The organism is Acinetobacter sp. ANC 4862 (genome assembly GCF_004336635.1).
Classification (GTDB): Bacteria; Pseudomonadota; Gammaproteobacteria; order Pseudomonadales; family Moraxellaceae; genus Acinetobacter.
The window spans coordinates 1-43,271 of record NZ_SJXH01000028.1; the positions used below are offsets into that span (position 1 = coordinate 1).

Annotated in this window: 37 protein-coding genes, 1 tRNA gene and 5 pseudogenes; 6 read left to right on the forward strand and 37 right to left on the reverse strand. The window is 40.8% G+C overall.

Annotated features, from left to right (window positions below):
• Together E0409_RS11885 and E0409_RS11890 are read left to right on the forward strand one after the other, a co-directional pair.
• Positions 1-1,034: pseudogene (locus tag E0409_RS11885) on the forward strand (hypothetical protein); the annotation flags it as partial.
• Positions 1,035-1,118: 84 nt separating this feature from the next.
• A complete protein-coding gene (locus tag E0409_RS11890; protein ID WP_131291155.1) occupies positions 1,119-2,243 on the forward strand; it encodes a hypothetical protein in 1,125 nt (374 codons plus the stop codon).
• Between the two features lie 90 nt (positions 2,244-2,333).
• Here E0409_RS11890 and htpG read toward each other — a convergent pair whose 3' ends face one another.
• The 5 genes and pseudogenes from htpG to E0409_RS11915 all read right to left on the reverse strand — a co-directional run bounded on the left by htpG (position 2,334) and on the right by E0409_RS11915 (position 8,146).
• On the reverse strand, positions 2,334-4,253 hold the full coding sequence (gene htpG / locus E0409_RS11895; RefSeq protein WP_131291156.1) for a molecular chaperone HtpG: 1,920 nt from the start codon (positions 4,251-4,253) through the stop codon (positions 2,334-2,336).
• A gap of 93 nt (positions 4,254-4,346) precedes the next feature.
• Positions 4,347-4,691: a lysozyme inhibitor LprI family protein gene (locus E0409_RS11900; protein WP_131291158.1), complete on the reverse strand. Its 345-nt coding sequence runs from the start codon at positions 4,689-4,691 to the stop codon at positions 4,347-4,349.
• 164 nt (positions 4,692-4,855) lie between these two features.
• Positions 4,856-5,464, reverse strand: coding sequence for an OmpW/AlkL family protein (locus E0409_RS11905; RefSeq protein WP_131291160.1), 609 nt, complete (start codon positions 5,462-5,464; stop codon positions 4,856-4,858).
• Positions 5,465-5,782: 318 nt separating this feature from the next.
• A complete protein-coding gene (locus E0409_RS11910) occupies positions 5,783-7,150 on the reverse strand; it encodes a Na+/H+ antiporter family protein (RefSeq protein WP_131291162.1) in 1,368 nt (455 codons plus the stop codon).
• 130 nt (positions 7,151-7,280) lie between these two features.
• Positions 7,281-8,146: pseudogene (locus E0409_RS11915) on the reverse strand (alpha/beta fold hydrolase).
• A 165-nt stretch (positions 8,147-8,311) separates the two neighbouring features.
• Here E0409_RS11915 and E0409_RS11920 point away from each other — a divergent pair.
• Positions 8,312-8,748 (forward strand): annotated as a pseudogene (locus tag E0409_RS11920) (DUF4442 domain-containing protein).
• 50 nt (positions 8,749-8,798) lie between these two features.
• Here the strand turns inward: E0409_RS11920 and E0409_RS11925 are convergent.
• The 15 genes from E0409_RS11925 to E0409_RS11995 form a co-directional block, all read right to left on the reverse strand.
• Complete coding sequence (locus E0409_RS11925) at positions 8,799-9,158, reverse strand: YMGG-like glycine zipper-containing protein (RefSeq protein ID WP_131291164.1); 360 nt, start codon at positions 9,156-9,158, stop codon at positions 8,799-8,801.
• A gap of 351 nt (positions 9,159-9,509) precedes the next feature.
• Positions 9,510-13,700, reverse strand: a complete 4,191-nt coding sequence (rpoC, locus tag E0409_RS11930; RefSeq protein WP_131291166.1) for a DNA-directed RNA polymerase subunit beta' — start codon at positions 13,698-13,700, stop codon at positions 9,510-9,512.
• A 142-nt stretch (positions 13,701-13,842) separates the two neighbouring features.
• Positions 13,843-17,931, reverse strand: coding sequence for a DNA-directed RNA polymerase subunit beta (rpoB, locus tag E0409_RS11935; RefSeq protein ID WP_131291167.1), 4,089 nt, complete (start codon positions 17,929-17,931; stop codon positions 13,843-13,845).
• A gap of 304 nt (positions 17,932-18,235) precedes the next feature.
• Complete coding sequence (gene rplL, locus E0409_RS11940; RefSeq protein ID WP_131291169.1) at positions 18,236-18,601, reverse strand: 50S ribosomal protein L7/L12; 366 nt, start codon at positions 18,599-18,601, stop codon at positions 18,236-18,238.
• A 48-nt stretch (positions 18,602-18,649) separates the two neighbouring features.
• Positions 18,650-19,156 (reverse strand): 50S ribosomal protein L10, encoded by a 507-nt coding sequence (gene rplJ, locus E0409_RS11945; RefSeq protein WP_131291171.1) that lies wholly within the window; start codon positions 19,154-19,156, stop codon positions 18,650-18,652.
• A 304-nt stretch (positions 19,157-19,460) separates the two neighbouring features.
• Entirely contained in the window at positions 19,461-20,156 is a 696-nt protein-coding gene (gene rplA / locus E0409_RS11950) for a 50S ribosomal protein L1 (protein ID WP_131291173.1), read from the reverse strand.
• Between the two features lie 3 nt (positions 20,157-20,159).
• On the reverse strand, positions 20,160-20,588 hold the full coding sequence (rplK, locus tag E0409_RS11955; RefSeq protein ID WP_131291175.1) for a 50S ribosomal protein L11: 429 nt from the start codon (positions 20,586-20,588) through the stop codon (positions 20,160-20,162).
• A 120-nt stretch (positions 20,589-20,708) separates the two neighbouring features.
• Positions 20,709-21,242 (reverse strand): transcription termination/antitermination protein NusG, encoded by a 534-nt coding sequence (gene nusG, locus E0409_RS11960; RefSeq protein ID WP_067726918.1) that lies wholly within the window; start codon positions 21,240-21,242, stop codon positions 20,709-20,711.
• Between the two features lie 7 nt (positions 21,243-21,249).
• Positions 21,250-21,690, reverse strand: coding sequence for a preprotein translocase subunit SecE (secE, locus tag E0409_RS11965; protein ID WP_131291177.1), 441 nt, complete (start codon positions 21,688-21,690; stop codon positions 21,250-21,252).
• Positions 21,691-21,763: 73 nt separating this feature from the next.
• Positions 21,764-21,839 (reverse strand) — tRNA-Trp (locus E0409_RS11970).
• Positions 21,840-21,891: 52 nt separating this feature from the next.
• Positions 21,892-23,082, reverse strand: a complete 1,191-nt coding sequence (tuf, locus tag E0409_RS11975; RefSeq protein WP_131291179.1) for an elongation factor Tu — start codon at positions 23,080-23,082, stop codon at positions 21,892-21,894.
• 97 nt (positions 23,083-23,179) lie between these two features.
• Positions 23,180-25,318: an elongation factor G gene (gene fusA / locus E0409_RS11980; protein WP_131291180.1), complete on the reverse strand. Its 2,139-nt coding sequence runs from the start codon at positions 25,316-25,318 to the stop codon at positions 23,180-23,182.
• 128 nt (positions 25,319-25,446) lie between these two features.
• Positions 25,447-25,917, reverse strand: a complete 471-nt coding sequence (rpsG, locus tag E0409_RS11985) for a 30S ribosomal protein S7 (protein ID WP_004648014.1) — start codon at positions 25,915-25,917, stop codon at positions 25,447-25,449.
• 179 nt (positions 25,918-26,096) lie between these two features.
• On the reverse strand, positions 26,097-26,471 hold the full coding sequence (gene rpsL / locus E0409_RS11990; RefSeq protein ID WP_004648013.1) for a 30S ribosomal protein S12: 375 nt from the start codon (positions 26,469-26,471) through the stop codon (positions 26,097-26,099).
• A gap of 168 nt (positions 26,472-26,639) precedes the next feature.
• Positions 26,640-28,076, reverse strand: a complete 1,437-nt coding sequence (locus E0409_RS11995; RefSeq protein ID WP_131291182.1) for an EcsC family protein — start codon at positions 28,074-28,076, stop codon at positions 26,640-26,642.
• A gap of 279 nt (positions 28,077-28,355) precedes the next feature.
• Between E0409_RS11995 and E0409_RS12000 the strand changes: the two genes are divergently transcribed.
• Complete coding sequence (locus tag E0409_RS12000; RefSeq protein ID WP_131291184.1) at positions 28,356-29,585, forward strand: beta-ketoacyl synthase N-terminal-like domain-containing protein; 1,230 nt, start codon at positions 28,356-28,358, stop codon at positions 29,583-29,585.
• A 70-nt stretch (positions 29,586-29,655) separates the two neighbouring features.
• Entirely contained in the window at positions 29,656-30,108 is a 453-nt protein-coding gene (locus E0409_RS12005; RefSeq protein WP_131291186.1) for a CopD family protein, read from the forward strand.
• A gap of 313 nt (positions 30,109-30,421) precedes the next feature.
• On the opposite strand, the gene E0409_RS12010 is transcribed toward E0409_RS12005, so the two are convergent.
• On the reverse strand, positions 30,422-31,066 hold the full coding sequence (locus E0409_RS12010; protein ID WP_131291188.1) for an HAD-IA family hydrolase: 645 nt from the start codon (positions 31,064-31,066) through the stop codon (positions 30,422-30,424).
• 101 nt (positions 31,067-31,167) lie between these two features.
• Here E0409_RS12010 and E0409_RS12015 point away from each other — a divergent pair, with 101 nt between their 5' ends.
• A complete protein-coding gene (locus E0409_RS12015) occupies positions 31,168-31,935 on the forward strand; it encodes a hydroxymethylpyrimidine/phosphomethylpyrimidine kinase (RefSeq protein ID WP_131291190.1) in 768 nt (255 codons plus the stop codon).
• A 155-nt stretch (positions 31,936-32,090) separates the two neighbouring features.
• On the opposite strand, the gene E0409_RS12020 is transcribed toward E0409_RS12015, so the two are convergent.
• The 16 genes and pseudogenes from E0409_RS12020 to E0409_RS12095 all read right to left on the reverse strand — a co-directional run.
• The gene (locus tag E0409_RS12020) at positions 32,091-32,426 is read right to left on the reverse strand and encodes a YegP family protein (RefSeq protein ID WP_131291192.1); all 336 of its coding nucleotides are present in this window, start codon (positions 32,424-32,426) and stop codon (positions 32,091-32,093) included.
• Between the two features lie 249 nt (positions 32,427-32,675).
• The gene (locus E0409_RS12025; RefSeq protein WP_131291194.1) at positions 32,676-33,035 is read right to left on the reverse strand and encodes a 5-carboxymethyl-2-hydroxymuconate Delta-isomerase; all 360 of its coding nucleotides are present in this window, start codon (positions 33,033-33,035) and stop codon (positions 32,676-32,678) included.
• Positions 33,036-33,282: 247 nt separating this feature from the next.
• Positions 33,283-33,624 (reverse strand): zinc ribbon domain-containing protein YjdM, encoded by a 342-nt coding sequence (locus E0409_RS12030; protein WP_086194609.1) that lies wholly within the window; start codon positions 33,622-33,624, stop codon positions 33,283-33,285.
• Between the two features lie 95 nt (positions 33,625-33,719).
• Positions 33,720-34,067, reverse strand: a complete 348-nt coding sequence (locus E0409_RS12035) for a DUF488 domain-containing protein (RefSeq protein ID WP_131291216.1) — start codon at positions 34,065-34,067, stop codon at positions 33,720-33,722.
• Positions 34,068-34,087: 20 nt separating this feature from the next.
• Positions 34,088-34,534, reverse strand: coding sequence for an SRPBCC family protein (locus E0409_RS12040; protein ID WP_131291196.1), 447 nt, complete (start codon positions 34,532-34,534; stop codon positions 34,088-34,090).
• Positions 34,535-34,740: 206 nt separating this feature from the next.
• The gene (locus E0409_RS12045) at positions 34,741-37,149 is read right to left on the reverse strand and encodes an AI-2E family transporter (protein WP_252151811.1); all 2,409 of its coding nucleotides are present in this window, start codon (positions 37,147-37,149) and stop codon (positions 34,741-34,743) included.
• A gap of 285 nt (positions 37,150-37,434) precedes the next feature.
• Entirely contained in the window at positions 37,435-37,815 is a 381-nt protein-coding gene (locus tag E0409_RS12050; protein ID WP_131291199.1) for a ribonuclease E inhibitor RraB, read from the reverse strand.
• 150 nt (positions 37,816-37,965) lie between these two features.
• The gene (locus E0409_RS12055) at positions 37,966-38,925 is read right to left on the reverse strand and encodes an SNIPE associated domain-containing protein (protein ID WP_165541333.1); all 960 of its coding nucleotides are present in this window, start codon (positions 38,923-38,925) and stop codon (positions 37,966-37,968) included.
• A gap of 277 nt (positions 38,926-39,202) precedes the next feature.
• Positions 39,203-39,868 carry an RluA family pseudouridine synthase gene (locus tag E0409_RS12060; protein ID WP_131291203.1) on the reverse strand — a complete coding sequence of 222 codons (666 nt, stop codon included), beginning with the start codon at positions 39,866-39,868 and terminating at the stop codon, positions 39,203-39,205.
• Between the two features lie 81 nt (positions 39,869-39,949).
• Positions 39,950-40,663 carry an SIMPL domain-containing protein gene (locus tag E0409_RS12065; protein WP_131291206.1) on the reverse strand — a complete coding sequence of 238 codons (714 nt, stop codon included), beginning with the start codon at positions 40,661-40,663 and terminating at the stop codon, positions 39,950-39,952.
• Positions 40,664-40,807: 144 nt separating this feature from the next.
• Positions 40,808-41,056: a DUF6868 family protein gene (locus tag E0409_RS12070; protein WP_131291208.1), complete on the reverse strand. Its 249-nt coding sequence runs from the start codon at positions 41,054-41,056 to the stop codon at positions 40,808-40,810.
• Between the two features lie 618 nt (positions 41,057-41,674).
• Positions 41,675-41,941 (reverse strand): hypothetical protein, encoded by a 267-nt coding sequence (locus tag E0409_RS12075; protein WP_131291210.1) that lies wholly within the window; start codon positions 41,939-41,941, stop codon positions 41,675-41,677.
• 127 nt (positions 41,942-42,068) lie between these two features.
• Positions 42,069-42,290 carry a hypothetical protein gene (locus E0409_RS12080; RefSeq protein ID WP_131291212.1) on the reverse strand — a complete coding sequence of 74 codons (222 nt, stop codon included), beginning with the start codon at positions 42,288-42,290 and terminating at the stop codon, positions 42,069-42,071.
• 163 nt (positions 42,291-42,453) lie between these two features.
• A pseudogene (locus E0409_RS16615) lies at positions 42,454-42,603 on the reverse strand (zinc ribbon-containing protein); the annotation flags it as partial.
• Between the two features lie 197 nt (positions 42,604-42,800).
• Positions 42,801-43,010 (reverse strand): antitoxin, encoded by a 210-nt coding sequence (locus tag E0409_RS12090; RefSeq protein WP_131291214.1) that lies wholly within the window; start codon positions 43,008-43,010, stop codon positions 42,801-42,803.
• Between the two features lie 46 nt (positions 43,011-43,056).
• Positions 43,057-43,271 (reverse strand): annotated as a pseudogene (locus E0409_RS12095) (IS982 family transposase); the annotation flags it as partial.

Sequence of the window (43,271 nt, forward strand, 5' to 3'; positions counted from 1 at the left end):
CCGAGACCGAGACCGAGACCGAGACCGAGACCGAGACCGAGACCGAGACCGAGACCGAGACCGAGACCGAGACCGAGACAAACTTGAATCTGTCTACACCTGCTATACAAGAACAAAATCAAATCAATGAGCCAGGTTTAATCGAGTCACAAGTTGATATTCCGTATGCTCATGAGCCTACAACCACACTAGATTCCCTGGTACAGCAAGGTGATGCACAAGTTATTAATGAACTGCCACCTATATTAAAGGATGATCAACAGGCAATTCCTGCAATAACGGCTCAAGCTCCCCTTAGAGCTGAAAAACTTAGCAAAAAGGATTGTCCTCAAAGCGTAAAACTAGGCTCATATATCGCACATATTCATCCTCTGCATGAGGAAAATTCTTCTGTACAAGCATTATATGTTTTAGAAATTCCAGGCCTTCCAGAAATTTCTCAACATCTCGATTTGCTCATACATGCTTCAGATTTACAAAATTGGCAACAACGTCCAATTTATCTGGCTGAACAAATCAATTCGCAAGGTTGTTTTATTAAATATTTAGCATTGTTGGGTGCAGAGAACCAAGTACAAGCCATTCCTTTAATGAATGGCTTTACCGGGCAATCCCAACAGCATATCGCTGCGATTAAAGAAATTCACTGGGAAGATCTTGCAGAGAATTTTACTGATTTTGAGGCTCTATTTTATAGCTATACACAAAAAGCAACTTTAATTTGGACAAGTGAAAACTATATTCCTTTTATTCCTGCACAGCTTTTTCAAACTCAAAAATTTATTCAATTTGAGGAAAGTCCTGCTGACTTTAAAACACCGCTGCTTTTATTAAAAGACAGACAAAAAATTCGAGTTATTCATGGGCAGAAACGCTTAAGGCTTGCTCGGACTGAATCGGCTTATCCTTATTTTTTATTAGAACGTCACCATGGGGTAAGCTGGCAATTAATTCAGAATATTATTACCCAGCTGAAATCTCCAATCGACTGTTATCAGCTATATGAGGCAATTCAAAAGCATATTTCAGATTAAGTTTTATTTTTTGTAGCCAAAGCTTGCTTTTTAATGGCAATTTTTACAAGACTATCAAATGATCAGAAATATAAGAGCAAGGATATGCCAAAAAAGAAAATCACTTTATCGAAATCGCTGTTATTTATACTGGTCTCTGGGATCATGAACGTCTCAAATGGATCTGAGACTTCAGAACAAGTCACTGATTCCCCCCCGAGTTCATTATCGACTAAGAATGAAGACTATAATTTGCTTTATCAAATTCCAAATTGGATCGATGCACTACCGACATTTTTACCACAACAATCGAATGAACCTATTGTTCCACCCATCTTGCAAACTGCTGATCAAACTTGGTTAGACCGCAACCAACTTAAAGTTCGAAACTGGGCAGATAATACCTCGCATAAAATTGACAATTGGTTCGGTAAAACAGACCCAGAAAAACCGGCATCGGCGACATTACGTGTAATCGTGGATAATAGTTGGAATAAACATGATGGTTATGAAATTAAACCGCGTATCCGCGGCAAAATTAAACTTCCAACTTTAAAGCGTAAAGCAAGTGTCGTTTTTGGTGATGATTCTTTAGATAATGAACTGGATAACAATGTTGCCATTACCGATGAAAATCCAGGAAGTAGCGATGATAAAACCATAGACCGGCAACGTACCCGTGAAAATAACAGTTCTTTTGCATTGCGTTGGTCAGATTTTTCTAAGCGCCTCCCTTTCGAAACTGATTTGGATTTGGGACTTCGTTCAGGAAATGATATTTATCTCCGTCTAAAAGCATCCAGGGATTGGACACTGGAGAATGATTTCAGTTTTCATGCTGAACAGATTTATCGCTATGGCATTGATAGTAAAAATTATTTAAGAACCAACTTTGAGCTCACTCATGCCCATCCTGATAAAGCTATTCTTTCTAACCAACTCAATCTCACTTATGCAGATGAGCAAGATGATGACTTAACCTGGGATAACAACCTGTTTAGACAGCATCAGTTTTTCCATGCAAATACCTTTAGTTATGGTATTTATACCGGTGGTTTTTTAAATAATAATGACTTACGTTTAAATAGCTGGGGGCCCTTCGTTTCTTGGCGCCAACCGTTATGGCGTGAATGGTTTTATCTCCAAGGCAATTTAAATTATTTTAATAATCATCGGGATGATCGTAGTCATTTCATTGGTGCATCCGTGCGTTTGGAAGCATTATTTTAATCTGCTTTGTGCATAACTGCTACTTGCCCACAGTTATAATTTCAATAAAAAACCTCCCGAAGGAGGTTTTTTTCTTAATGAGGAAAGGACTTATTTCAACAACAAACTGTTAATACGTTTTACATATTCAGCCGGGTCATCGGGTAAACCACCTTCTGCAATCACTGCCTGATCGAAGATCACATTAGCCAGATCATCAAACTGATTCGAGCCTTCGAGTTTTTTTACCAAAGGATGTTCTGGGTTAATTTCCAGAATCGGTTTACTTTCTGGTACAGCCTGACCTGCTTGTTTCAACATACGAATCAATTGTGGAGAAAGCTCACCTTCACCCGTCACCAAACATGCAGGAGAATCGACCAAACGTGTGGTTACACGCACTTCTTTGGTTTTGGCTTTCAGTGAATCCGACAGTTTTTCAACCACTGGTTTAAATTGTTCAGCGGCAGTTTCAAGTGCTTTCTTCTCCTCTGCATCTTGCAGATCACCTAAATCCACTGCACCTTTAGCCACATTTTGCATAGGCGTACCATCAAACTCATTGACGAATTCCATCGCCCATTCATCCACACGGTCCGCCATCAATAGTACTTCAATGCCTTTTTTCTTGAACAGTTCCAGTTGTGGTGAGTTTTTTGCAGCACTTAGACTATCGGCAGTCACATAATAAATGGCTTTTTGCCCTTCTTTCATTCGTGCTTTGTAATCTGCCAATGAAGTTGCAATCTCATCATTGGTCGATGTAGAGAAACGTAATAATTTTAAAATACGCTCACGGTTGCCAAAGTCTTCGCCCAAACCTTCTTTAATCACTGAACCAAATTCGGCATAGAACTGTTTGAATTTCTCTTGGTCTTTTTCATCTTCCGACTTCGCCAAGCTATCCAGCATGGTTAAAATACGGCGGGTATTACCTTCGCGAATAGTTTTAACATCACGACTTTCCTGTAGCAGTTCACGGCTGACATTGAGTGGAAGATCAGCACTATCGACCACACCCTGTACAAAACGCAAATAATTTGGAATCAGGTTATCTGCTTCATCCATAATGAACACACGTTTTACATACAGCTTGATGCCCGCTTTCGCTTCACGAGTAAAGATATTGTGAGGAGCTTTGCTTGGTACATACAGCAATTGGGTATATTCGGTACTACCTTCAACACGATTGTGTGCCCAAGCCAATGGTGCCTCAAAGTCGTGGCTTAAGTTCTTATAAAACTCTATGTATTGCTCGTCAGTGATCTCATTTTTATTTCGGGTCCAAAGTGCGCTTGCTGAGTTAATCGCTTCCCATTCATCCGTTTTGACCATCTGACCTGCTTTAGGTTCTTCACCTTCAGCCACTTCTTCTTGTTGCCAAACTTCTTTTTGCATTTCAATTGGCAAACTAATGTGGTCAGAATATTTATTGATGATTTGCTTAACTTTATAAGACTCTAAATACTCAAGTGCATTATCACGTAAATGCAAAATGATATCTGTTCCACGTGAAGCCTTGGTGATTTGTTCAACTTCAAAATCACCTGTGCCTTGACTGATCCAGCGTACGCCATCACTAGCATCTGCAGCTGCATGACGGGATTCAACGGTAATTTTTTCGGCAACAATAAAGCCTGAATAAAAACCAACACCAAACTGGCCAATCAATTGTGCATCGGCCTTCTGATCACCTGACAGTCTAGACATAAAATCTTTGGTGCCAGACTTAGCAATCGTACCTAAATTATCAATCGCTTCTTGTTGAGTTAAACCAATCCCGTTGTCTGAAATGGTGATGGTTTTATTGTCTTTATCTAGAGTGACCCGAACATGTAGTTCAGGATCATTTTCATAATATTCTGGATGATTGATTCCTTCAAAACGCAACTTATCACATGCATCAGATGCATTCGAAATTAGTTCGCGCAAGAAAATTTCCGGATTTGAATAAAGTGAATGTGTCACCAAATGTAAAAGTTGGGCTACTTCCGCTTGGAAACTATGTTTTTGTGTACTTTGTTCGCTCATCAGTCACTCCTTAAATTCATTAAACACTTTTTATTGAATGCTTAATGAATGGAGTGACTTGAGAAATTTTCAATAGTAAGGAATAAATTTTTCTTAAAAAGGGCCTTGTTTATAAACACGATCCATATACAGATCCAGTTTTTGTTGGCGCATTTTATATACTTCGCTTAAACAACGGCTCGAGTTACCACATTGATCACGTAATTGTAGCCACTTTACCTGTTCATCCTGAATAACGCCACGTGTCCCCATAGGAACCAGGCGCTTAATAATATTATAGGTGGTGGCCATTTTAACATCGGCATCATTTACAGCACGATGCTCACAAATGGCATGTTCTGTTTGTGTTCGGGCATTATCACAATTGAAACTTGCAGCAAAAACAGAACCACTAAATAGGCTAAAAAAGACCACACTGTATAAATTGAATAATTTCATGATTTGTTTTCTCTTTTTAGCTTATTGTATATAACCAACTTAAACAAAATCTTGATCATTAAGTAGTATCAAAGTGCTCAATCTATGTGATTTATTGTAAGTTTTTCATTAAAAAACCCCATCTATAAAGATGAGGTTTTTTGGCGCTTATTTTTATTTTAGTCTTAGAATTTGTAGCTATAACCGACTGTATAAACCCAAGGGTTTACTTCCAATTCACCAATATTTGTACCATCTAATTCTAAGTCTGTTTCAACCTGAGCATAACGTACATCTGCAAAAACACCCCAATTTTTAGCATCTGCAGGCTGGAAGTTAAAACCAACTTGCCCAGCAACACCATAAGCTACATCGGCTTCAAGTTTTGAACCTGCAATTGCACCTTTGGTCTCTTCATCCCAAGGTACAACCACAGTTGCACCAACACCGACATAAGGAGTAAAGCGAGTTGAATTTTTAAAGTTATATTTAGCGGTCACAGTGGGTGGTAAATGTTTAAAGCTTGCTACCTCACCTAAACCTTCAATACTTACATCATGTTTGAAAGGAGTCGCCAATAACAATTCTACAGAAATAGGTGAGTTATCAAAGAAATATTCTACTGAAGGGGTAAAACCCAGTTCATTGCTTACGGTCGCCTTACCACCTGCAATAATACCATTATCATCATTTTGTGGTGCCAGAGCAGAAGCACCCACTTTAACCTGCCACTGACCCGCCATCGTAGAAGCAGACATTCCCAATAATGTAATAAGAGCAACTTGTTTTAACATTTTAAATACCCCTTGGAAGAATAATAACAACAATTTTTAAACATTAATTAATAATAAACACGAGACAAATTAATATGCAAGAGTGATTAATTAATAATAATTATATTTATTTTCAAGCAATTGATAATATTAAGTATTTATTTTAAATAGACTAACTTGGTTGGTTTTAAATACCAACCAAGTTAATCAAGTTTATTATTATATTCCGAGTATATTAATCAGGTTTATTGTATTAAGTATTTAAAAGATGTATTTAAAATAAATCTATTAACATTATACATAAAACAGAATCAAACTTAATTTAAATATTAGTTTAGATTAAAGAACCATTGCAGCAATCCATCCAAATATCAATAAAGGAATATTAAAATGGATAAAGGTAGGAACCACACTGTCTTTCATATGGTCATGTTGTCCATCCATATTTAAACCTGAGGTTGGTCCTAAAGTTGAATCAGAGGCTGGAGAACCCGCATCGCCCAAAGCTGCGGCGGTACCAATAATTGCAATGGTTGCAGCGGGACTAAAGCCAAATTGAATACATAAAGGCACATAGATAATGGCCAAAATCGGCACCGTAGAGAACGATGAACCAATCCCTAAAGTAATCAGCAAACCGACCAGCAACATTAAAAATGCAGCCAGACCTTTACTGTTACCAATCCACTCAACAGATGCATTGACCAAAGCAGGAACTTGATTGGTGGCCTCAATGACGGATGCAAAACCTTGTGCGGCAATCATAATAAAACCGACCAATGCCATCATTCGCATACCGGTAATAATCACATCATCCGCTTCTTTCCACTTAAAAATACCCGCGCAGCTTAAAATTGCGACACCCACCAAACCGGCAAGAATCATCGAATCTGAATAAAGCTGTACAGCCAAGGTCGCAATGACTGCAAAAGCGGCCATTATCAAGGTGAATTTTGCAATTTGTGGCTTAGCATTCGCATCGGTAACAACCTCACCGGAAATACTATGATGACTTGCCTCAAGCTGAATTTCTTTATAAATTCGTGGTTTACGATAGCTATAAAAGACCGCAATCAATAGTCCCACGAACATGCCAAAAACGGGAATAGCCATTGCAGATGGAATTTGATCGTAGCTAATTTCAAAACCGTAAGGCTTACCAAAAGTATTGATGTTTTGTCCTAAAATATCATTCAGGAAAATGGCACCAAATCCGACCGGAACCAGCATATAGGTGGCGCATAAACCAAAAGTTAATAAACAGGCCACAGCGCGGCGGTCTAAATTTAAATGGTTAAAGACACTTAACAAAGGTGGAATCAAAACCGGGATAAAAGCAATATGAACAGGAATTAGGTTTTGCGAAGACACTGCAGCAGCGACAATCGTAAAGAAAATTAAATATTTAACTTTATTTTGCGATTGAACATTGGCATCCCCTTTTAAGGTGGAAATCAGTTTATAAGCCAATAAATCCGGCAAACCCGACCGTGCTAAAGCAAGTGCAAATGCACCTAAAATACCATAGGCTAAGGCAATTTTAGCCCCGCCACCTAGGCCATTATTAAATGCATCTAAAGTTCCTTGTAGACCTAAACCGGCCAATAAACCACCGGCAACAGCACCGATCACCAATGCAAATACCACAGGCACACGAGCTAATGAGAGTCCGAACATGACTCCGATAGCGGCAATAATTGCGAACATAATCAATTGAGAGGAAGATGAAAAGCCGATATTTTAGCAGATCCAACTCATTGAAACTGTAAATTGATGGCTTTTATCCACCATCAACTTTTTCATTTAAATTCATGTAATTAAATACAAGTAAATGAATTTAAATCTGTTCCAAAGCAAAGCTACGAATATAATTTGCGACCAACTTGGGTTGGCTTAATATTGCCCAATGATTGGCATCGACATCTACACGCTGAAAATTTTCAGCCCATTTGGGCATTTCATCAATCAGTTCAGGACTGACAAAATTGTCGCGTTTCAGCACAATTGCTTGCACGGGGCAGACTGCAAAACGCTGACGTGGCTGAGTTAAGCGTGGCAGAAAATTGGCGCGATACAGCCCGATTCCATGTTTCCCATCTGATGCAATATGGGGATTTAAAGGCAAGTTTTTTTTGTGCTCTAACTTTTCAAGCACTTTGCCCCATTTTTCAGGACTGAAAAAATTCCATACCGTAGGTGCCAGCAAAGGTAGTTGAAATACTGCGATATACCAAGACTTGCTCAGTTGCTTAAAGAACTTGCCCTTGTCTTGTTTAAACTGACTACGCATCCAAAATGCAGCATGGTCTAAACACGGACCTGAAATCGTATTATAAGATAAAATTCGTGCTTTAAATTTAGCTTCGGTGACCGACTCCCAAGCTGAATAGAACCCCAATCATGCGCTGCCAAATGGAAAGGCCGATCTTTTAATACAGCATTGACTACACTTTCTAAATCTAACGATAACTGTTCTAAGCGATAGTCACGAATACGTGCTGGAATGGAGGACTGCCCTGCTCCGCGTACATCATAAGTGACAATATAAAAATCTTGGATAAGTTCCTGAATAACCGGCTCCCATACTTCCTGATTATCAGGGTAACCATGCACCAAGACTAAAGCCGGTTTTTCCTCAATCCCCCAAGTTTTCACATACAGATGCTGTTGATCTCGGGTTGTTACCCATTGGGTTTTCTGCATAAGCCTTTCTCATTTTTTTATTGACTATTTATCTTGATGATTGGGCAACCTGATCAATGTCCCAATTTTAATTCTGCTCTAGTATGGTCGGGCTAGCCATAAAAAAAATTGACCTCTATGAGCCTTTAAAAAAAACTACAGACAATACCTGCGATCTCTAAATTTATGATCAATCGCTACGCACCTTACCGTGGTGCAGGTATTGAGATCGAAAAAATGGATTTGGCAAATGATCACATTCGCGTAAAAATGCCTTTAACGCGTAAAAATCAAAATGTGGTTGGGATGCATTTTGGAGGAAGCTTGTACTCCATGGTCGATCCGTTTTTATGCTTTTACTGCTGCATCATCTCGGATCAAAATATATCGTCTGGGATAAATCGGCTCAGATTAATTTTCTCTCGCCAGGACGCAACACTGTCTATGCTGATATTCGCCTAGATGCCGTGGAAATAACCCATATTAAAGAGCTTACTGATAATTACGCACCTGTATATCGTACATACACAGTCAATATTTTTGATGATGCAGGCATCCGCATTGCTGAAGTTGAAAAAACGGTCTATATCCGTAGAAAAAATCCCAAACCAACCACTCGATAATAAAAAAGCGCTTGTTGATCAAGCGCTTTTACTTCAATTAAGACGTTGAATTAACGTTTTTTCTGTTCGATGGCAGCTCCGGCACCACCACCAATTGCACCACCAATCGCAGCACCCGCATTACCACCAATCACGCTCTTACCGACTGCAGAACCAATGGCACCGCCTACACCACTATAAACTGCATTACGGTTAGAACCACCTTGGGTTTTACTACCGACCGCTGCACCTGCACCACCACCAACTGCTGCACCAATACCACCGCCGACTTTATTACCTACACCGCCACCAACCGCACCACCTAGTGCTGCTGCGCCGATTCGCTGTTCCCTTGGCGACATACTGTCACAACCCGCCAACATAAAAGTGGACATGGTCACAACCGCCATTACGCTCATTAACTTTTTCATGGGATTTCCCCCTGTTCTCACTCTTCTTAGATTAAGCTTAATTTGTGGAGAGTAATAAAAGGAAAATGTTACGCATTAGCACTGAAATGCTGCATTTTGTAAACAGTCTTGAAACATTTAAAAACTACTTTTCAGAAAATTACGTTTGCTTATCTTCTACATGTACTTCATACACAATAATATCTTTTCCCCTTATTGATCACTTCAAAAATTGTGGCATCGACATTATGATCGGATTCTTGCCACGCAATTCGACCAATCACTTCTGCCTTTAGGAACAACCGCTTTTCTTCTATCTAAAACAAAAAAAGACGCCCGAAGGCGCCTTTTTTCAATCACTTAACTTAAGAATTAAAATTCTTGGTTAAATGCTTGGCTTAATGCTTGGTCTACATCAGAAAAGTCATTTACAAGCTCATGCTCTGCAGCTTCAGCTTCTTGACGACGACGTTCTAAATGATAAGCAAGACCAGTACCTGCAGGAATCAAACGACCCACAACTACGTTCTCTTTCAGACCGCGTAAATCATCTTCTTTACCTGTTACAGCAGCTTCAGTTAAAACACGAGTTGTTTCCTGGAACGATGCAGCAGAGATGAACGAGTCAGTAGAAAGCGATGCTTTAGTAATACCCATCAATTGACGTTCATACTTCGCAGGGAACTTGTTCTGAGCAAGTACAGCTTGGTTTTCAGCAACCATGCGGATGTAATCCACTTGTTCGCCTTTAATGAAGCTAGTATCACCACCATCAGTGATTTCAACTTTACGCAACATTTGACGAACAATAACTTCAATGTGTTTGTCGTTGATTTTTACACCTTGCAGACGGTAAACGTCCTGAACTTCGTTCACGATGTAGTTAGTCAACGCCACTTCACCTTTCAGACGTAAGATGTCATGCGGGTTTTGTGGACCGTCAGAAACTGTTTCACCACGGTTCACATGTTCGCCTTCGTACACGTTAATGGTACGCCATTTCGGAATCAACTCTTCATAAATTTCAGAGCCGTCGTCAGGAGTAATCACTAAACGGTTTTTACCTTTAGTCTCTTTACCGAAGCTTACAACACCTGAAATTTCAGCCAGGATTGCATGTTCTTTCGGTTTACGTGCTTCGAACAAGTCAGCTACACGTGGAAGACCACCGGTAATATCACGAGTACGTGAAGTTTCTTGTGGTACACGACCAATAACGTCACCCACACCGATTGTTTCGCCATCACGGACAGAAAGAATCGTGTTTTGTGGCAAGAAGTAGAACTGTTCGCCACCATCCACTGTGTCTAACACAACAGCAGGACGTAGATCTTTACCTGACGCAGGACGTGAAGTCACTGGCAAGATTTCGATCGTGGTCATACCTGTTGCATCATCAGTTTTCGATGTAACAGTTACGCCATCAGCGATTTGGCTAAAACGTACTTTACCTGCAACTTCGGTAACAAGTGGATGCGTATGCGGATCCCAAGTTGCAACGATACCGCCAGCTGCTACAGCTTCACCATCTTTCAGTACGATAGACGCACCGTATGGGATTTTGTAGCGTTCGCGTTCACGACCTAAGTCATCCGCAATACCGATTTCACCTGAACGAGAAGTCGATACCAAATGACCTTTGGCATGCTGTACAGTTTTCACGTTATGGAAACGTACAGTACCTTTGTTACGTACTTGAACACTGTTTGCAGCAGAAGTTCGGCTTGCAGCACCACCCACGTGGAATGTACGCATGGTTAACTGGGTACCCGGTTCACCAATTGATTGTGCAGCCATAACACCTACAGACTCACCAGGATTTACCTGATGACCACGTGCAAGGTCACGACCATAACATTTCGCACATACACCGAAAGTAGATTCACAAGAAACCACTGAGCGTACTTTAACTTCGTCGACACCCGCTTCTTCAATGAAGGCAGCAAGTTTTTCGTCAATAAGTGTATTACGTGGAAGAATGACTTCGTCAGAACCAGCACGTTTCACATCTTCAGCAACAACACGACCCAATACTCGAGCACCAAGGTTCTCGATGACATCACCACCCTGAATGAATGGAGTCATTACAAGACCGCTTAAAGTACCGCAATCAGGTTCAGTAATAACCAAATCCTGCGCTACATCTACCAAACGACGAGTCAAGTAACCAGAGTTCGCTGTTTTAAGTGCTGTATCGGCCAAACCTTTACGCGCACCGTGTGTTGAAATGAAGTACTGAAGTACTGTCAGACCTTCACGGAAGTTGGCTTTAATCGGGGTTTCAATGATCGAACCATCCGGTTTCGCCATCAAACCACGCATACCTGCAAGCTGACGAATCTGAGCTGCCGAACCACGGGCACCAGAGTCAGACATCATGTAGATACTGTTGAATGATTTTTGCTTCTCGTCTTCACCCTGTTTGTTTTTAACAGTAGTGAAAGACAAGTTGTCCATCATCGCTTTCGCGACTTGGTCATTTGTACGCGCCCAAATATCGACTACTTTGTTATAACGTTCACCAGCAGTTACGAAACCTTGCTCGAACTGTTGTTCAATTTCACGAACTTCAGTTTCTGCTTTCTCAATAATTGAGTATTTAGCAGGCGGGATCAACATGTCTTCCATACCCACCGACACACCAGAGCGAGTCGCTTGACGGAAGCCCAAGTACATCAATTGGTCAGCAAAGATAACCGTATCTTTCAGACCCAATTTACGGTAGCAAGAGTTGATTAACTTCGAGATGTTCTTTTTGGTCATCTCAAGGTTAATTTGCTGGAAGTCCATACCTTCAGGAACAACTTCCCAAAGTAGGCAACGACCAGGTGTTGTATCAACAATAATGGTTTGCTGTTCGCGATTACCATCTTCATCGATCACAGTTTGGTATACACGTGCTTTCACGCGAGCGTGTAGATCAACTTGACCCGTAGCCAATGCGCGGTTTACTTCGTCGGTATCCGCAAACACCATGCCTTCACCTTTGGCATTGATTGCATCACGCGTGATGTAATACAAGCCCAAGACAACGTCCTGAGACGGTACGATGATTGGTTCACCGTTCGCTGGAGACAAGATGTTGTTTGTAGACATCATTAACGCACGAGCTTCTAACTGAGCTTCGAGTGTTAATGGAACGTGTACCGCCATTTGGTCACCGTCGAAGTCGGCGTTGAACGCAGCACATACGAGTGGGTGTAGACGGATCGCTTTACCTTCAATCAGGGTCGGTTCAAATGCTTGAAGACCCAAACGGTGAAGTGTTGGCGCACGGTTCAACATCACTGGATGTTGACGAATCACGTGAGCAAGAACGTCCCAAACTTCTGGCGTTTCTCGTTCAACCATTTTCTTCGCAGCTTTAATGGTTGTCGCTTGACCAGATGCTTGTAGTTTCGCAAAGATAAATGGTTTGAATAATTCAAGTGCCATTTTCTTAGGAAGACCACATTGGTGCAAACGTAAAGTCGGGCCTACTGTAATAACCGAACGACCTGAATAGTCGACACGTTTACCCAATAAGTTTTGACGGAAACGACCTTGTTTACCTTTAATCATGTCTGCCAAAGATTTAAGAGGACGTTTGTTTGAACCGGTGATTGCGCGACCACGACGACCGTTATCAAGCAATGCATCAACAGACTCTTGCAACATACGTTTTTCGTTACGCACGATGATGTCTGGAGCTGAAAGGTCAAGAAGACGTTTCAAACGGTTGTTACGGTTGATCACACGACGGTAAAGATCGTTCAAGTCAGAAGTCGCGAAACGACCACCTTCAAGAGGAACCAACGGACGAAGGTCTGGTGGAAGTACTGGAAGTACAGTCAACACCATCCATTCAGGCTTGTTGTTCGAATCGTTGAACGCTTCCATCAACTTCAAACGTTTAGACGCTTTTTTAAGCTTCGTTTCTGAAGTTGTCTGTGGAATTTCTTCACGAAGACGCGCAATTTCAGCTTCAAGATCGATGTCTTTCAACAAATCCTGAATCGCTTCAGCACCCATTTTCGCGCTGAATTCATCACCGTGTTCTTCTAACGCTGTAAAGTATTCTTCATCGTTAAGAAGTTGGTATTTCTCCATTGGAGTCATACCCGGATCTGTTACAACATAAGATTCGAAATACAATACACGTTCGATATCACGTAAAGTCATGTCTAAAAGAAGACCGATACGGGATGGTAATGATTTCAAGAACCAGATGTGCGCAACTGGTGAAGCAAGGTCAATATGACCCATACGTTCACGACGTACTTTCGCAGTTGTTACTTCAACGCCACATTTTTCACAAATGACGCCTTTGTATTTCATACGCTTGTATTTACCACACAAGCATTCGTAATCTTTTACTGGACCAAAGATTTTGGCACAGAATAAACCATCACGTTCTGGTTTGAACGTACGATAGTTAATGGTTTCTGGCTTTTTAACTTCACCGTGAGACCATGACTTAATCATTTCTGGTGACGCAAGACCAATACGGATGCGGTCAAACTCTACAGGAGCATGACCGTCTGAATCCGTCTTTTTGCGCATGATATCGAGCAAGTCTTTCAATTTTTTTCTCCGTGTGTCGGGAAGATTTTCACTTTCTCGACTGGGTCACAAATATTGTTTTTTAACTGAGAAATCCCCCTTGCCCCTCTTTAAATCAAGAGGTGAGAAGCACTGCTTCGCAAGGGAGATTCAATGGAACTAATTAGTCACCATTTTTCAGTTCAATGTTGATACCTAAAGAACGGATCTCTTTGGTCAATACGTTGAACGATTCAGGCATGCCCGGATCCATATAATGGTTACCATCTACAATGTTTTTGTAGATACGGGTACGACCTTCAACGTCATCTGACTTCACTGTAAGCATTTCTTGCAGTGTATAAGCCGCGCCGTATGCTTCTAGTGCCCAGACCTCCATCTCACCGAAACGCTGACCACCAAATTGAGCTTTACCGCCCAATGGCTGTTGCGTAACAAGCGAGTAAGAACCGGTAGAACGCGCATGCATCTTGTCATCAACCAAGTGATTCAGTTTCAACATGTACATGTAACCTACAGTTACAGGACGGTCAAAACGTTCACCGGTACGTCCGTCAAACAATACAGTTTGACCCGTACGTGGAATGTCTGCAAGCTCTAACAACTCTTTGATTTGGCTTTCATCAGCACCATCAAATACAGGTGTTGCTAAAGGAATACCTTTACGCAAGTTTTTAGAAAGTGCCAAGATTTCATCATCAGTCAGGCTATCAAGATCTTCTTGCTCGCCACCAACTTTGTTATAAATCTTGTCTAAGAAGATACGCAGTTCGGCAATAGTACGCTGTTCTTGCAACATCTTGTCGATTTTATCGCCAAGACCTTTTGCAGCCATACCCAAGTGAGTTTCAAGAATCTGACCCACGTTCATACGTGAAGGTACACCCAGTGGATTCAACACGATATCAACAGGTACACCGTTGGCATCATGCGGCATGTCTTCTACTGGCAAGATGTTCGATACAACACCCTTGTTACCATGACGACCCGCCATTTTATCACCTGGTTGGATGCGACGTTTTACAGCCAAGTAAACTTTAACAACTTTCAATACGCCAGTGGTCAGTTCATCACCTGTAGAAAGTTTGCGTTTTTTCTCTGCAAATTTCTCGTCAATCTCGATGCTCTTCTCTTTCAAGAACACTTGAATTTGAGTTAGGCGTTCAGCAATGCCTTCATCAACAGGTTGAATTTCAAGTAGATCAACAAGCTCTAAACCAGCTAACACATCTTCTGAAAGTTTGTCACCGCGTTTAGTGGTACCACCACCATTCGATTCTTGACCTTTCAACAAGCGAATAATACGTTCACGTGCTGCTTCTTCGAAGATTTTGAACTCTTCTTTCAAGTCTTTACGGTAAGCATCCAATTGCGCTTTTTCAATTGCTTGAGCACGTTCGTCTTTTTCAAGACCATCACGTGTAAACACTTGAACGTCAATCACTGTACCTTTAACGCCTGAAGACACGCGTAAAGATGAGTCTTTAACATCAGCTGCTTTTTCACCGAAGATTGCGCGAAGCAATTTTTCTTCCGGTGTTAACTGGGTTTCGCCTTTTGGCGTTACTTTACCAACAAGGATGTCACCAGCAGTCACTTCAGCACCGATATAAACGATACCTGATTCATCCAGTTTAGACAGTGCAGCTTCACCAACGTTAGGAATATCGGCAGTAATTTCTTCTGCACCTAACTTGGTATCACGAGCAACACATGACAATTCTTGAATATGAATCGAAGTCAAACGGTCTTCTTGAAGAACACGTTCAGATAACAAGATCGAGTCTTCGTAGTTGTAACCGTTCCAAGTCATGAACGCTACGCGCATGTTTTGACCAAGCGCCAATTCACCACCATCAGTCGATGGACCATCAGCCAATACGTCGCCACGACCCACTTTATCACCAATGTTCACGAGAACTTTTTGGTTAATACAAGTGTTTTGGTTCGAACGTGTATATTTGATCAGGTTGTAGATATCTACACCTGCTTCACCAGCGATCATTTCTTCTTCGTTTACACGAATAACCACACGCGACGCATCAACAAACTCGATACGACCACCACGTTTAGCAAGAACACATACACCAGAGTCATGCGCTACGTTGGCTTCCATACCGGTACCGACAAGTGGCTTGTCAGCAATCAGCGTAGGAACAGCCTGACGTTGCATGTTTGAACCCATCAACGCACGGTTGGCGTCATCGTGTTCAAGGAATGGAATAAGTGATGCCGCAACAGATACAACCTGCTGAGCAGATACGTCCATATGTGTTACTTTTTCAGGAGGCATACGTACGAAGTCACCTTGGTGACGTACAGATACGAATTCTTCTGTCAAGTTACCGTCTTTATCTACGCCAGAATCGGCCTGTGCAATCACAGTACCTACTTCTTCAATCGCAGATAAATACTCAACATCATTTGTTACGCGACCATCAACAACTTTGCGGTATGGTGTTTCCAAGAAACCAAAGTTATTACATTTTGCATAAACAGAAAGTGAGTTGATCAAACCAATGTTTGGTCCCTCAGGAGTCTCAATTGGACATACACGACCGTAGTGAGTTTGATGTACGTCACGTACTTCAAAGCCTGCACGTTCACGCGTCAAACCGCCGGGTCCAAGTGCTGATACACGACGTTTGTGTGTAATTTCAGACAATGGGTTGTTTTGGTCCATGAACTGAGACAACTGGCTTGAACCAAAGAATTCTTTGATTGCAGCAGCAACTGGTTTCGCATTGATTAAATCTTGCGGAGACAAGTTGTCTGTTTCAGCCTGGCTTAAACGCTCTTTAACAGCACGTTCTACACGAACCAAACCAACACGGAATTGGTTTTCTGTCATTTCACCTACTGAACGTACGCGACGGTTACCCAAGTGATCGATGTCGTCGACTTCACCTTTACCGTTACGAATTTCAACAAGTGTTTTTAATACATCTGTAATATCTTCGTTTGAAAGAATACCTTCAACTTCACGAGACTTCTGATCAGTACCCACTTCGTAAGGACGACCCAAACGACGGTTAAACTTCATGCGACCGACTGGAGACAAGTCATAACGTTCAGAAGAGAAGAACAAGTTGTTGAATAAGTTTTCAGCAGCTTCTTTTGTTGGTGGCTCACCTGGACGCATTACTTTGTAGATTTCTACAAGTGCTTCTTCACGACCTGAAGTCGTATCCGCACGTAAAGAGTCCGCAACGAAAGAACCACGGTCAATATCGTTGGTGAATAGAATATTGAACTGCTTAACGCCACCTTCTGCAATCTTCACCATGATCTCATGGCTCAATACTGTGTTTGCAGCAATTACATCGCCATCTTTTAATGCAATGTCTTCAGCAGTGATGCGTTCGTACAAGTACTCATCAGGAACAGGAAGCTTGGTTAAGCCAGATGCTTCCATTTGACGGACATGACGTGCATTAATACGTTTACCTTGTTCAACAATCACTTTGCCGTCAGCATCAGCGATGTCGAATTGAGCCATTTCACCGCGCAGGCGTTCAGGCACAAGGTCAATTTGATAGCTACCCATGTCAAGATACACAGGTACTTTTTCGTAGAACATGTCTAGGACTTGTTCGTTGCTATAACCCAACGCACGAAGAACCACAGTCGCAAGCAATTTACGACGACGGTCAATACGTACAAAGACAAGGTCTTTGGCATCGAATTCAAAGTCTAACCATGAACCACGGTAAGGAATGATACGTGCTGAATAAAGAACTTTACCGCTAGAGTGAGTTTTGCCTTTATCGTGGTCAAAGAATACACCTGGTGAACGATGTAATTGAGATACAATTACACGCTCAGTACCATTGATAACAAAGGTACCATTTTCGGTCATGAGCGGCATTTCACCCATGTACACTTCTTGTTCACGTACGTCTTTAATTGATTTAGTTTCGCGATCTTTGATGATCAAACGAATTTTTACGCGCATTGGTGCTGCATAAGTCGAACCACGTAAAATACATTCACGCACATCAAACTCAGGCTTACCAAGACTATACTCAACAAATTCTAAAGCAGCATTGCCAGAATAACTTTCAATAGGAAAAACTGAACGAAATGCGGCTTGGAGACCGATATCTTCGCGGTTTTTTGGAGTTTTGCCATCTTGTAGGAATGTTCTGTACGAGTCGACTTGAATCGAAAGCAAGTACGGAGCATCCATGACGCTAGGCAATTTACCAAAATTCTTACGGATCCGTTTCTTTTCGGTATATGAGTATGCCATCTGGAGTCCTCGGAAAGTAAACTAAGCCCGCCTGCAGAACGAGCCTAGAAGGAATTACACAGGCCGATATGGCCACCACTTTTTACAAATGCTGCAATTTTTAGTGGTATTAAAACGCTTAGCAATATTTTCAAATATGATAAATATTGGTAAACATTTGATTTTATTGATCTATTATAATAATTGACGGTTTTTACATCAATCAAACAAAAATCGAGCCGATTATTGTAACGCAAAAAGGCTGATGACCCAAGAGCCATCAGCCAAATTTTGGGATCAATTTAAAAATTGACCCCTGGCTAAATTACTTAACAGTAACTGTAGCACCAGTAGTTTCAAGCTTAGCTTTAAGTTCTTCAGCTTCTTCTTTAGAAACGCCTTCTTTAAGAACTTGTGGAGCGCCTTCAACTAAGTCTTTAGCTTCTTTCAAGCCAAGACCAGTAACTTCACGAACTGCTTTAATTACAGCAACTTTGTTCGCGCCGAAAGAAGTCAATTCAACATTGAATTCTGATTGCTCTTCAGCAGCAGCAGCAGCAGGACCAGCAGCTACAGCTACAGCAGCAGCAGATACGTTGAATTTCTCTTCGAAAGCAGAAATAAGTTCAACAAGTTCAAGAACAGTTTTTTCAGCAACTGCGTTTAGGATTTCTTCGTTTGTTAAAGCCATGAGAGTAACTCCAAATGGGTATTGAATGGTGTGTGAATAGATTTAAGCTTATGCAGCTTCTGACTCGTTTTTCTCTTGAAGCGCTGTAAGTAAGCGACCCAATTTCGAAATAGGAGCTTGAAGAACAGATGCAAGCATAGTAAGCGCTTTTTCTTGGTTCGGAAGATTCGCGATAACGCTAATTTCTTCACCTTGATAAAGTTTGCCATCAAATGCAGCAGCTTTAAGTTCAAATGCTTTGTTAGTTTTCGCAAATTCTTCGAACAAACGAGCAGCAGCGCCCATGTCATCTTCAGAAGTAGAGAAAGCTAAGATTGTTGGGCCAACAAGGTTGTCGTTCAAGATATTGAATTGAGTATCTTGAAGAGCGCGTTTAGCTAGAGTATTACGTACAACACGTGTAGCAACACCTAGTTTACGAGCTTCAACACGAAGAGCAGTTAATTGCTCAACAGTTAAACCTTGGTAGTCAGCAACAACAGCAGCAAATGCAGTAGAAGCAACTTCAGTTACTTCAGCTACGATCTGTTTTTTGCCTTCGATAAGAAGAGCCATTGTAAAACCTCCTAACGGTGATTTATGTGCTTACGCGAAGCACACTCCCAATTCGTTAATCCATCACTGGACTAACACGCGGAGGATGAACAAATCACACCACCGCGTCTACTCGGACTGGACTTTTAAGAAGTGAGTTCCGAAGAACTCTCCTCGCCCGAGGTCTTTGACGCTGATAAACAAATATTTATCAATTCAAAGTTTGCCTAAGTTTGCAAAATACGGCGGAGCGTTTCTTGCGTAAAAACCAAAGCAGCGCTTTGATTTTTACTCAGGGCTTTAAAATTCTGTAATAAGTCGAGACTTATTTAGAAACGTTTGCTACATCAACGATCAAACCAGGACCCATAGTTGAGCTCAAAGTGATCTTTTGAATGTATACGCCTTTAGACGTAGCAGGTTTTAAACGTTTCAAGTCAGCAACAAGTGCTTCAACGTTTGAACGAACAGCTTCAGCAGTGAAACCTACTTGACCGATCGCAGCGTGGATAATACCCGCTTTGTCTACGCGGTAACGTGCTTGACCAGCTTTTGCATTTTTAACTGCAGTTGCTACGTCAGGAGTTACAGTACCCACTTTAGGGTTTGGCATTAAGCCACGTGGACCAAGGATCGTACCAAGTTTACCTACAACGCGCATTGCATCTGGAGCAGCAATTACTACGTCAAAGTCAAGGTTACCCGCTTGGATGCTTTCAGCAAGATCGTCGAAACCTACAACGTCTGCGCCTTCAGCTTTAGCAGCTTCAGCAGCAGCGCCTTGAGCGAATACTGCTACACGTACAGTTTTACCAGTACCTGCAGGAAGTGTAGTCGCGCCACGAACAACTTGGTCAGATTTACGAGGATCAACACCTAGGTTTACCGCAACATCCAAAGATTCTTTGAATTTAGGAGCTGGAAGACTCTCTAGAACTGCAACAGCTTCTTCTAGCGTGTAAACTTTGTGCGCTTCTACAGCAGCTACGATCGCTTTTTGACGTTTAGTTAATTTAGCCATGTCTTAAAGCTCCACTTCCAAGCCCATAGAACGCGCAGAACCAGCAATGGTACGTACACGTGCGTCTAAGTCAGCACCAGTCAAATCTGGTTCTTTAGTAGTCGCAATTTCTTCGATTTGAGCACGAGTCAACTTACCAACTTTAGTTTTGTTAGGTACAGCTGAACCTTTCTGGATACCAGCAGCTTTCTTAAGAAGAACAGCAGCAGGTGGAGTTTTCATGATGAATGTGAACGACTTGTCGTTGTACACAGTAATCACTACAGGAATTGGTAGACCAGCTTCAAGTTTTTGTGTAGCAGCATTGAATTCTTTACAGAATGCCATGATGTTAACACCACGTTGACCTAGTGCAGGACCAATCGGTGGAGATGGATTCGCTTTACCAGCTGGAACTTGCAGCTTGATATAGCCGTCAATCTTCTTAGCCATTTCAAATTACCTCTGGGTGCAAACGCCGATGAAGGCTCCCCAATGATTTCAAGTAACGATAACCGTTACAACAACAATGCCCAATCCATAACAAATCGGGCGTTTTCCAACCAACTTAAATTAGTTCGCTTTTTCGACTTGGCGAAATTCGAGCTCAACTTGAGTTGGTCGATTGAATACATTAATCGTCAACGTTAAACGTGACTTCTCGTATTGAACTTCTTCCACCACGCCTTTAAAGTCGGTGAATGGACCATCAATAACAAGTAATTCTTCGCCTGGTTCAAACATCGTCTTAGGACGAGGTGCTTCACCAGTATTGCGTACACGTGCAAGAATCGCATCAGCTTCTTTTTGCGTAATTGGAGCCGGTTTTTCAGCCGTACCACCAATAAAGCCTAATACTTTTGGACATTCTTTAACAATGTGCCAAGTATCATCATTCATTTCCATTTCAACTAATACATAGCCAGGAAAGAATTTACGCTCTGATTTACGCTTCTTGCCATCCTTCATTTCTACGACTTCTTCAGTCGGAACAAGGACTTCACCAAAGCTATCGGCTACAGCGCTACGCTGGATTCGATCATTAAGCGAGCGTAACACCTGTTTTTCATAACCTGAATAGGCATGAATAATGTACCAACGTTTCATAGCTCTCTTACCCGATAATAAACTTCATTAACCAGCCTAAAATGTAATCAAAACACCATAAAACTATGGAAGCGATTACAACAACCGCAAGAACATGCCAAGATGTGGTCACTGTTTCTTGCTTGGTCGGCCAAGTCACACGACGTAACTCGATTCGCGCATCTTTCAACAAACGAACAAAGCCTTTGCCTTGATGGGTGGCGTATAATAAACCTAAAGCCACTACGATACAAGCCAAAATCACACCAACGCGTACACCAACATTATTCGCAGGTGCCCAATACGCTGGCAAATACTGACCCGCCATGGCCGCACCGACTAATAAAATCAATGCGATAACCCATAGAACTATATCTAAAGGAGAACCAGAATTAACAACTTCAGCAGAATTATTTCTTTGTGGAATTGGCGCTTCGCTTAATGCGTCACGCGATTTATCATTCGACATTTTTGTACTCGTCGTAGGCTTCGCGACTTATTATATGACAATTTAACCAGCATCAAGTTTTTTTTTAAAAAAATGGCAGGCCAGGAGGGACTCGAACCCCCAACATTCGGTTTTGGAGACCGACGCTCTACCAATTGAACTACTGACCTATAATACAAATCGGGAACCAAAGTCCCCGACCTGTAGTTTCAACTTATCGTATTATGCAGTTACTTTAGCAACAACACCAGCACCAACTGTACGACCACCTTCACGGATCGCAAAACGTAGACCTGGGTCCATTGCGATTGGGTGGATCAATTCTACTGACATTTCAACGTTGTCACCAGGCATTACCATTTCCACGCCTTCTTGTAATTGGATTGCGCCAGTTACGTCAGTTGTACGGAAATAGAATTGTGGACGGTAACCGTTAAGGAATGGAGTATGACGGCCACCCTCTTCTTTAGAAAGTACGTATACTTCTGCGTCGAATTTAGTATGCGGCTTGATTGTACCTGGTTTAGCAAGTACTTGACCACGTTGAACGTCTTCACGTTTAGTACCACGTAGAAGAACACCACAGTTCTCGCCAGCACGACCTTCGTCAAGCAATTTACGGAACATTTCTACGCCAGTTACAGTTGTTTTAACTGTATCTTTAATACCAACGATTTCAACTTCTTCGCCAACTTTAACGATACCCGCTTCAACACGGCCTGTTACTACAGTACCACGACCTGAAATTGAGAATACGTCTTCGATTGGCATCAAGAATGCTTTGTCGATCGCACGTTCTGGTTCAGGAATGTAAGAATCAAGCGCAGCAACCAATTCGATTACAGCAGATTCGCCATACTGACCTTGGTCACCATTAAGTGCAGCAAGCGCTGAACCACGGATGATTGGAGTGTCATCACCTGGGAAGTCATAAGTAGAAAGAAGTTCACGAACTTCCATTTCTACCAATTCAAGTAATTCTTCATCATCAACAAGGTCACACTTGTTAAGGAATACAAGAATGTAAGGTACACCAACCTGACGAGAAAGAAGGATGTGTTCACGAGTCTGTGGCATAGGACCATCAGTCGCAGCACATACAAGGATCGCGCCGTCCATTTGAGCAGCACCTGTGATCATGTTTTTAACATAATCGGCGTGACCTGGACAGTCTACGTGAGCGTAGTGACGAGTTGGAGAATCGTATTCTACGTGTGAAGTATTAATGGTAATACCACGTGCTTTTTCTTCTGGTGCAGAGTCAATTGCTGCGTAATCTTTCGCTTCACCGCCGTAAGTTTTTGCACAGATTGTTGCAATTGCAGCAGTTAAAGTTGTTTTACCATGGTCGACGTGACCAATTGTACCCACGTTTACGTGTGGTTTATTACGTTCGAACTTAGCCTTAGCCATGAGATCTTCCTTTTTAAACTGCTTATGGAGGGAAAACTCCATAAGCGATTTTGGTTTTTAACTATGAATTAGTTTGGGGCTTATAGTAATCGAAAGATTACTCGTCGTCACCTTTTTTACCGCCAGACTGGAACTTAGTAATGATGCCTTCAGCCACGTTACGTGGAGTTTCAGCATATTTAGCAAATTCCATAGAATAAGTCGCACGACCTTGAGACATAGAACGCATAGAAGTTGCGTAACCAAACATCTCAGCCAATGGAACTTCAGCACGGATCGCTTTAGTACCACCAGGAAGATCGTCCATACCTTGAACCATACCACGACGACGGTTTAAGTCACCCATGATATCGCCCATGTAGTCTTCTGGAGTTTCTACTTCAACTTTCATGATTGGTTCAAGAAGGATAGGATCCGCTTTCATGAAACCATCACGGAAGGCATAAGAACCCGCCATTTTGAACGATAATTCGTCAGAATCGACATCATGGTAAGAACCATCGAATAATGTCGCTTTGATACCCACAACAGGGTAACCAGCCAATACACCATTCTTCATACGTTCTTGAATACCTTTATCAACCGCACCGAAGAATTCTTTAGGTACAACACCACCTACAACTTCTTCAACGAATTGGTATTCTTTACCAGCTTCTTCAACATCCATAGGTTCTAAACGAACATATACATGACCGAATTTACCTTTACCACCTGTTTGACGTACGAATTTACCTTCTTGCTCAACAGATTTTTTAATCGTTTCGCGGTAAGCAACCATTGGTTTACCAATGTTCGCTTCAACGTTAAATTCACGTTTCATACGGTCAACAAGGATGTCAAGGTGAAGCTCACCCATACCTGCAATAATCGTTTGACCAGATTCTTCGTCTGTGCGAACACGGAACGATGGATCTTCTTTCGCCAAACGACCAAGTGCGATAGACATTTTCTCTTGGTCAGCTTTTGTCTTAGGCTCTACAGCTAAAGAAATTACTGGCTCAGGGAATTCCATACGCTCTAGAGTAATGATGTTTTTCTCATCACAAAGAGTATCACCAGTAGTAACGTCTTTAAGACCTACACATGCAGCGATATCACCCGCGCGGATTTCTTCAACGTCTTGACGTTCGTTCGCGTGCATTTGCACGATACGACCAATACGTTCACGTTTAGATTTAACTGGGTTGTATACTGGATCGCCTTGTTTAAGCACACCAGAATAAACACGTACGAAAGTTAAGTTACCTACGAACTTGTCATTCATGATTTTGAATGCAAGCGCAGAGAATGGTGCTTCGTCAGATGCTTCACGAATCGCTTTAGTTTCAGCTTTGTCGTCAAGAATACCTTCGATAGGCTTAACTTCAGTCGGCGATGGTAAGAAATCAATAACAGCATCCAACATACGTTGAACACCTTTGTTTTTGAATGCTGTACCACAAAGCATTGGTTGGATTTCACAAGCCAAAGTTTGAGCACGAATACCAGCAACGATTTGTTCTTTAGTCAAATCGCCATTGTTTAGGTATTCATCCATCAACTCTTCAGATGCTTCAGCCGCAGCTTCAACCAAGTTTGTACGCCACTCTTCAGCAGTTGCTTGAAGTTCAGCCGGGATTTCACCGTATTCGAACTGCATACCTTGAGAAGCTTCATCCCAAATGATCTGTTTCATTTCGATCAAGTCGATAACGCCAGTGAAGTTTTCTTCAGCGCCAACAGGGATTACAACTGGTACAGGGTGTGCACCAAGACGTGTTTTCATTTGTTCAACAACACGGAAGAAGTTTGCACCAGTACGGTCCATCTTGTTCACGAATGCTAAACGAGGCACTTTATATTTGTTTGCTTGACGCCATACAGTTTCTGACTGAGGTTGTACACCACCTACAGCACAGTAAACCATACATGCACCGTCAAGAACACGCATAGAACGCTCAACTTCGATTGTGAAGTCAACGTGTCCCGGGGTATCAATTACGTTGATACGGTGTTCTGGGAACTGCTTAGCCATACCAGACCAGAAACAAGTTGTAGCAGCTGAAGTGATTGTAATACCACGTTCTTGCTCTTGTTCCATCCAGTCCATTGTTGCTGCACCATCATGTACTTCACCAATTTTGTGAGATACACCTGTGTAGAACAAAATACGTTCTGAAGTAGTGGTTTTACCAGCATCAATATGAGCAGAAATACCAATGTTACGATAACGAGAAATTGGGGTTTGACGAGCCATGATTTCTTGCATTCCTAAATTTGTTGTTTAAAACAGGACGCTTTAAGCTGCAGAGCAGCTTAAAGCGTTTTGAAGACAGATCAGTGAAAACCGACCTGTCATCGTCCTGATTAAGGTCTTTAAACCTATTAGAAACGGTAGTGAGAGAATGCTTTGTTGGCTTCAGCCATACGATGCACATCTTCACGTTTCTTAATCGCTGAACCTTTACCTTCAGCTGCATCAAGCAACTCACCAGCAAGACGTAAAGCCATAGTTTTTTCAGAACGCTTAGCAGCAGCGTCTACTAACCAGCGCATAGCTAAGGCAGTACGACGGGATGGGCGTACTTCCATAGGCACTTGATAAGTAGCACCACCAACACGGCGTGCTTTTACTTCGACCATAGGACGAACTTTTTCAAGAGTAGTCTCGAAAAATTCAACAGGGTCTACTTTAGATTTTTCTTGAACGCGGTCTAAAGCACCGTAAACGATACTTTCAGCAATAGATTTTTTACCATCTTGCATTACGTGGTTCATGAATTTAGCGATTGTTTGGCTGCCGAACTTAGGATCCGGAAGGATTTCACGGGCAGCGACTACGCGACGTCTTGGCATTTTAATACACCTATAAATATGACACTTCAGGTTTATCCAGCATGAGTACAAAGTGTCATGTACTGTTCGCTGGCCTTACTACACGTCGCTTGAATTTCACAAAATTAAATGCAGAAATCAGACAAGCGAGACGATAAAGGATTGCGGTTCTACGTTCTTAAGAAGCTAATCTCGAAAGATTATTTCTTAGGACGTTTAGTACCGTATTTAGAACGTGACTGGTTACGATCTTTAACACCAGCGCAGTCTAAAGAACCACGAACGGTATGGTAACGTACACCTGGTAAGTCTTTAACACGACCACCACGGATAAGAACAACACTGTGCTCTTGTAGGTTATGGCCTTCACCACCGATGTAGCTTGATACTTCAAAACCTGAAGTTAAGCGAACACGGCAAACTTTACGCATTGCTGAGTTAGGTTTTTTAGGTGTAGTAGTGTAAACACGTGTACAAACACCACGACGTTGTGGACAAGCCTTCAACGCAGGAACTTTTGATTTTTCAATCAAAGTCGTACGACCCTTACGGATCAACTGATTTGTTGTTGCCATTTGGCAATTCTCCCGTTAATAAAAAGCCTCAAAAAAATACTACTTTTCGAGGGCAGACAATTGTAAGCGAAGATAGAAAAATGGTCAATATTCGAGGTCATATCAAATATTAACCATTTCCTTATATTTAGGGCGTTTGAAAGCATTTGCTAAGCTGGGGTTTACCTTTTAGGATTTCTTTTTTGTAACTTTTTTATTTATAGGCGCAGATTCCTGATTTTCTTTAGATTCTGCAGTAGAAGGCTGAGCAATAATTTGCCCATTCACCGCCTGCTCTTCCTGTGCATATTCATCCAATTCAGATTCATCCGCAGTGATCGCCGGTTTTTGTGGCTCAACTTGTGTATGCGGTTCAACCATTTGTCCCGCTAAATATTCCAAGCCCTGTTCAACTCGTTCATCCTGGCGGCTTTCATCAACTTTAGGCGCTTCTATTTTCTTTTTGATGATGACATTAGAGATGGTTTTATTATCAGGGACTTGAATATCCTGATCCAGTTTAATTTCACTAGGTTTCACATCCACTTTAGATAAATGTTCTAATAATTTGGGAGTTGCTTGAGCCAATAAGGCCAAAGATTTTTCATAAGCCGCAATCGGGGATAACTCTACCCCTTGATGTTGTTGCAAGTAACTTCGGGCGTGGGAAAAAATTTGTTGCGCTTTCTGGTTGACGTCTTCAACCAGTTTCCAACTATATGCTGCACCAATGCCTGCTCCCGCCACCGGTGTCAATTTACTGATGATGGAAATTTTGGGAATATGATTCAACCAATCCCATTTCATTTCACCATTTTCATTACTTAACCATTTTTTAAGCACTGTAACATCGTTACTTGAACCCAACATTTCTTGAAACTGAGTCATATCTTGGGTTTTTAACATACTGGACAATGCTTTTAGCGCCAGCAATACACTCTGTTTTTCCGCAATCTGGCCTAAATCAATTTGTTTAAACACAAACTGAACAATGTCTTGTTCTGTTTCTTTATTCAGCTCAAAACCATATGCACGTCCAACCTGATAAATCATGCGCAAAGACATGATTAAAGACAACGGCACATCAATCGCCGAACCCACCACGCCTGTCGCCCCAGTTACAGCACCCTGTATAGAAGCAATCCATTTATTCTGTTCTGCCAAGGCCTGACTAATTCGCTTTGACCGATCTACGTCTTGGGTCAGTTCTTGTAAATCTTTTGCACCCGCCTGATCAAGCACGGCATCAACTGAACTTATATTTGAGGTAAATTGATTTAACTGTTCAAAAAAATAATCTGATAATTTATCTGAAAATTGCGGGGAAATGAAATTGGCAACCCGAGTCACTTTACCATACTGATGACCGAGTAATTGTTTCGATACACCCGGTAAATACTCGCGCAGCATTTGTTGAGGATTATCATATTTTTGGGCTTCAAAAACATGTGATTGACCAGCACTCCCATCCACCACCTGCCCATTTATTGATGGCTGCATGGCTCTAGTCACAGCATTCGGAGCGGCATGATTCAGCACACCCATTCCAGCTGCACTGATCTTTTTAGCCACTCCAAAGGCATTTGAGAAGAATCCATGCGAATGTTTATTATTGATATCAGTCATTCTTTACCCTCATTTTCAATTCTTACAATTGTTGATAAATACTAGGCACAGTCTAAGTTTATCTCAATATTAATGTGTATCTTTTAGTTAATTAAACCGGGTAATTTTCACAAATACATACAGACGGAAATAGGCATAATATTTGCCATAAGAATTCAAAAATCTTTCTGCTATTATGAATGTAATTGAAATACATGAGTAAGGCGCTGGGTTTTGCTTAAGGCAAACAATTCATTCAGCTGCATTTGCTCAAATCACCACCATATAAGGGATCTGTAGATGAAACGTGTTGTAATCACTGGCATGGGCATTAACTCATGTATTGGTAATTCTTTAGAAGAAGTAACAAATTCTTTGCAAAACGGTATTTCTGGAACACGTTTTAACCCAACTTATGCTGAACTCAACTTTAAAAGCCACGTGAGTGCAGCAGCAGAACAAAACTTTGACAATATCGACCGTAAACTAAAACGCTTTATGGGCGTTTGTGCGATGTATGCATACAACTCAGCCCTTGCTGCAGTCGAACATGCGGGTTTACAGGTTGAAGATTTAGCGGGCAACCCACGTTACGGTATTACCGGTGGTTCAGGTGGTGGTTCAACTGCATCGGTCATTGAAATGAACGAATTATTGCAAACCAAAGGCGCACGTAAAGTTGGTCCTTTCTTTGTTCCTCGTAACATGACTAACACGATTACAGCAAACGTTGGCGTTGCATTCAAATTACAAGGTGTGGCGCATACCATTACCAGCGCATGTGCAACATCTGCTGATGCGATTGGTTATGCGTACAACCTGATTCAATTGGGCAAACAAGATTTAATGCTTGCTGGTGGCGGTGAAGAAGATCACTGGTCACAAAGCTTGTTGTTTGATGCAATGGGTGCACTTTGCTCTAAATACAATGACACGCCTGAAACAGCTTCTCGCCCATATTCTGCTGACCGTGACGGTTTTGTGATTGCCGGTGGTGGCGGTTTTGTGGTGTTGGAATCACTTGAACATGCGCAAGCTCGTGGCGCGAACATCTTAGCTGAAGTTGTTGGTTATGCGGCAAACAGTGATGGTGCAGACATGGTTGCGCCAAGTGGTGAAGGTGCAACACGCTGTGTGCTTATGGCTTTAGAAGAAGCAAAACAGCATGGTGTAGATAAAATTGACTATGTAAACACACATGGTACATCTACCCCTGCGGGTGACGTGACTGAACTTAAAGCGATGGAACGTGCATTCGGTGAAGGTCAAGTTCCTCCATTGAGCTCAACCAAGTCGATGACTGGTCACAGCTTAGGCGCAGCGGGTGTACAAGAAGCGATTTATTCAGTATTGATGATGCAAAATGACTTTATTGCTCCGAACATCAACGTGACTGAACTGGATGAAGGCGCAAAACCATTTGATATCGTGCTTGAAAAACGTGACACAAAATTGAATACTGTGATGAGTAACAGTTTCGGTTTTGGCGGTGTAAATGCCTGTCTTGTTTTCAAAAAATGGGAAGGCTAAGCTAAGAATTGTTGATCATTCGGTAACGGATGATCAACTTCTGCCACACTGCCCTTAAAAGGGTGAATAGATGGATGCTCCTTCTGATGCTTTCTTGTGGGTAAAAGCATTACATATTATTGCTGTAGTTTGCTGGTTCGCCGCTTTGTTCTACTTGCCACGTTTATATGTTTATCATGCGATGAGTGAGGATGCCACAAGTCATCAGCGTTTCCAGATTATGGAACGCAAGTTGTACCGCGGCATCATGTGGCCGGCAATGCTTGCCACTCTCATCACGGCGCACTTCTTGGTAAATTGGGGGGATGCAACTCGGCATTACCATGAAGCACTCTGGTTTTACCTGAAAGTTGGATTGGTCGGTTTACTGGTCATTTACCATTTAGTCTGTGGTTATTACCGTAAAAAACTAATGGTCGATGCACATTACAAATCACACAAGTTTTGGCGTTACTTTAATGAAATGCCAACCCTGATTTTATTCGCAGTGGTGATTTTAGTGGTGGTTAAACCGCAGTTCTAAGTCATCTTGATTTAAAAAAGCCTCCTACTGGAGGCTTTTTTATTTTAAATACTAAAAATTCGTTTTCTTTATAAAATCAAGAATCTTGCCCCCAAGAATTTTATCTTTTATCCGCCAAATATAGCTCAGTTAAAATACGGCACTTAAATCATCATTCCTTTCACTAAAGAAAATAACTTTATGAGATTACCCCCTCCCTAATTCTCTCCCAAAAAAGGAGGGAACTTTATTTTTCAACTACATTCTTGGATATTGTTCTACTCTTTTAATCAGTCAACAGGAGACTCGCCATCTCCCATTGCATTACTAAAATTTAAAGATGTTGCAGTAAGTCAGAGAATTGCTTAATTCGAGCTTTAGGTTGAGCTTGGTCTAGCTCTTCTGCTGAACCATAACCATATTCTACGGCAATGGTTTCAATCCCGTTATGACGCGCACCGAAAATATCATGCTCACGATCACCGACCATTAAACATTCTTCAGGCTTTAGTTGCTCTTTTTGCATAATATAAGCGATCAATTCGGCTTTATTGGTACGATCCCCATTCAGCTCGCTACCATAAGGATGCACAAAATATTGCAACAACTCGAAATGCTCTAAAATTTGTCGCGCATATACTTCAGGCTTTGCTGTGGCTAAAAATAAACGATAGCCTTGTTGCTGTAATGTTTTTAAAGTTTCAGCCACATCATCAAATACATGGTTCTCATATAAACCCGTCACCGCAAATCGTTCACGATAGCCCATCAACGCCTGTTCAGCCAAAACATCATCAACTGCAACATTCAAAATTTTTGCTAATGAGGCCTGTAATGGCGGACCAATAATCCAGTCAATATTGACATCATCGGCAATAGGATGACCAATTTTATTTAAACCGTAACGCGCACTAGTGGTAATACCCACTTTTGGATCAGTTAATGTTCCATCTAAATCAATCAAAATATTTTTAATCACAGACTGACCCTTTAACTTAAATTTTTACTTAACAAATACTATCGAGACTTGGCTCAAAGTTGCCTATACTAACGTAAATTTAGTGATTTAAGGACATCATTGTGCGCCCTACTGTACTTTGCTTTTCTGGTTTAGATCCATCGGGTGGAGCTGGCTTGCAGGCAGATATTGAAGCGATTGGTCAAAGTGGTGCACATGCAGCAATTGCCTGTACTGCCCTTACCATTCAAAACTCGCAACAAGTTTTTGGCTTTGAAGCGACCTCAAAAGAATTATTGATGGCTCAGGCCAATGCAGTGGTGAGAGATTTACCGATTAAGTGCGTGAAATCAGGCATGTTAGGCACTACAGATAATATTGCAGCTTTAGCAGAATTTTTACGCGAACATCCTGAATATCTCTATGTGCTCGATCCAGTACTGGTTGCAAATAGCGGGGGTTCACTGGGCAATCAAGAAACACTGGTCAAAGCTTTTGTCGAGCTGATTCCACTTGCCACAGTTTTGACGCCTAATACAGTAGAGCTGCGTGCATTAACCGGTATTGAAGATATCGACCAGGCCACTGCAAAACTCTTTGAAATGGGTGCTAAAGCCGTTTTAGTCAAAGGCGGACATGAAGATACGCCGGACTATATCCGTAATGCTTTATATATGGATGGCAAGTTGGTTTCTGAAACCAGATGTCCACGCCTTGAAGGTGAATACCATGGTTCAGGTTGCTCATTGGCCAGTTTTATTGCCGGTCGTTTAGCACAAGGTGATGATTTAAAACAAGCCGTGAATCATGCCGAAACCTGGCTGTTTGGAGTGCTTAAAAAAGCGGAAACTCCGGTGCCCAATGGTCAGAAAATTCCTAAGCGCTTCTAAAAAATATGTTGATAAACCTGATCATTAACTGGCTTTATGTCGTTTGAGATCAGGTTTTTTTGCACTCATTTTAGTCACTAAAATCTGGATTTTAGGGTGCTACTAAAAAATAAAGCATGTATAAATACATGCTTTATGATGCACATCATTTAAAACTAGGCAATGAGTTCTTTAATCTTGGTCGTCGAGCCATTGTTTTTAACTGATTCTATGCCTTTCTCACGTGATTGCTCACTTGAATAGAATTGACTGCGACCAATAATCTGATAATTCGCAGCTTTTAAGTTGAAATAAGGTTTACCATTTTTCGCTTGTAGGCGCTCATAACGGCTATCATCTATGCTATTTCTCTGAACCGATTCAATGCCAACCTGTGCAGAAGCTTTTGCCTTATATAATTCACTGGCCAAGATCACTTCCCCATTTCCAGCTTTTAACACAAAGCGATATTGCCCATCGTTTGCTTGACTAATTTCATACCATCCCGCCATATAAAAACCCCTTTTATTATTTTTAATTTTATAAAAACATCTTATTTTTAGTTTTGAAAACATATGGTTGCTTTATAAAATATAAATAATTTTCAGCTTTTTAATGTGGCTGTTTTGTAATCAGCAACATCTCTATCTGGATGGAATAAAAATGCGTTCTACAAAGGTAAATTCGGCTTAAATTTATGAAATAAAAAATAAAGATCAAGAGAATAAAGGGAGACCTAGTCTCTTGATCGCTATTAAGATCTAGATAATTTTCTTAGAATAAGTGGCTTTCTGCATTTCCAGAATTTCCACACAAATCTGTAAGCTCATTTGGCTTTGTTTGGGCAAATGCTGCTCGAGTGTGGTTAATAACAATTGTGAAATTTCCTGTTGTAATTCCACACTGCGTCCAGTCAATAAAGAGACTTTAGCATGTACATAAGCTTGTGAAGCATCTCCAAAACCAATGACATAATCATGCTGACAAATGGCACGACTTTTCACATCATTCGCAGAGCCTACATATACACCTTCTACCAAGGCTTTGTTCAACGCAAGCAGGATAGGTTTGGTTTCCAGATTTTCAATATTATCTGAATATTCCAGATGGATGTGTGGCATAACAAAAATTCTTTCAGAGGGTTGCGGTTGTTATACCATGCCATTTGCTCAATCATAAGGCCAATAAATCAATGTTTAATCAACAGTGCTGCTGTTTATAAAAGAAAGAATCAGAATGACTGCACCCTTTTCATAAAACTGAATCCAGAAATATCTATCTACAAAAATAACGGTTCAAAAATTAATTCTAACCCCATAAAAAAGCCCTAGCATTCAGCTAGAGCTTTTAAATTTCAATCTGTGTGAATTAAGCTTTTTTCACAAATTCAGATTTTAATTTCATTGCACCAAACCCATCAACTTTACAATCAAGATCATGACCATCACTTGAGTCAGGTAATAAACGAATGTTTTTCGCTTTGGTTCCCACTTTAATCACAGATGAAGAACCTTTAATTTTCAAATCTTTAATCAGGGTAACCGTATCACCATCGGCAAGGACATTGCCATTTGAGTCTTTAATAATCGTTGCTGCTTCAGCGCTGCTTTCGCCCTCTTTCCACTCATAAGAGCATTCTGGACAAATCAGTAAATCGCCATCTTCATAAGCATATTCTGAATTACATTTGGGGCAATTTGGCAAAGACATAAAAAACCTCAAAAACTCTACTATAGCATTTTATAAGTCAATCTCTTGCTTAAAACCCTATTTATTTCATGGAATAAAAGTAGGCAAGATTAATTTTAACCCTCTTCCAAAACCTGTTTGAGTACAATCACATGGTTATAGTCTTTACTTTTTGCAGCAGTAATTAACGTGACTTGTTCCTGTTTAGCAATCTCTCTAATTTGCTGCAGCATCTTCGCTTGCTCAGCAAGTTCCGCTCTATAGCACTGTTGAAAGACCTCCCAATGTTCGGGATCGTGCGCGTACCATTTTCGCAGTTCAGTCGATGGCGTAATTTCCTTGGGCCATAGATCAATTTTAGCCTCTTCCTTTTTGATGCCTCTGGGCCAAAGTCGATCGACTAGAATCCGTTTACCATCTGAGGGTAAAACTTCAGCATAGGCACGTTTGATTTGAATCTGCATCGCCTTCATTGTATTCACTTCTATTGATCCGGTATTTCAGGAGTCACCAATAAAGTGAGCAGTTGCAATGATTCCTGCCATCCCAAATAACAGGCTTCTGCTGGTATCACATCTGGAATACCGGATTGGATGATATAAACTTCGGTTCCTACAGAAACAGGGGTTAATTGAATAGTGACTTCAATTTGCCCCGGTAAGTTTGGATCATCAAACTGGTCGGTATAACGTAACAATTGGTTAGGAATCATTTCATGATAGGTTCCACCAAACGACTGGCTTGAACCGGTAGAAAAATTACTAAAGGACATTTTATAGGTGCCACCCACTTTCGCATCCAAATGATGAACTTTAGCGGTAAAACCATTCGGTGCCATCCATTTCACCAAGGCATCAGGATCAATAAAGGCTTTAAATACTCGTTCTGGCGGTGCGCTAAATACACGGTGAAGTTTGACAGTATTAGACATTTCTTGTTCCTTGCTTTTTGTTGTTTTGTTTCTTCAGTCTACGGCGGTTGGTCTATAACTATGTATGGCTTTGGTATGGGTCTGATTATTTTTTTCATAATTGAGCATGTGAAATTCACACACTTTTTATCATTAAAAAGATATAGATGAACGTGTTTAGCTGATCAACCCGCTTTAGCCTGTATCAGTCCAAGTGATCGCATTCGTCAGCTTGATAAACCTTGAGTAGGCTCTGCCTGTTGCAACTTGGCAATTTCCTTCAACTTTTGTGCCTGTGCCCTGTCATTACTTAAAGTCTGAATTAAATCTTCTGCAAGCTGGTTTAATAAAACCAAATCATCTTCACTCATATGCCGAATCTGTTTATCCAAAATACATAAACTACCTAACACCAAGCCTTGCTTATTGCGCAAAGGTGCCCCTGCATAAAACTTGATTTTATTTTTATTCAACTCGGGGTTGTGGCTAAAACGTGGATCTCGGTCTATATCCTCAATAATCAGTGCTTCATTTTGATGAACCAAATGGGTACAAATGGATTCCTCCCGAGGAATGCCCGCTTCTATCGGATTCTGATTTTCATCCGCTAGCGGGCTGGCTGGGGTATTCACCCATATTTCATCGACCAAGGAAATTTGCGCATACTTCACATTAAATGCCTGGCAGGCTTCTTCAATATATTGCTGATAAATCAATAAAGTTTCAGGTTGAAGTAATTGCAATTCGTGCAAAGCAGCCAAACGTTCTGGTTCATTTTCAGCAAGCAATTCACGTGCAGGGTTTTCACCTTGTTGCAGCATCAAGGCATCAATACTCAGCATCAATTCATTCACCGTGGATACTACGGCATCCGGTTGAAAACGGTTTTGAATCTCATCCCGTAGTTCATCGCTGACATTGCCCCATGTGGCAAAAATAATTTTTGTATTCGGCAGGCGTTTGCGGATGCGATGATTCAACAAGCGAATTTGTGCCAAAGGCTGATGATGAAATATAGAAATGCATATCACCTGAACATCTTCTGGTAATGACTCAAATACATCTATTTTGGATTGAATCAATACTTCACTATGACTTTGCGCTGCAATTTTTCTTAAGCTTAAACCATGTGCCAACATGGAAGATGCCAGCACATCAATTTCCCAACGTGCTCCCAGGCACACCACCTGTACTGGATCTTCGGTCTTTGGACTCGGATACTTCTGTTGAAAATCATGATTAAACAACTTCAAGCCTTGATGCATTCTTAAACGATGTTCGGCACTTGCTTCAGTACTATGCCCTTGTGAAAATAAACGAATGGCTGGGATGGCGACATCATCATAAAAGCTATTTACCTTACGAACCACGACTTCCTCACTGGGCTTTTTCGGTAATTTTTGTTCAATATAATCCTCTGCAACTTCAAGGGCATCATCTACATCATCAGCAACCAAGCGCTGGTAAAACCGTTCCGGTGGCGTGAGTACAGGTTCACTGCCAATCAGGATTTTAATAAATCCCAATGCCGGAATATAATTCGACAATACCAATAAACACGCCGTCAATGGGGTCGAGAGAATCAGTCCAGCAGGCCCCCATAACGTGGTCCAGAATGTCGCTGCAAGAATAATCGCCAAAGTGGAAAGACCGGTACTTTCTCCATATAACCACGGTTCAACCACATTGTTACTAATCAACTCCAGTAACAGAATCAGCCCAATCGTCCATAGCACCATATTCCAGCCTGGATCGACTGCAAATGCCAAGGTAATGGGAAATAAGGCCGAGATCATTGGACCGACATAAGGTAGAAAGCGCATTCCTATCGCTACAATCCCCCACATCATGGCAGCCGGCACGCCAATCAACCATAAGCCCACGGCCATGGGAAGACCATAAGTGACATTCACCAACAACTGCATCCGCAAGTAGGTTCCAATCCGATCTGCGGCATCATCCAGTGCATCTGTACCGACATTTAAATTACCACCCAGCAATTTCAACAAACGATCATGTAAATCTTTGCGGCTCAGTAAAATCAGCACCACAAACAGAAAAACAATCCCTATTGTCGCTAAGGGATGAAGAATTTTCGCACCCCACTGTATCGCAGTTTCAGTGGTGCTGGATTCCTGCCCCACCACCTCTACCTGTTGCACACCCTCTTTTTTCTCAATTGGGGTAACCTGCTGTATCGAACTTTCAACCGTGTCGATGGTCCTGATCGCACCGTCCCATACACTGGGTCCAGAAGTAAAACTTTTTAGCGAATCGAGTTTTTGTTTAATGGTGTCCTGATATTGCGGTAACTCCTGACTTAAATTCCCCAGTTGATAACCGAGATAAGTTGCAGCCCCACCCAAGACACTTAAGGCAAATAGCACCACAAGTGCAATCGATGGCAGTTGCGGTAAGCCCCATTTTTTTAAGCGTGACACTAAAGGTTCAAGTAAAAATGCCAGTAGCACCGACAGCGCCAAAGGAATCAGAATGTCTTTTCCAACGTAGAGGGCTAAAATAATCAGTGCAGCAATCACAAACCCGGCCATTACACGTAAAACATGCTTGGTCTGAGCTTCATCATTTACTGGAGGGGATGGAGATTCTGAATTTAGAGTTTTTTCCTTATTCACGTTAATATCCTTATTATTTTTTACCCTTCTCTCTATATTTAAGATTTTATCTGCTGAAATTCTACAGAGTTACTGTAAGTAAAATCCTTATTCGCCTCATACCCTTTTCAGTTCAAGCTCATTATGTTTTATTCTTTGCCAAATATTTAGGTATTAAAAAACCCTAACCGTTTGCACCGTCAGGGTTTTCTGGTATCTCATTCAACAGGACTTAGTATGACTTCAGCCCTACTAGAACTACTGGAATCCAAACACTATTTTTAGACTATTATTCAATCATTTGAATTAACTTTGAAGTTCATCTTCCACATCTTCATCATCATAGACATACGCCATACACCCCCAGCCATCGTATTCACCGCCGTGTTGTTCAGCAATTTTAGTGAACCATTCTTCAATATCGACGATGTCTGAATAGTCAGGTTCCATATACACATAAATAGTGATAATCCACTCTAGCGTATCGGCTTCTTCATCTTCAAACAGGCTGATTTTTTGTTCTTCTTTCAGCAAATAAAGCGCACATTTTTCAGCTTGCTCTTGTGTTTGAAAAGCAATCGAAAATTCAATTTCATGTGCTTCCGTCAGATCATCACCATCTTCAGCCATTTGCCAAAGTACATTACCGTTTTCGTCATCTGGGAATTGTTCAAAATCGCGTGTCATGGAGAGTTTCCTTATCGTAATTATTTAAATCTATATCATTGTACGCAGATTAGCTCAAGTTTGTTTCAGTTTAGCGATTTAAAAGATCCATTCTCGTGCTCATTCATTAAAGTATAGTTCTGCTTCATCCGTTCAAAACTATACCCTTCATTAGCCTTCCATCATGTGTACTTGCATTTGAGTTTGCTGTTCTTGCTGTTTTTCTTTGAACTCTAAAACCAATGCTGCAAACTTCAACTCTTCTAAACGCAAGCTTAAAAATGACTCATGAATCCGTGCATAACTAAATGCCGCACCATAATGATTGATCAGAATAAAATCATCTTGAAGCAATTGAATGAGCTCACCCAAATTGTCATGCCGTAAGCGTGATAAATAAAGATCAGCTTTACTGTTAAAAACATGGGTTACCAAGGCAATAGCTGAAAGACGGCGCTTTTCTTCAACATAATCACAATCACCAACACTATGATGATCAATGGCATTTTTTATTTTACGACGAACTTCTAAATGAAGTGCCGAATCTATATGGTCATATCCATCGATCAATTCATCCAAGAGGGTGTGAGCAGGAAATAAATACTCAGTGCCATAACCATTAATTTTATGTTCTAGTGCTCGCGAAATGGCAGTTAAATTTTGCTGTTGCATGGCCTGATTATAGAAACCATGTAATTGTTCTCTGGCTTCTATTTCCAGCTTCTGCTTGCTATTTTTTTCATAACTGTCCAGATAATGCCTCACTTTCTCAATATAAGCTTTCATGCCCTGTAGCAATGACTCTGCTTCAATTTTGGTCGCTTCCACAAAGTTCTCAACTTGGTTGTGTCGTTCGGCTACATACTGTTCAATGTTTAAAATATGTTGAAACTGGCTGAGTTTTTCAACCTTATTCCTTAAAATTCCAGCCTCTGCACGAAGCCTATTTAATTCATGATGTAGCTCATCATTTTTTTGTTCATGTGCAGCCAAATTTTTTCGTGCGTGATCCAGATTGGCTTGTAAAGACTCCAGATTAGCCCGTTTGTCTTTGACCAGTTTCATTGCACGATAAAGCAGTACTGCTAAAATAATTATTGTTATGACAGCTATGACCGATAGGTAAATCATTATTATTATTCCAAAAACCCCACTTTCTACACTAGTCATTTTCTGGTCGATTTTCAATCACAAAAACTAGGGATATTATTTCTATTTGTATCCCATAAAATTGAGAAATAAATATAAAAAAACTATATTTTTCAAATTATTAATTATTTAACAATATTTTAAATTTTCTTATTTTTTATCCCTAATTTCAGCTCGTATAGATGCTATCCACTCCAACCGATGCACCCTAAATCAATATACACTTCGTATCATGCAGCGTTGTATTTTCATACCTAAATCAAAATGGCACCTTACCTTTAATTTCAACATTCGCCCCCGTGAATGGTTGCTTAAATGCCAAATAACTTGCATGTAAAGCCATGCGTTTTAATGGACTTTGATAGGGTTCTGGGTGATATAACTTATCACCAGTAATCGGATGTCCGATATATTGCATATGCACCCGGAGTTGATGCGAACGTCCAGTAATAGGTGTAAGCAATACACGGGTAATATCTTCAGCTTCAAAATAATTCAAAACTTGATACAGGGTTTTGGCAGCTTTGCCCAACTCAAAATGCACTATTTGACGCGGACGATTCTCCCAATCGGTTATCAGTGGAACTTCGACACTTCCCTTACCTTCAAGCTTGCCTTGTACCAAAGCGATATAGTTTTTCTTTACCGTCCGCGCCTGAAACATTTTACTCACCGCCACTTCTGCATCACGGTGTTTGGCAAACATCAGAATACCCGAAGTTGCCATATCTAAACGATGGGTGATTTTGGCATGAGGATATTTTTCCAAGACACGTAAATAGGCACTGTCATGGTGTTCAGGCAAACGCCCCGGTACTGACAACAACCCTGCAGGCTTTTCGATTACCACCAGATCTTCATCTTCATAAATGATAGAAAGTGCTTCTTGTGGCGGCATATAAACAAAGTTGTCGTTGATAGGCATGGGGATACAGCGTTGGGGAGAATGGGCGAAAAATAACAAGCTCAGATTAGAGTGTCAATTAATATAGGCGAACCTACCGCTTTAATCCGCAAGATAATAATCGACCGTTGAAACCACACGTACTTTTTTCAAATATGGCGTATTACTGTCTCGATCTTCTATACTAAACAAGCCCTGATTGGCCGATTTAATTTTTCCTAAACTGCTTTTAGAATCAGCGGCAAATTTTTCTGCAACACTGCGTGCATTTTCGGTGGCTTGCTCAATCATGCCAGGTTTGATGTCGTTGAGTTTGGTATATAAATATTCGGTTCTTTGTCCAGAATCATCTCCGCCAAAGGCAATGCCTTTTTTACCCAAAGCCACCAATCGACTTTGTGCAGCACGTACTGCATCTATTTTGTGAGTATACACAGTTATAGTTTGATTTGCGGTATAGCGTAGTGCGACATTTTCATTCCCCCCATATTGCTGGGCATATTTATCCGTAATACTTGGTGAAGCTGTAGTAATCTCCTCAGCAGTAAAACCCTCACTTTTTAAGAATGCCTGAATTTGCTGGGTGTTTATTTCCATACTGTCGTACAACTGCGTCAGGTCTTGGCTGGCAGAGCTAAAGCGAATCGGCCAAACCGCAACGTCGGCTTTGACTTCACGCTCAGACAAACCCTTGACCGAAACAATACGTTCATATTGTTTAATTTTCAGTGCGCTACTGCCTAAAATCCATCCCGCAATAACCATCCCCAAGCAAATAAAAATGCCTAAAACAAGTGCCGGTTTAAGCTGATTCATCTGACTAAACTCCTTTTAGCTATGACTTTAATTTATATTTTTCAGTTTTTATGTGTAATGCAACAGTATGAAAATATTGATAAAATTATTGTGATAGTAGCGCGTTTTACTTTGTATTTAAGATTTTAAGATGGTTTTTAAATTTTAACTTTTATCCATAAAATATAAAGTAATTAGAGGGACTAAATTAAACAGTAAAATGCCAATTTTATAGACTGCCATCCCTCCATAATGAATTGCATCGAAAGTCGCATCTGACAGATTGAACCATTTTCCATGTACTTGTTTAATCCAGTCACGGGCAAAAATAATCGCCAAAAACCAGATCATTAAAATGATGTAATTGATCAGTACGGAGGAAAGTAAAAAACGAAACCAAAAATCGAGATTCATATTGATTCTCTACGTGGTAGCTTATGATTTCTAAAATAACAGATTTGATATACTGAAACGAGTTGCTGATTTGTATCTACATTTTCCGGTTTAAAATCTATCGCATAGTTATGATTTTTAATTTATTTTTATATTTTTATTGTTATTGTTTTTTATTCGGTAGAGAATTTTTTAGGGTGTTAGGGAAAACATATTGTTTAACTTCAACAATTATAGCTTTGTAAGCGATAACCTTATGCCTATAAACTCGTGATCTATAGCGTCCTAAGCCGAATCGAGACCTTTTGGGTAAGTACTACACTCACGTTATACGCAACTGGTAGCAATCTACTCTTTTCGATCCCTGTCACACCCTTGAGATATAATTTACCAAGTTAGGCTCGGGATTATTTCCCTAAGAAAAGCCAATTTAAATATTTTTTTGGAAATTATTTTCTAAATAATAAATAATTACGGAATATTTAATCATAAGACTATAAAATATCGCTTTTTATTGCGTTTTATTCATCTTTTTTAGATAATTTTTACTTTCTCACTTTTCATTTCCCCATTCTTCCTTTGGCAGAATCATACACTTTATGTTTTATCTTCAGGTTCCCATATGCACACCAATGACTGTTAAGAATTAAAGAAAGTGTCTTGAACTGCACCGGCAATAAACCACCATGCGCTGATAGCGACCATACCGCACATTATATTGGCCAGTATTTTATTGATTTTGCTGAGCTGGGAATTGTAGATTTTTAAGTTAATGAGATAAGCCAGTCCGCCCAGTCCACCACCAATCAAGCCGCCAAATAGCACCAAGACAAAAGGCCAACCTGCAATTAAGTGCACATATTTCGGTGTTTGTTCAATTTCCATCATTTCGCTGGCTTGTTCCATTTTAATTCTCCCTTCTGCTTTGTTAAATGTATCTTGCCCGTTGCTATGAGCACCTCTACCCTTGAGTCGATGCTCGCCACTCGGGCATATTTATCAAGCAATATTTAAGCCATGAAATTGAGTTCTGCTATTTCACATAAAGTTGATGAACATTTTGATTGATATAAGCGTTCAAGCCATCACCATACTGTGCTAGTTGTTTCATGTTTTCAACATGTTGATAGCCAGCACTGGCATAACTATAAGTATAGATTTTTGATTTTTTCTTGAATTGAACCCGAATAAATTCATTGCCAATCTCGTAGTTGGCAACACCAGAGTCATGATTGAGATCAAGATAATGTTGCAATTGAGCAGCCCTAAACACTATGAATTTAGAATTTTAGATAGGGGTAATTTGATTAATTCTCAAACAAAAATCCGGTATAAATGGCTATGTTTAAGTAACAAAAAAGCCCTATGGAGTAATAGGCTTTTGTCTAAAACAGGGATCTCTGTTTTATGAATGTCGCTTAGGCAATGTTATTTTTAAATTCAGTGCCAAGACATTTGGTACACGGGGGTAAACGGTCTGTACCAATTTCTAAGTAAACGCGATGTCCGCATTGAACACAAAAATAGAAACCTATTCCGGGTTTTTCGCCAGCAGTAACCATCTTTGTTCTCCATGTGTTTTTAGAAACGGTGCATCCAGTATAACCCTCTTATGATGATTGTCTATTGTCCATTTCGACAGATGATAATGGCGTTTGGGCGAAGAATGATTTTGATAAAAAATTTGACAGTTTTACAAAGATTTGATTATCCATTTTTCGATTTTCAGTCCGTCGACTCGTACAAATTCTTTTATTATTTGTCTTTAGTGACTTCTCTCTTGCGGAGGCTCATCTATTCTTTCTTCTGCATAAAAGTCGTCATTGAATAAGCGCTCTACTGTGATAAGTTTTTCACGCAGAATCACTTCATCGCCACGGCGGAAAATTTCCACTTCTTTGCCTTCAAAGCGAAATTCTTTGGGTAAGCAGATAGCTTGACTGCGCTCTATCATAAAAACTTTTGCGGTAGTCATATGACTACTCCATCAGTTTTGCTATACAGCTTATCTATAACCCTAGTTACGGATAAGCTAAATTTCTAACGACATGAATTTTTGGCTTATTCTTCTGACAGAGTTGATAAGCACATAGAGAAGAAAATATGCCTGCTAGGAAACCGGAAATAGCCCGATGTTTACTGCTTACTAAATGGTATTTTTCTTTCAATAAGCCAATTAAAGTTTCAATTCTTTTCCGCTGTCTCAAGTGGTATTCATCAGAAAAAGGCAATAGAC

Coding starts and splice junctions, on each gene's coding strand:
- E0409_RS11925 (WP_131291164.1), bottom strand. CDS start 9,158: ATGAAAAAGTTAATGAGCGTAATGGCGGTTGTGACCATGTCCACTTTT.
- E0409_RS11910 (WP_131291162.1), bottom strand. CDS start 7,150: ATGTTCGCAATTATTGCCGCTATCGGAGTCATGTTCGGACTCTCATTA.
- E0409_RS12000 (WP_131291184.1), top strand. CDS start 28,356: ATGAAACGTGTTGTAATCACTGGCATGGGCATTAACTCATGTATTGGT.
- E0409_RS12075 (WP_131291210.1), bottom strand. CDS start 41,941: ATGGAACAAGCCAGCGAAATGATGGAAATTGAACAAACACCGAAATAT.
- E0409_RS12055 (WP_165541333.1), bottom strand. CDS start 38,925: ATGATTTACCTATCGGTCATAGCTGTCATAACAATAATTATTTTAGCA.
- rpsG (WP_004648014.1), bottom strand. CDS start 25,917: ATGCCAAGACGTCGCGTAGTCGCTGCCCGTGAAATCCTTCCGGATCCT.
- E0409_RS12035 (WP_131291216.1), bottom strand. CDS start 34,067: ATGCAGATTCAAATCAAACGTGCCTATGCTGAAGTTTTACCCTCAGAT.
- E0409_RS12090 (WP_131291214.1), bottom strand. CDS start 43,010: ATGACTACCGCAAAAGTTTTTATGATAGAGCGCAGTCAAGCTATCTGC.
- E0409_RS12060 (WP_131291203.1), bottom strand. CDS start 39,868: ATGCCTATCAACGACAACTTTGTTTATATGCCGCCACAAGAAGCACTT.
- E0409_RS11995 (WP_131291182.1), bottom strand. CDS start 28,076: ATGACTGATATCAATAATAAACATTCGCATGGATTCTTCTCAAATGCC.
- E0409_RS11905 (WP_131291160.1), bottom strand. CDS start 5,464: ATGTTAAAACAAGTTGCTCTTATTACATTATTGGGAATGTCTGCTTCT.
- rplL (WP_131291169.1), bottom strand. CDS start 18,601: ATGGCTTTAACAAACGAAGAAATCCTAAACGCAGTTGCTGAAAAAACT.
- E0409_RS12050 (WP_131291199.1), bottom strand. CDS start 37,815: ATGACACGCGATTTTGAACAATTCCCAGATGACGAAAACGGTAATGTA.
- rpsL (WP_004648013.1), bottom strand. CDS start 26,471: ATGGCAACAACAAATCAGTTGATCCGTAAGGGTCGTACGACTTTGATT.
- rplK (WP_131291175.1), bottom strand. CDS start 20,588: ATGGCTAAGAAGATTGACGGCTATATCAAGCTGCAAGTTCCAGCTGGT.
- E0409_RS12030 (WP_086194609.1), bottom strand. CDS start 33,624: ATGTCTTTGCCAAATTGCCCCAAATGTAATTCAGAATATGCTTATGAA.
- E0409_RS12025 (WP_131291194.1), bottom strand. CDS start 33,035: ATGCCACACATCCATCTGGAATATTCAGATAATATTGAAAATCTGGAA.
- fusA (WP_131291180.1), bottom strand. CDS start 25,318: ATGGCTCGTCAAACCCCAATTTCTCGTTATCGTAACATTGGTATTTCT.
- rplJ (WP_131291171.1), bottom strand. CDS start 19,156: ATGGCTCTTCTTATCGAAGGCAAAAAACAGATCGTAGCTGAAGTAACT.
- rpoB (WP_131291167.1), bottom strand. CDS start 17,931: ATGGCATACTCATATACCGAAAAGAAACGGATCCGTAAGAATTTTGGT.
- E0409_RS12070 (WP_131291208.1), bottom strand. CDS start 41,056: ATGAATCTCGATTTTTGGTTTCGTTTTTTACTTTCCTCCGTACTGATC.
- E0409_RS12040 (WP_131291196.1), bottom strand. CDS start 34,534: ATGTCTAATACTGTCAAACTTCACCGTGTATTTAGCGCACCGCCAGAA.
- nusG (WP_067726918.1), bottom strand. CDS start 21,242: ATGAAACGTTGGTACATTATTCATGCCTATTCAGGTTATGAAAAACAG.
- rplA (WP_131291173.1), bottom strand. CDS start 20,156: ATGGCTAAATTAACTAAACGTCAAAAAGCGATCGTAGCTGCTGTAGAA.
- E0409_RS11900 (WP_131291158.1), bottom strand. CDS start 4,691: ATGAAATTATTCAATTTATACAGTGTGGTCTTTTTTAGCCTATTTAGT.
- E0409_RS11890 (WP_131291155.1), top strand. CDS start 1,119: ATGCCAAAAAAGAAAATCACTTTATCGAAATCGCTGTTATTTATACTG.
- tuf (WP_131291179.1), bottom strand. CDS start 23,082: ATGGCTAAGGCTAAGTTCGAACGTAATAAACCACACGTAAACGTGGGT.
- secE (WP_131291177.1), bottom strand. CDS start 21,690: ATGTCGAATGATAAATCGCGTGACGCATTAAGCGAAGCGCCAATTCCA.
- htpG (WP_131291156.1), bottom strand. CDS start 4,253: ATGAGCGAACAAAGTACACAAAAACATAGTTTCCAAGCGGAAGTAGCC.
- E0409_RS12065 (WP_131291206.1), bottom strand. CDS start 40,663: ATGAATCAGCTTAAACCGGCACTTGTTTTAGGCATTTTTATTTGCTTG.
- E0409_RS12005 (WP_131291186.1), top strand. CDS start 29,656: ATGGATGCTCCTTCTGATGCTTTCTTGTGGGTAAAAGCATTACATATT.
- E0409_RS12020 (WP_131291192.1), bottom strand. CDS start 32,426: ATGGCGGGATGGTATGAAATTAGTCAAGCAAACGATGGGCAATATCGC.